Source organism: Pseudomonas cichorii (assembly GCF_003700275.1).
GTDB classification, from domain to species: domain Bacteria; phylum Pseudomonadota; class Gammaproteobacteria; order Pseudomonadales; family Pseudomonadaceae; genus Aquipseudomonas; species Aquipseudomonas cichorii_B.
This window is the reverse complement of sequence record NZ_RBRE01000057.1, coordinates 115,344-172,409: the sequence shown is the minus strand read 5'-3', so window position 1 is coordinate 172,409 and position 57,066 is coordinate 115,344. Positions and strand designations below refer to the sequence as shown.

The following is a 57,066-nucleotide window of genomic DNA, read 5'->3' as shown; positions in this document are numbered from 1 at the left end:
TCCGCGTCTCGGGCATGGCGCGCAAGCTGTAAAACCGTCAGGTCTTGAGCTGGCTGCCACTGATCGCCACGCCCAGCAACATCACGGCAACGATCATGAACGCCAGCTCCAGACTGCTGACGTGGGCAATGAAACCGATGGCCGCCGGACCGACCAGAATCCCGGCATAACCGACAGTGGTAATGGCCGGGATCGCGACGCTTTCCGGCATGGTGGTCTGTCGGCCAACCGCGCTGTAACACACCGGCACGATATTCGAGCAACCTGCCCCGACCAGCGCGTAGCCCAGCAAGGCAGCTTCCCAGGCGGGAATCAACGTGGCAATCGCCAGACCGCTGGCGGCACACAATCCGCCCAGAATGATGATCCGGTTGGAACCGACCCGCCGCACCACGGCATCGCCAAACAGCCGGCCCAGGGTCATGGTCACGGCAAACACCGCGTAACCCAGCCCGGCATACGAGGTTTCGACACCACGCAACGAACTGAGGAACACCGCACTCCAGTCGAGCATCGCGCCTTCGGCGAGAAATACGGTAAAGCACAACAGGCCGATGAACAGCACAACGCCGCGAGGAATCGCAAAGGCCGGCCCTTCGGACTGGCTGCCATACGGCAAGAGATGCGGTGCGGCCCTGGCCAGCGCGATCAGCGTCAGCACGACCACCACCAGCATGGCAACGAACGGCGAAGCACCCAGGCTCAGCAACGCACTGACACCCGCAGCACCCACGATACCGCCGAGGCTGAACAGGCCGTGAAAGCCCGACATCATGGTCTTGCCGCTGGCCCGCTCGACAATCACCGCCTGGATATTGGCCGTGCAATCCACGCCACCCATGCTCGCGCCAAACAGAAACAGAGTCGCCACCAGCAGCGGCAGACTGGAAATCGTGGCCAGTAACGGCAGGCACAGACAGATGAGGACAGTTGAAACGACCAGCAGGCGACGACAGCCGTAACGCGAAGCCAGCGCGCCCGCCAGGGGCATGGACAGGATCGAGCCCATCCCCAGGCACAGCAACAACAGACCCAGCGTGCCGTCATCCAGCCCGACCCGGGCCTTGGCATAGGGCACCAGGGGCGCCCAGGAGGCGACGCTGAAACCTGCAATGAAAAACGCTATCCGGGTGGAAGACTGCTCCTTCCGGGCCTTGGTTATCTGGGCCTCGTGACTGAAAGAGGTCATGCATGCTCCTTGAGGACACCAGACAGAATCGTGCTGGCGAGCCTGACAGCCTAGCAAAGTCAGCAGGCGTTCCAAATGTGCAGTGTTCACAATTGGGGCAGGCGGTCGATGGAGCCGCTATAAAAAGCCCAGCTATTTTCACAACGCCGCACTAGACTATGCCCCCTTCCGGTGCATTTCCCCCGTTCAACAATCAAAGAGGCCGCCGTGTATAAAGGTGTCGTCCTGTCGGTCACGGCCTCGGTGCTGTTTGCCGTCATGTATTTCTATACCTCATTGATGACGCCGCTGACGGGCGAGGAAATCTTTGGCTGGCGCATGCTGCTGACGGTGCCATGCGCCACGCTGTTCATGCTGGTCAGTGGCGACTGGCAACTGGTACGCGCACTGGCCCGGCGGCTTCGGGAGCAGCCGCTGCTGGTGTTCGGCATTCTGTTGTCTTCGCTGCTGCTCGGCGCGCAGTTGCTGATCTTCATGTGGGCGCCTTTGCACGGACGCAGTCTGGAAGTGTCGCTGGGTTATTTCCTGTTGCCGCTGAGCATGATCGTCACCGGGCGCATCGTGTACGGCGAACACCTGTCGCACCTGCAAAAGATCGCCGCCACCTTTGCCATGATCGGCGTGGGACACGAGTTGTGGCGGCTGGGCAGTTTTTCCTGGGAGACGTTGCTGGTCGCCCTGGGTTATCCGCTCTACTTTGTGCTGCGCCGCAAGCTCAAGACCGATAATCTCGGCGGGCTGTGGTTCGACATGCTGTTCATGTTGCCCATCGGCCTGTGGTTCATCAGCAATGGCGACCCGCTGGCTGCGCAGAAGGCTCCCGGCCTTTATTTACTGATCCCGCTACTGGGTGTCATCAGTGCCTCGGCGCTGATCAGCTATATCCTTGCCAGCCGTATTCTGCCGTTCAGCCTGTTCGGCCTGCTCAGTTATGTGGAGCCGGTGCTGCTGGTGTGCGTGGCCTTGCTGCTGGGTGAAAGCATTGGCCGTGACGAATGGCTGACGTACCTGCCGATCTGGCTGGCGGTCGTGGTACTGATCATCGAAGGCGCCCGGCATATGCTGGCCCAGCGCCGCCGGGATGCCGTTTGATCAATGCTCGGTAAAGCGCTCCAGTTGCATTTCCTGCAAACGGCTGAGGGTGCGGCGAAAGGCAAATGACAGATAGCCCTGGGTGTACAGCTCATCCATGGAGGTCTGCGCCTCGATATAGAGCGGAATGCGCCGGTCGTAGCATTCGTCCACCAGGGCAATGAAGCGCCGCACGCCGTCATCGTTGGGCGACAGTTGCGGCAGCTCGCGATCCCCGGCCACGACCTGTTCGACACCATCCTCGGTGCCTCTAGCAATTTTCGCTTCGCGCTGGGCGGCGCTCAGTGCCGGGACTTCGCTGAGCAGGATCACCGAAAAGCGGTCGCACAAGGCAATGAAGTCCATGGCCGCCAAGGGTTGCTCGCACAGGTCGCGATAGCGGCACCACACCGTCGTATCGGTGTGCTGGACCACGTTGATGCTGCGATAGCCGAGCATCACTTGCGAGTCATACGCTGTTTGCCCGCCACTCAGCGCGGTGAAAATCTCGCCCAAGGCGCTTGGCCGCCCCGGCTCGGCAATCCAGTAGCGCTGATGCAACTGGCCGGGATGCAGGCGGTGATCTTCCCCGCCATCCACCGTCACCACCTGCATGTAACGCTGGATAGCGGCGATGGCGGGCAAAAAGCGCTCGCGGTTGTGGCCGTGGCTGTACAACTGATCCGGAGGCTGGTTGGAGGTACAGACCAGCACCACGCCTTCCTCGAACATCACCTGCAACAGGCCGCCGAGAATCACCGCATCGCCGATATCGGTGACGAACAGCTCATCGAAGCACATCACCCGCACTTCGCGGCCCAGTTCCCGGGCCACGACTTTCAGCGGCTCCGGTGTGCCGATCAACTCGAACATGCGCTTGTGCACCCAGCGCATGAAGTGATGGAAATGCTGACGCCGGGCCGGCACGCTTAAACTCTCGAAAAAACGGTCCATCAACCAGGTCTTGCCACGCCCCACCGGCCCCCACAGATAAACGCCCTGTGCCCCACGGTTTTGCGCCAGGGCCAGATAACACGCCTGCAACTGCCGGGCAGCCTGCAATTGCGCCTCGTCAGGCTGAAAACCACGCTGGACTGCGCGTTCATAGGCATCCAGAGGAGACACGGCATCCATCAAGCACACACCTTCAGCTTCGGTAAAGATGGCCAGCATATAGCAGCCCCAGGCAGATGATAGTCGCACATGGCGACTTTTTAACTGGTCGGCTAAACGCAGATTCCGTAACATCGGCAACCCTTCTGTTTGTACGCCCACGGTTGTGACGCAGTACGTTCGCTCCCAGGTATTCCATGAAATCACCCCGTATCCGTAGCGAAGTCCTGGCAGGACTGACCACTTCCTTTGCCCTGGTGCCCGAATGCATCGCCTTTGCTCTGGTGGCCCACCTCAATCCGTTGATGGGGCTCTATGGCGCCTTCATCATCTGTACCCTGACCGCGCTGTTCGGTGGACGGCCGGGGATGATTTCCGGTGCAGCCGGTTCCATGGCCGTGGTGATCGTGGCGCTGGTGGTGCAACACGGCGCGCAGTATCTGCTGGCCACCGTGATACTCGGCGGGCTGATCATGATTGCCTTCGGCCTGCTGCGCCTTGGCAAGCTGGTGCGGATGGTGCCGTACTCGGTCATGCTCGGTTTCGTCAACGGTCTGGCCATCGTCATTGCCCTGGCGCAAATGGAGCATTTCAAGAGCGGTGATACCTGGCTCAGTGGCCAGAGCCTGTACCTGATGCTGGGTCTGGTGGCCCTGACCATGGCCATCGTCTACCTGCTGCCACGCCTGACCAGTGCCATCCCTCCGGCGCTGGTGGCAATCCTCAGTGTCGGGCTACTGGTGTACCTGCTGAAGCTGCCGACTCACACGCTGGGTGACATGGCGCACATTGCCGGTGGCCTGCCGACCCTGGCCTTGCCGGATATACCGTGGAATCTGGAAACCCTGTACATCGTGGCGCCCTATGCGATGCTGATGGCGATGGTCGGCCTGCTGGAAACCCTGCTGACCCTCAACCTCACGGATGAAATCACCGAAACCCGTGGTCACTCCAACCGCGAGTGCATGGCCCTGGGCGCAGCCAACATGGTGTCCGGCTTCTGCGGCGGCATGGGCGGTTGCGCGATGATCGGCCAGACCGCGATCAACCTCAGCTCAGGCGGCCGCGGTCGGCTTTCCGGGGTTGTGGCGGGGGTAATGATCCTGATGTTCGTGCTGTTCCTGTCGCCACTGATCGAACGCATTCCGCTGGCCGCGCTGGTTGGCGTGATGTTCGTGGTGTCCCAGCAGACCTTCGCCTGGGCTTCGTTGCGGGTGCTGCACAGGATCCCCATGCACGATGTGCTGGCGATCATCGCCGTGACCATCGTCACCGTGCTTACCGATCTGGCCGCCGCCGTGGTATTCGGGGTCATTATCGCGGCGCTCAACTTTGCCTGGCAGCAGGCCCGCGAGTTGTATGCCGACACTCATCTGGAGCAGGACGGCAGCAAGATCTACCTGATGCATGGCACGCTGTTTTTCGCCTCCACCACGCCGTTTCTCAATCAGTTCGACCCGGCCAGCGACCCCGAGAACGTCACCGTCGATTGCCGTCACCTGAACTTCGTCGACTACTCTGCGATAGCCGCACTGAAGACCCTGCGCGAGCGTTACCACAATGCTGGCAAGCATTTGCGGGTGATCCATCTGTCGGACCGCTGCAAGCAATTGCTCAAGCGTGCCGGAACGCAGGTATAGCCAGGGCATGTTGAAACATGCGGGTCATATCTTGAGACGTAACGTTTATTGAGCCCTGTCATGCAAGTGATAGGGTCTGCTCCCCCACCGCATACAAGGAAGCTCTACATGCAATGGACCAGAACCTGCCTTGCGCCCGCTCTGCTGATCGGCGGCAGCCTGTTGGCCAGTGCCGCGGCTGCCAGCAGCGAGACGCTGGATAAAACCGTGGAGCAGCAGGCCCGCAGCGTCATGCAGCAATACAACATCGCCGGGATGTCGATTGCCGTCAGCGACAACGGACAACAGCGCTTCTACAACTACGGCGTCGCGTCCCGCGAGACTCAAGAGAAAGTCACCGACAGCACACTGTTTGAGCTGGGTTCGATCAGCAAGCTGTTTACCGCGACCCTTGCCACCTGGGCGCAGGCCAACGGGCAGCTTTCCCTTACCGAGAATATCGACACCTACTTGCCGCAGTTGTATGGCAGCCGGCTGGGCAAGGTGCCGCTCTTTCATCTGGGCACTCATACCGCAGGCGGCTTTCCCCTGCAGTTTCCTGACGCCATACACGATAACCAGCAGATGATGAGCTACTTCAAGGCCTGGCAGCCCGAATACCTGCCCGGCGTTCATCGCAGCTACGCCAACCCGAGCATCGGCTTGCTGGGCCTGATCGCGGCCAAGAGCATGAAAGTGCCGTTCAAGACCGCCATGCAGGAGCAACTGTTCCCGGCCCTGGGCCTGAGCAACAGTTACCTCGATGTACCCGCGAACAAGACCTCTTCCTATGCACAGGGTTACAACAAGCAGGACGCCGCCGTCAGGCTGAACCCCGGCGTGCTGGCTGCCGAAGCCTATGGCATGAAGTCCGGCAGCCGCGACCTGCTGCGTTTTGTCGAAGCGAACATGGGCCTGACCGAGGTCGCGCCTGCACTGCAACGCGCACTGGCAGACACCCGCACCGGCTATTTCAAGGTCGGCGCAATGACCCAGGACCTGATCTGGGAGCAGTATCAGGCTCCGGTAAAACTCGATGCGCTGATTGAAGGCAACTCCAACAGGATGGCCTACGAAACCCAGCCCGTGCAGGCCTTGAATCCGCCTCTGGCGCCGCAGCAGGATGTCTGGATCAACAAGACCGGCGCCACCAACGGTTTTGGCGGATACGTGGCGTTCATGCCGGGCAGGAAACTCGGCATCGTGATCCTCGCCAACAAGAATTACCCCAATGAAGCACGGGTGCGCCTGGCTCACCAGATCCTCAATGAACTGGGCTGCTGCACGCAGTAACAAGGCCGTTGGGGCTCGCAGGCTCGACCTGAATCTAACCTGAACGGCATGGGCAATACCGGAAAAACAACTGGCCCTCATTCGGGAATGAGTATCATTATGTTACTCATTGTTTCAGCCATACAGCTCGCTGAAACACCTCACCCCGAAGCCTTTACCCCGGTGAACCATGCTCGTTCCGTTTTTGATCATGCTGCGCGAAGGCATTGAAGCCGCGCTTATCGTTGGCATCATCGCCAGTTACCTGAAACAGACCGGCCGCGGCGAGTGGATGCCTGCAGTGTGGATCGGCGTGTTTCTGGCCGCCGCGCTGGCGCTGTTCGTCGGCGGTGGCCTGGAGCTGATGAGCGCCGAGTTTCCGCAGAAGCAGCAGGAACTGTTCGAGGGCATCGTCGGCCTGGTGGCAGTGGGCATTCTCAGTTCCATGGTGTTCTGGATGCGCAAGGTCGCCCGCTCGATCAAGCATGCCCTGCATACCTCGCTGGACGCCGCGCTCACCGGCTCGAAAAACCAGACCTACGCGCTGATCGCCATGGTGTTCTTCGCCGTGGCCCGCGAAGGACTGGAAACCGTATTTTTCCTGCTCGCGGTCTTTCAACAGAGCGAAGGCTCCGGCGCGCCACTGGGCGCCCTGCTCGGCCTGCTGTTGGCGGTCGGTTTTGGCGTGGCGATCTACAGCGGCAGCATGCGCCTCAACCTGAGTCTGTTCTTCCGCTGGACCGGATTGTTCATCCTGGTGGTCGCCGCCGGAATTCTCTCCAACTCCGTGCAGGCGCTGCATGAAGCCGGCGTGTGGAATCACCTGCAGGAGGTGGTCATCGACTTCAGCGCCAGCCTGCCGATGGATGGCCCGCTCGGTTCGGTGCTGGCCGGCATGTTCGGTTATCAGGATGCGCCGACCGTCAGCACGCTGAGCGCTTACCTGATCTACCTGATCGGCGCGCTGGTGCTGTTCTTTCTGCCCCATACACCGGCAGAAAAACAGCCGCACTCCCCCGCTTCCGCTACCAACGAATAAGGGCATACATGTCGAACCCGTCCTCTGAGCTTTCCGGGAAAGCCAGGCCTCCCCGCGCCTTGCGATTGGCAGTCGCCGGCTCTGTGATCCTGATGATCGCTGCCGGTGGATTGTTCTACTACGCCTCGCAGGTCGCCGCGAAAAAACGTGCAGCCAATGCCGGCAATGAAACCGTGGTCACCATTCACGCCCACAATTGCGAACCCAATGCGCTGACCGTCCCGGCAGGCAAGAACGCCTTTCGCATCGTCAACCGATCAGAACGTGCCGTCGAATGGGAAATTCTCGATGGCGTGCTGGTGGTCGAGGAACGGGAAAACATCGCGCCGGGCCTGAGCCAGGTCATCAACGCCAACCTGCAACCCGGCGACTACGCCATCACCTGCGGCCTGCTGAGCAACCCGCGCGGCACCTTGCATGTAACGCCGACCGCCGAATCCGAAGCCAAGGCCAGGGCGCGCCCGTCCATGGTCGCCTTCATCGGCCCGCTGTCCGAATACCGCGTGTACCTCAGCCAGCAAGGCTCGGCGTTGATCAAGGCGGTCACGGCCCTGCAACAGGCCATCGAAGCCGGTGACCTGAATGCAGCACAGGCGGCCTACACGCCAGCGCGCACTGTCTATCAGCGTATTGCTCCGGCGGCGCAGCGTCTGGCCGAACTGGACAACGCCATCAATGCCCGCGCCGACTACTACGAAAAACGCGAGCAGGACCCGGGTTTCGGCGGCTTCCATCGTATTGAATACGGCCTGTTCAAGCAGCACAGCCTCGAAGGTCTGGCACCGATAGCGCAACGTCTGCAAACCGATGTCGCCAGCCTCAAGCAGCAACTGCTGGCCCAGACCCTGGCCCCGGAACAACTGGCCGATATCGTCGCCCGCTCCATGCGCAGCCTGGCCGAAGTGCGCAGCAAGGGTGAAGAAGAACGCTATAGCCGCAGCGACCTGAACGGCTTCGCCGCCAATCTGGAAGGCACGCGCAAGGTCATCGATCTGTTGCGTCCGCTGCTGGCCAGGAGCGCGGGCGATCTGTTGCAGAACCTCGACAGCGCATCAAGCGCTCTGGATGAACAGCTCAAGGCACTGAAAACCGCTGACGGTTATCGCCCTTACGATCAGGTCGATGCTGCGCAGCGCCAGTTGATCGCCGACAAGGCCAAGGCTCTGGCCGATGCCCTCGACAAGATCGATGCGGCCCTCGGCCTTTCCGACCTCTGACAGATGTGAACAAGTGACTACCATGAAAAACCCGGAATCCGATAACGCCCCTCACTCGCTTCAGCGTCGCCGTGTTCTGCTCGGCCTGGGTGCCGCCGGTGCTGCACTGGCCGGCAGCAGCCTGAGCGGTAATGCGCTGGCCGCCAGCACCGCTCAGGTCACCGAAGCGCCGAACAGCGACAAGACTCAGGATCGCAATGAGTTTCACGGCATCCACCAGAACGGTATCGTCAACCCGCGTCCGGCAGCCGGAATGCTGGTGGCCTTCGATGTGCTGGCGGCCGACCGGGAAGATCTGGAGCGCCTGTTCCGCACCCTCAACGAGCGCATCGCTTTCCTGATGACCGGCGGCCCGGTGCAGGAAATCGACCCGAAGCTGCCGCCGCTGGATTCCGGCATCCTCGGGCCGGTGGTCACCCCGGATAACCTGACCATCACCGTTTCGGTGGGCGAGTCGCTGTTCGATGAGCGCTTCGGCCTGACCTCGGTCAAACCCAAGCGTCTGAGCCGCATGGTGGGTTTCCCCAACGATGCCCTGGAAGCCAGCAGTTGCCACGGCGACTTGAGCATCCAGTTCTGTTCCAACACCCCGGACAGCAACATCCACGCCCTGCGCGACATCGTCAAGAACCTACCGGACCTGCTGCTGGTGCGCTGGAAACAGGAAGGCACGGTTCCGGCCCAGGCTCCTAAAAAGCCCGGCCAGCCTGCGGAAAGCGCGCGCAACTTCCTAGGCTTTCGTGACGGTTCGGCCAACCCGGACTCCAACAACCAGAAGACCATGAACGAACTGGTCTGGGTCCAGCCCGGCAGCGACGAACCGGCATGGGCCGCCAACGGCAGCTATCAGGCCGTGCGGATAATCCGCAACTTCGTCGAACGCTGGGACCGCACGCCCTTGCAGGAACAGGAATCCATCTTTGGCCGCACCAAGAGCAGCGGCGCGCCCATGGATGGCAAAGTGGAAAGCGACGTGCCGAACTACGCTGCCGACCCGCACGGCAAGAAAACCCGCCTGGATTCCCATATCCGCCTGGCCAACCCGCGCACGCCACAAACCCAGCGCAACCTGATCCTGCGTCGCCCGTTCAACTACTCCAACGGCGTCAACAAGAACGGCCAGCTCGACATGGGCCTGCTGTTCATCTGTTACCAGAGCGATCTGGAAAAAGGCTTCATCACCGTCCAGACCCGCCTTAACGGTGAGCCGCTGGAGGAATACCTCAAGCCTGTGGGTGGCGGCTATTTCTTCACCCTGCCCGGGGTAACAAACGACAAGGATTTTATCGGTCGCTCCCTGCTGGCGGCTTCCTCGACTTCGCAAACCGCATGACCTCCAATTACCTCACCCGGAAGAGCACCATGAAAAAGACGCCTCTGGCTTTGCTGCTGACCCTTGGCTTGCTTCAGACTCCACTGGCTGCATTCGCCGCCACGGCGCCGCTGGATCTGGTCGGCCCGGTTTCGGATTACAAGATCTACGTCACGGAAAACATCGACGAACTGGTCAGCCATACCCAGCAGTTCACCGATGCCGTGAAGAAAGGCGATATCGCCACCGCCAAGAAGCTCTATGCGCCGACGCGGGTCTACTACGAATCGGTAGAGCCGATTGCCGAGCTGTTCAGTGATCTGGATGCGTCCATCGACTCGCGCGTCGACGATCACGAGCAAGGCGTTGAAGCCGAGGACTTCACCGGTTTCCATCGCCTGGAATATGCGCTGTTCGCGCAGAACAGCACCAAGGATCAAGGCCCGATTGCCGACAAGCTAATGGCCGACGTCAACGACCTGCAGGCCCGCGTGGCCGATCTGACCTTCCCGCCAGAGAAGGTCGTCGGCGGTGCTGCGGCCCTGCTCGAAGAAGTCGCAGCCACCAAGATCTCCGGCGAAGAAGACCGCTACAGCCACACCGACCTGTATGACTTCCAGGGCAATATCGACGGCGCGAAGAAAATCGTCGACCTGTTCCGTCCGCAGATCGAGAAACAGGACAAGGCCTTTGCCGCCAAGGTCGACAAGAACTTCGCCACCGTGGACAAGATTCTCGCCCGCTACAAGACCGCAGATGGCGGTTTCCAGACTTATGACAAGGTCAAGGAAAACGACCGCAAGGCCCTGGTCGGCCCGGTCAACACCCTGGCCGAAGACCTGTCGACCTTGCGGGGTAAACTGGGGTTGAATTGATGACTCGCTCCTGCAATGCAGGAGCGGATTCATCCGCGAAGACCTATGCCAGGCAACAAGGCGTGATTGACTGAGCCTACCCCTTCGCGGGCAAGCCCCCTCCCAAAAAGTGAATTGCCTGTGGACGGAGCTTGCTCGCAACGGGGTCAGGTTGTGAACACTCAAATCCCGCTGAACCAGTTATATCCCTGATCCTCCCAATACCCGCCCGGATTTTCGTTGCTCACGATTATCTCGACGATGTGCTTGGGGTTCTTGAAGCCCAGTTTGGTAGGTACCCGCACGCGCAGCGGATAGCCGAAATCGGGCGGCAAGGCGACGTCGCCGAAGTCCAGCGCCAGCAGAGTCTGCGGATGCAGCGCGGTGGGCATGTCCAGGCTTGAGTAGTAACGGTCGGCGCACTTGAAACCGACAAAGCGCGCCGTGGTATCCGCCCCGATATATTCCAGAAAGGTCCTGAGCGGCACGCCGCCCCACTGCCCGATGGCGCTCCAGCCTTCGATGCAGATCAGCCGCGTGATGTCCGTACGCTGTGGCAGCTTGCGCAAGGCTTCCAGCGTCCACGGCTGCCGGTCGCGAACCAGTCCCGAGACGGCCAGTCGATAATCGGCCAGCTCCAGTTCGGGCACGTTGTATTCCGGGTAAAAGGCATTGAACGGGAACGGATTGGTGATCTGCGCCTTGCTGTAGGTCGGCGCCAGTTTCTGGCCGTTGAACAGCCAGGCCTGGACCCGGTCGTTCCAGCGCGACATGGCCCACAGCACCTTGTCCACCTGATCGCCATCCTGCAGGTTACAGCCACTGAGCATCGACATGGCGCCCACCGTCAGCCCGGCGCGCAGGAACGAGCGACGTTGAATATCCACCAGTTGTTTTTGTTGCGCGGGTTCCAGGCGAATGCGCTGGGTAATGCGTTTACGGGGTTCATTCATGGCCGGGGTTTCCGTTTTCAGCCGGCATCCGCCCGCCAGTAATCATGGGCAACAAGGTGCGCGGAACCAGTACCACCAACAGCAAGTGAACAATGACGAACGCACCGATGGCCGCCATCGCGGCAAAATGCACCCAGCGGGCAGCGTCGTAGCCGCCCATCAGGCTGGCCAGTTCCTGAAACTGCACCGGCTTCCAGAGCGCCAGCCCGGACAGGACGATCAGCAGCCCCATGGCCAGCACCAACCAGTACATCAGGCGCTGCACCGCGTTGTAACGGCCCTTGATATGGGCCAGGCGCAAGCGCAAGGCATCGACGATATCGCGCTTCACTTCGCCGGGCCGTACCGGCAACAGGTCGCGCTTGAAGTGACGGCTGAACACGCCATACAGCACATACGCAAGGCCATTGATCACCAGCAGCCACATCACCGCAAAATGCCAGGCCAGCGAACCACCCAGCCACCCGCCAAGGGTGAGGGATTTGGGAAAGGTAAAGGCCATCAGCGGTGCGGCGTTATAGATGGCCCAGCCGCTCATGAACATGCAGAGCATGCCCAGCGCATTGACCCAATGGGTCAGGCGCACGGGCCAGGGATGAATGGGACGGGTCTTCATGATGGTTTCTCTCGAAAGCTGATCGAGCCGTGGGAGCGAATTCATTCGCGAAGACATTCTTTCTGACGACACAAATGCTGTGAATGTACGGGCCTCTTCCCGGATAAATCCGGTCCCGCCTCATGAATTCGCTCCCGCGTCAGTTACATCGGCGGCGTATAGCCATCCTTGCCTACCGCAATCCCGCGGGCGGACTTGCCGTCATCGGCAGGGAACAGCACGATCTTCGCTCCAGCCTTCAACTCACTGCGCTGGCCCGGTTCGACGTAGGCGACCGGCACATCCTGTGGCACTACCAACTGTTTCTCGCCACCCTTGTACAGCACGGTCAAGGTACGGCCATTGGCCTTGGACAAGGTGCCGACCGTGCCGTTGGTCATGGTGCCGGTGCTGCCATCGGCGTTTTCCCAGCCATAGTGGCCTTCGCCACTGCCTTTGAGGCTGGCTTCAAACACCGTGACTTCCAGCGCCTTCAGCGTGCCGTCGGCCTGAGGAATTGCTGCCGAGCCGACAAAGCTTTCCGGCTTGATGGTGTCCAGGTCGGCCTTGGAAACCAGGCGGATGCCGGTCTTGTCGGTCAACTGGATGCTCTGCTGCTGGCCGGCGCGAGTGGTGAAGTTCAAGGTGTCGGCCTGCAGACTCTCGACCGTGCCACGCATCGGTTTGACCACCGGCATATCGGCAGCCTGAGTCATGACGGCGGCGCTGAGCAAAAGCAGGCCGAAGGTAGTGGAAAGCGCAGTCTTCATCGGTAATTCCCTGGCAGATTGAATGGAGCGCCATCATTACTCCGCTACCGGTACTGCAAAATGACCCGCCCATGACATTTTTGTCATTCACCGAATGCGAGCCGATCAATGACAAAAATGTCACCGACTCGCCGCTGGCAACTGGTTAGACTGCCGGCACCGGCGCGACTGATGGCGCCTGCCTGAGTGTAGCCAGCATCACAATGCATATCCTGCTGATTGAAGACGACACCAAGACCGGCGAGTACCTGAAAAAAGGCCTCGGCGAATCCGGCTACCAGGTCGACTGGACGCAACATGGCACCGACGGCCTGCACATGGCGCTGGAAAACCGCTATGACCTGATCGTGCTGGACGTGATGCTGCCCGGCATCGATGGCTGGCAGATCATCGAAGTATTGCGCGCCAGGCAGGATGTGCCGGTGCTGTTTCTCACCGCCCGCGACCAGTTGCAGGACCGCATCCGCGGTCTGGAACTGGGTGCCGACGATTACCTGGTCAAACCCTTTTCCTTCACCGAACTGCTGCTGCGCATCCGCACCATCCTGCGCCGGGGCGTGGTCCGCGAAGCCGATCACTTTCATCTGGCCGACCTGGAACTTGACCTGCTGCGCCGCCGCGTCACCCGCCAGCAGCAGGTCATCGTCCTGACCAACAAGGAGTTCGCCCTGCTGCATCTGTTGCTGCGTCGCGAAGGCGATGTGCTGTCCAGAGCGCAGATCGCCTCCGAAGTCTGGGACATGAACTTCGACAGCGACACCAATGTGGTGGACGTGGCGATCAAGCGCCTGCGCAGCAAGGTCGACCTGCCCTACCCGGTCAAGCTCATCCACACCGTGCGCGGCATCGGTTACGTCTGCGAGGTACGGCCATGCACCCCGGACGCCAGCCATCCCTGACCCTGCGTTCGACCCTGGCCTTTGCTCTGGTGGCCATGTTCACCGTGGGCGGCGCAGGGCTGTATCTGTATCAATCGATCAAGCAGACCGTCATGCAGCGCAGCGACCATGCCGTGCTCGCCCGGCTGGATCATTTTCGCAAACTGCTGCGCTATGACCTGACCCTGGACAACCTCAAGGGCAGCCCGCAGTTGTTCGAGAACATGCTCGACAGCGAAGACGACATCTTCATCATTGGCGAACCGGGCAAGGCACCGGTAATTGCAGTGAACCCCAAACGTGCGCCGCTGCCCGAACTGCCGACCGTCGCTCAGGATCAGGCGCTGCGTGTCGACGATCTGCGCAGCGGCATGAGCCTGCAAGGTGTACCGCTGCGGGCGGCGTCGGTGCAGGCGCTGTCCAATGGCGTGGAGTTGCGCTTGCAGGCGGCGCACCTGATGGTCAAGGAGATGGCCATGCTCGCCAGTTTCCGGCAAAGCATTTATGCCGCCGTGGCCCTGACCTTTGTACTGACCGCCTTGCTCGGGCATGTGTTGCTGCGGCGCGGATTGCGCCCGCTGCGGCAAATGGCAGCGCACGCGGCCAGCATCAGCCCGACCAGCCTGCATAGCCGCCTCGACAGCCGTAATACTCCGGTGGAACTGCAGCAACTGAGCGAGGCGTTCAATGCCATGCTCGACCGGCTGGACGATGGCTACCAGCGCCTGACCCAGTTTTCCGCCGATCTGGCCCATGAGATCCGCACCCCGATCGGGTCGCTGATGGGGCATTGCCAGGTTGCGTTGCGGCAAAATCGCAGCGCGGACGATTATCAGGCCCTGCTGGCTTCCAACCTTGAAGAGCTGGAGCGGATTTCCCGGCTGGTGGAAAGCATCCTGTTTCTGGCCCGCGCCGACGAAGCCCAGGCAGTTCTGGAGCGCCAGCCTCTGCAATTGCAGGACGAACTGCAACGGGTGACGGGTTATTTCGAGGGTTTGGCCGAAGAACGGCAACTGGATCTGCAGGCCAGCGGCCAGGGCCGCCTCGACGCCGATCCGATCCTGCTGCGCCGGGCCTTGAGCAATCTGCTGGCCAACGCCATTCGCTATGCCGATGAAGGCAGCGGAATTCTGATCCGGGTCGTTCAGCTCAAGCATGAACAGCGGATCGAAGTGGAAAACCAGGGTCCCGTCCTGCCCAAGGCAACCCTGGACCGGCTGTTCGACCGTTTCTACCGCGGCGACTCGTCGCGCCATCAAAGCTCCGACTCCAACGGCCTGGGGCTGGCCATCGTCGCGGCAATCATGCACTTGCATGGCGGTCGCGTCGAAGTGGCACAGCCACAGCCCGGAAGAATCTGCTTCAGCCTGGTATTTGCCGCCTAGGCCTTTTTGTCGTGGGCGATAGTCAGTTTGTAGAAGGTAGCTGCGCCCCCTTCCGTCGTGTACCCGGTGTTGTCCTGGGTGTAGACCCCCGCCTTGAAGTAAAACAGCTTGGTGCTCCAGGTCGGGTCGAGCGTGACGTTCCAGATACTGTCGAAGGCCGTGACGCTGAGGTTGCCTGTCGGTGTCAGGTTGATGTTGTAGTCGAAGCGCTGGTTGAGCGGCACACCCTGGGCAATGATGATCACTTCAATCTCGGCATCCGGACTGCGCCGAAGCTTGGCAACGATATTGCCGGACTGCAGTTTTTCCTTGTACTGGTACTCGACCTTGAGCAACGGCTCGTTGCTGCCATAGCAGTGAATCTGACCGATCACGATCTTGCCGTTCGACGGCACCTGGTTGACCGTCAACGACGCCCGCAGAAAGTTGTCCGCCTTGGGGTAAGACCAGTTGTTGGCCCGACCGTCAGCAGTGGTTTCTCGCAGTTCACTGCGCGGGTACTTGGCATTTTCCGTTGTGGACCCGGTTACCGGCGCCCAGAAAAACAACGTGTTACCGGAGCGAAAATATCCATCCTGATAACCACCGACCAGTTTGGGGGTATCGATGATGGTGGCTGGAGTCCCGACAGGTACGGACAGATTCCAGGTGGCGAGGTCGATCATGGGGTTGCTCGCAAGGTACGCAATGCGCACCGACAGGATGGCTCTGGAACGGGCTTGAGCGCCCGCTGGATTCGTCGAGACTATCGGCTGAATCGTTTATTTTTTAAACACCACCCAACGGTATATTGGCGTCAAAAGAAAGTCGCCAAACCACCAAAGCCATTACTTTGATGCCATTTGTATCCAAAATTTGACAAGTCGGTTTTTTGCTCTAAGCAGCGATTTATTTGGAAATGCCCTCGAATGGATTGCGTCATTTTTTTGAATGGCAACCGGCGAAATGGCGGCTTTTACAGAAAAATAGCCGACAGACGGTAGCGATTATTTTCTAAAGCACGGAACTTTTCGCGCTGAAGATTGACCTCGCGACCGTTCGTCGGTGATTTTTCATGCAGACAGACAGGCCCATGGCTGCAAATCGCAGCATGGGCCTGGTCATTTTCAGGCGGGAGTTTTCAGGCAGGAGAAAGGACCGGTTCAGGCAAACGGATGAAGACGGTGTAGCTGCCGCCTTCCATGGCCTCGAAGGCAATCAGCTTATCGACCAGAGGTTCGCTGAGCACCTTGCCGGCATTGAGCAGCAGCATGCCGTTGTCGGCATTCAGGTTACGCGCCAGGACCATGCCGGCGCTCAACTCCCGGGCTTTCATGGCCTTGACCAGCGGATCGCCCAGGGTGATGTCGGAACGGTAAACCGCGCAGGCCTTGATGAAACCCTCCAGCAAGCCCGGGTCATACCAGCGCCCGCTGTATTGGCGAATGAATACCAGCGCTTCGTCGCTGTTCATGCGCCGCTGAATGATCAGGCCATGCTGCAACTCGATGAAATCCACCGCCAGCTTGAGCAGCCGCGCCCCGAAGGGAATCGCCTCGCCCTTGAGCCGGTCCGGGAAGCCGCTGCCGTCCCAATGCTCCTGATGATGCAGGATCAGGCGGGCCGCATCGCGCATCGGATCGAGGGTCATCAGCAACGATTCGCTCTGTTTCGGATAGTCCCGATAACGCTCGCGCTCGATGTGCGACAACTGATCGGCCGGTGCCCCGATCATGCTGTCGCTCCAGGCCAGCTTGCCGATATTGTGCAGCGCAGCCGCCATGCACAGGTCGCGGCGGCTGGTTTCATCGATGGCGTGAACCTGGCAGTAGGTGCGCACCAGATCGATGACCTGCCGGTTGGTCTGCTTGTCGGCAGGCAGGCGCTGGTTGACCAGCAACGAGAACACTTCGGCACTGGTGGCATAGCTGTGCTTGAGTTCGTCGTAGGCCAGATCGAGCATATCGGCGGTCTGCTGCACCTCGGACGTACGCGCCAACACGCGCTTCTCCAGAGTGGCATTGAGCAGTTGCAGCGCTTCGTTCTGCTCGTGACTCAGTTGCTCAAGACGCTGACGTTCACGCTCTGAATACTGATGTGCCAGGGCCTGACGCAGGGTCAGCAGCATGTCATCGTCATTCCAGGGCTTGCTGATGTAGCGATAGATACCGCCTTCGTTGATCGCCTTGACGATCATGTCCAGATCCGCATAACCGGTCAGCAGCAGGCGCATGGTGCCCGGATATTGCGCGTGAATCCGCGCCAGCAGCGTCGAGCCGTCCATATGCGGCATGCGTGCGTCGCTCATCACCAGATCGATGGGGTGTTGCGCCATGATGCCCAGCGCTTCTTCGCCGCTGGTGGCGCAATGGAGGGTGTACCCCTGGGTCCGCAACAGACGGCGAAGGCTGCTGAGAATCAGCTCTTCATCGTCGACCAGAAGCACGTTCGGTTTGTATGCACTGACAGAAACAGTCTTGTCGTCCATCGCGAGAACCTCGCTCGGCGGTAGTGGCACATTTTTCTTGTGAAGTGCCAGGTCATCATGCGCTTCGACCTTGCCCTGAGCATAGCCGGGCACTGAAAAATAGTGGCACTTTGCAATTATTTCCGATGAAAGCTCATCCACAGCGCTATGCTCAAGGCAGTCAAGAACGATACTCGTCACAGGTGAACCATGAAAATCCTGTCCAACCGACGCATCCTTCTGATCGACAGTACACCCGCCACCCACGAAGACTTTCGCAAGGCGCTGGTCCCGGACAGCAGTGGCCAGACGGACCTTTACCTGATCGAAGCGGCGCTGTTCGGCAATGACATGCCGATCATTGCCCACCACTACCAGCTCGACTGTGTCTACAACGCTGAGGACGGCCTGCTCAATGCACAGCAGGCAGTGGATGACGGGCAGCCCTACGCACTGGCTTTCGTCGACATGCACCTGGCGGAAGATGTGCGGATCATCGAAAAACTCTGGCAGACCGATCCGCGCCTGCAGGTGGTGATCTGCGCCGCGCAATCGGATTATTCCTGGGAAACCCTGATTGACCGCCTGCAAGGCCATGACCGGCTGCTGACCCGGAAAAAGCCCTTCAACGACATTGAAGTCCAGCAACTGGCCCATGTGCTGACCACTAAATGGGAAATGACCGAGCTGGCCTCGGTGCAGATGGACCGGCTGGAACAACTGGTCGAGCAACGCACCGAAGAGCTGACCCGCACCAGTGAAGAGCTGAAACACGAGATCGACGAACGCAAACACCTGGAAAGCCAGTTGGTGCAATCGGAAAAACTGGCTTCGCTCGGGCAATTGGCGGCGGGTGTGGCTCACGAAATCAACAACCCGATCGGCTTCATTTCCTCCAATCTCGGCACCCTGGAGAGCTATTTCGCCCAGGTGAAGGAAATGCTGCTCGCCTACCGCGAAGCCGAGCAGGCGCTGCCGGCAGGTCCGCAGCGGGATCGCTTGAGCGAACTGCGCGAGCGCATCGAGCTGGATTACCTGATCGACGATATCCCGGTGCTGATCAGTGAATCCAAGGAAGGTATCGACCGCGCCGGCAAGATCGTCAAGGACCTCAAGGCCTTCTCCCGCGTGGACAGCAATGAACAATGGCAATGGGCGGACCTGCATCAAGGCATCGACTCGACACTGAACATCGCCGCCAACGAACTCAAGTACAAAGCTGACGTCATCAAGGAATACGGCGACCTGCCCCAGGTCGAATGCCTGCCCTCGCAGATCAATCAGGTGGTGATGAATCTGGTGGTCAATGCCGCTCAGGCCATTGGCGCCGAGCGCGGGCAGATCGTCATTCGCAGCGGTGTCGAAGCAGACAATGTCTGGCTGGAAGTGACCGATAACGGCTCGGGCATCGAAGCGCAGGTCCTGCAACGTATTTTCGATCCGTTCTTTACCACCAAACCGGTGGGCAAAGGTACCGGGCTGGGCCTGTCGCTGTCTTACGGCATCGTCAAAAAACATGGCGGCAGCATCAGCGTCAAAAGCGAAGTGGGCACCGGTACGTCCTTCAAAGTGGTGTTGCCGATCCAGCAGAGCAGAACCGCCAACTGACAGGCGATGACATGACCGTCGGGAAATTTACGGTTGACGGAAAGACTTTGTTACAGGATATTATTAGTTAGCAAGCTATTAATATCCTCACTAACAATATCGCTCCTAACTAAATTTCCGGTTCGCCCATGTCACTCGATTCACTCCACAGAGCCCTCAGCAGCGGTCTGGTCGCAGCCTCACGGCAATGGCGGCGTATCTGCCAGACCACGCTGTCCAGCTATGGCATCTCCGAAGCCTGCGCCGGTCCGTTGCTGGCCATCGCCCGCCTGGGCGACGGCGTGCATCAGGTGAAAGTGGCCCAGGCCGCCGGGATGGAAAGCCCGACACTGGTGCGCCTGCTGGACCAACTCTGCGCGGCCGGTATCGTCTGCCGCAGCGAAGACCCCAGCGACCGGCGCGCCAAGGCCCTGAGCCTGACCGAGCACGGCCGTACGCTAGCCAGTTCGATCGAAGCAGAACTGGTGCGTCTGCGCGCCAACGTACTGCGCGACATCGACTCTGCCGACCTCGAAGCCACGTTGCGGGTCTTCAAGGCCTTCGCCGATGCGGCCCAAGCCGACAACGCAGGCCAGCCGTGAACGGTTTCTTCGCCGGATTCCCGCCGGCCCGCGACTGGTTCTACGGCGTGCGCACCTTCGCCGCCTCGATGCTCGCGCTGTACATCGCCCTGCTCATGGAGATGCCACGACCTTACTGGGCAATGGCAACGGTCTATATCGTTTCCAGCCCGTTCGTAGGCCCGACCAGTTCCAAGGCGCTGTATCGCGCCCTCGGTACGCTGGCCGGCGCGGCGGCTTCGGTGCTGCTGGTGCCGCTGTTCGTGCAGACGCCTCTGCTGCTGGCAGTGGTCATTGGCCTGTGGACCGGCACCTTGCTGTTTCTGTCCCTGCACTTGCGCACTGCCAACAGCTACGCCCTGATGCTCGCGGGTTACACCATGCCGCTGATTTCCCTGCCGGTGGTGGACAACCCGCAGGCGGTGTTCGAGATTGCCGTTTCGCGCACCGAAGAGATTTTCCTCGGCATCATCTGTGCCGCCGTGGTCGGCGCCATGTTCTGGCCGCGGCGCCTGAAACCGGTGTTCCAGGCCACCACGGAAAAATGGTTCAGCGACGCCAGCGCCTACAGCGAACGCTTCCTGAGCCGCAGCGTACAGGCCGAAGAAGTCGGCGCGCTGCGCAATTCGATGGTCGCCAGTTTCAACTCGCTGGAACTGCTCATCAGTCAGTTGAGCCACGAAGGCACCCGCAAACAGACAGTGCGCAACGCCCGGGAGCTGCGCGGGCGGATGATTCACTTGCTGCCGGTGATCGATGCGCTGGACGACGCGCTCTGGGCGCTGGAACGCCGCACGCCGGAGTTGCTGGCAAGCCTTTCGCCGCTGCTGGTGGAGGCCCGCAACTGGCTGGACCAAACTGCCAGTGGCCCGCAACTGGAACAATGGCAATTCCTGCATCGTGAACGGGAGCGCCTGCAACCCGATTCCGCGCACCTGGATGAGCGCGAGCAACTGCTGCTCTCCAACGCCCTGTATCGCCTCGGCGAATGGATCGACCTGTGGCTGGACTGTCGCACCTTGCAATACGCCATCGAAACCGACGACCAGTCGCAGTGGCGCGCGGTCTATCGGCACTGGCGGCTGGGCCGGCTCACACCTTTCCTGGATCGCGGCCTGATGCTGTATTCAGTGGTTTCGACCGTGCTGGCGATTATCGTCGCCTCGCTGTTGTGGATACTGCTGGGCTGGAAAGACGGCGCCAGCGCCGTGGCTCTGGCCGCAGTGTCGTGCAGTTTTTTCGCTGCCATGGACGATCCGGCGCCGCAGATCTACCGGTTCTTTTTCTGGACCCTGCTGTCGGTGGTGTTCGCCAGCCTGTACCTGTTCGTGGTGTTGCCCAACCTGCATGACTTTCCGATGCTGGTGCTGGCCTTCGCGGTGCCGTTCATTTGCGTGGGCACGCTGACCGTCCAGCCACGCTTCTTTCTCGGCACGCTGCTGACCATCGTTAACACTTCGTCATTCATCAGCATCCAGAGCGCGTATGACGCCGACTTCCTGAACTTCCTCAACGCCAATCTGGCCGGGCCAGCCGGTCTGCTGTTCGCGTTCATCTGGACGCTGGTGTTCCGCCCGTTCGGCGTCGAGCTGGCGGTCAAGCGCCTGACCCGCTTCAGTTGGCGCGACATTGTCAGCCTCAGCGAACCGGCTTCGCTGGCCGAACACCGGGTCATGGGCGTGCAGATGCTCGACCGCCTGATGCAGCAGTTGCCGCGCCTGACCCTCACCGCGCAGGACACCGGGATTGCCCTGCGCGAGCTGCGGGTGGCGCTGAACATGCTCGACCTGCTGGCCTATACACCGCGGGCCGGCGCGATTTCCCAGGCATTGCTGAAACAGGTGACCGAGGAAGTCGGCCGTTACTTCAAGGCCTGCATCAAGGCCGGTGAGCGGCTGCCGGCTCCCAAGGGCCTGCTGATGACCATGGACCGCGCTCGGCGCTCGCTGACCGACCAGACGATGGGCCAGGACCCGGCGCGGATTCACCTGCTGCATGCCCTGAGCGGCTTGCGTCTGGCACTGCTGCCGGGCGTGGAAATCGTCAGCGTCGGCGGAGAAATGATCGAACAACCGCCCTATGGCATTGATGGAGCACCGTCATGATTGGTGACCTGGATATCAGCGGGATCTTCGTGCCCACGTTCCTGGCGCTGATGGGCATCGCTTACCTGCTGTTCCTCGGGCTGCACGCGCTGTTGTCGCGCGCCCACTTCTACCGCCTGGTCTGGCACCGGGCTTTGTTCAATGTAGGTCTATACGCTTTGTTGCTCGGCGCCGTGGATACTCTCAGTCGATACCTGATGACATGAAAAAACCATTACTGACTTTGGGCCGCGTGGTCCTGACCCTGCTCGTTGTGCTGCTGGCCGCCGTGGTCGTCTGGCGCATGGTGATGTATTACATGTATGCGCCGTGGACCCGCGACGGGCATATCCGCGCCGACATCATCCAGATCGCGCCTGACGTGTCCGGCCTGATCCAGAAGGTCGAGGTGACCGACAACCAGCAGGTCAGCAAGGGCCAGGTGTTGTTCACCATCGACCAGGACCGCTTCCAGCTGGTGTTGCGCCAGGCGCAGGCGACGGTTGCCGAACGCCAGGAGACCTGGGAACAGGCGCGCCGCGAGAACAAGCGCAACCGTGGCCTGGGCAATCTGGTGGCCCGCGAGCAACTGGAAGAAAGCCAGTCCCGCGAAACCCGTGCCCTGTCGGCCCTCAACGAAGCCAAAGTGGCGGTGGACGCTGCGCAACTGAATCTGGATCGCTCGGTGATCCGCAGCCCGGTGGACGGTTACCTCAACGACCGCGCCCCGCGCCCGCATGAGTTCGTGACCGCAGGCCGCGCCGTGCTGTCGGTGGTCGACACGGCCTCGTTCCATATCGATGGCTATTTCGAGGAAACCAAGCTCGACGGCATTCATATCGGCCAAAGCGTGGACATTCGCGTGGTCGGCGACAACGCCCGCCTGAGCGGCCACGTGGTGAGCATCGTCGCCGGTATCGAAGACCGTGACCGCACCAGCGGCTCGAACCTGCTGCCCAACGTCAACCCGGCGTTCAGTTGGGTGCGCCTGGCGCAACGCATTCCGGTGCGCATCGCCTTTGACGACGTGCCTGCGGACTTCCGCATGATCGCCGGCCGGACCGCCACCGTGTCGATCATCGATGACCGGCAAGGAGCGGCCCGATGAAACATGCCACGCACATGGCCACGCTGGGATTGGGCCTGCTGCTGTCGGCCTGCCAGATGGTCGGCCCGGATTACAAGCTGCCCGGCGACAGCGCGATCAATCGCCCGGATCTACAAGGCGAACTGGCGGGCCAGTCGATCAACAGCATCTCGGCCCCGGTGCCAGAGCACTGGTGGCGTCTGTATCAGGACCCGCGCCTCGATGCGCTGGTGCAACAGGCCATGGCCTCCAATACCGACCTGCGGGTTGCCGCCGCCAACCTGCAACGTGCTCGCTACCAGACCGCCGAGGCCCAGGCCGCAGGCGGCTTTACCAACAGCGCAAAACTGGGCGCCCAGCGCTTGCAGGAATCCGGCGAAGCCTTTCTGCTGGCCGATAAGGTGCCGGTGGCCAATGTCGGCGATGTCGGCCTGACCACTTCGTATCAGTTCGACCTGTTCGGCACCCTGCAACGCGGCATCGAAGCGGCGCAAGCCAATGTCGACGCCAGCCAGGCCGCCGCCGATACCGCACGCATCACTCTGGTCGCTGATGTAGTACGTGCCTATACGCAGATCTGCGCTGCCAATGAAGAGCTACACATCGCCCAGGAATCGCTGGACCTGCAACAGCAGAGCGTGACCCTCAACCAGCGCCTGCGCGATGCCGGGCGTGGCGATGAAACCCAGGTAACCCGCTCGCAGACCCAGTTCAAATCCCTGCGCGCCGAGTTGCCGCGTTACCAGGCCTTGCGTCAGGCTGGACTGTTCCGTCTGTCGATGCTGCTGGCCAGGCCCGTGGAACAATTGCCGGCCGGCGTCAGCACCTGCAACGAACTGCCGCATATCGCGCAAGTCATGCCGGTCGGCGATGGCGCCGCCCTGCTCAAGCGCCGTCCGGATGTCCGGCAGGCCGAGCGGCATCTGGCCATGGCCACCGCACAGATCGGCGTCGCCACCGGCGAGCTTTATCCGGATATCAGCATTGGTGCGACAGTCGGCAGCATCGGCATCCTGGAAAACCTCGGCAAACCGGCAGCCAATCGCTGGGGCTTTGGTCCGCTGCTGAACTGGACCGTTCCGTCCAATGGCTCACGGGCGCGCATCCATGAGGCCGAAGCCTCGACCCAGGCCGCGCTGGCGCGCTTCGATGGCGTGGTGCTCAACGCCATCCGCGAAACCCAGACCGGCCTGGCGCAATACACCGCCCTGCTGGACCGCCGCGACGCCCTGAAAGAAGCCGAACAATCGGCCCAGGAAGCCGCCGAACAGACCCACCGTTTCTACAAAGCCGGCCGCGCCTCATTCCTGGCCGATCTGCAGGCGACCCGCACCTACACCGATGTTCGCGCACAGATGGCGGCGGCCAATACCCAGGTGGCGATGGGACAGATCGATCTGTTTCTGGCGTTGGGTGGGGGTTGGGAACAGGAAAAGAACAGCCCTCGGCACATACCTTGAGTTCACCCAATGCGGGGGCAGCCAAAGCCCCCTCAACCTTGCCAGATTCAAACAGTGGGACGACTTACTGTATTGAAATGCAAGATAAAATATCAATGCGATGTCCACCCCACCGAAAATTGGCATCAAATATTATCAGGATATTCAGCCGATTTTCGCTCGCCCCCATGAAAACGCCCGCCGTTCTTACAACGCCACCTGGTCTTTGATAAATGCCCGAAAACAGGGCAGCAGGCGTTGAATGGCAGACAAGGACGCTCTGTTGCCGCTCAAGAACATTTAATATTTTTTGAGCTTGCTAGCGGTTTTCAATAGTGCTATTAAATAGCAAGGCCATCACTTAGCCACCATTGAAACTATAATCAAGGATGACCGCCATGCATGGCGCACTTCTCTTCCAGTAGATCCCCACTCGACTGTAAAAACTTGTAATTTGACGATGACCCTGCCTTGCAGCGTTATAAGGCATTGCCCTGCACGTCAGATATCAACCGATAGAAAGCTGCCGACTTGATGTTATTCAAGTCCTGCTTTGTTGCGCCCGTATATATGCATTTATTGAACATAGAGCCATACGTCTGTATTGACTTCATCAACCTGAGGAAAACACCATGAGCTGGCCAGGCAAAGGCGTCGATTATTACGCCTACGTAGAAACCAATGAATTCACTACCCTTTTCCAACAACCCACCGATTGGGGCGATAAAACGGCCTCCTATCAACTTGATACGCCGAACACGATGCAACATGGCAATCTTCAGATCTCGGAAAACGATATCAGTTGGCACTCACACACCGGACACTATAGCTGGCAACTTTCAAAGAATCAGGCGCCGATAGCGGACAAGTATGCAGATATTGCTCCCTTTACCGGAAACCTCGGCGATACCACCTTGGGCAACATGCTGCAGACCCCCTCCCTGTTCGGACAGGGCTGGGCGGTTTCCTATGGTTTCTACGACAGCGGAAGCGGCAGCGGCGGCCTTACCAACCAGGACCAGTCTTATGTATACGCCACAGGCGACATGTCAGGCTGGATGGGGGATCTGGCCCACAGCATGGGAACGGCACTGACAGAACAGCCATTTTCCACCTTTGCATTGCCGGGCGCCCATGACGCCGGCATGTTTGATCCGACACTCGTCACAAGCCTGTTGAATAACGCTGAATTCCTGGCCTCTCTCACAGGTGTATTCGGCTCCTCGATCGCTCTTCTGGCCAAACCCATTGCCTTGCGCGCAATCATCAACCTGGCTTTTACCCAGAAAGACAACATCACCGCACAACTCAACCTAGGTACCCGCTATTTCGACTTCCGTCCGGGATATTGCTATCAGAACATTACGGGCGGCATCTATCACCAGCACAACCTGATACCAGGCTATTCGTATCAGAGCTTCCTGGAAGACATTCTGAGCTGGCTGGATCATCATCCGACGGAAATTGTCGTCATCAGCCCGAACTTCCAGGGTTTCGCGCAAGACACGATGAAACCGGCGCCCGACGTGCTCGACGGGATGCTGAATACTGCACTGGCCAACACCAAGACGCTTGGCAAGATCGTGCCCGGCTACAAAGGTGATCTGGCCTCAAGTTATACAACGCTGCTCTCGCAATCGAAACGCCTGATTCTGCTACCGCAGACCGACTCGACTGAAGATGCCTCCAAGTACGACTCCTACAACGACAGTTACACCACAACAGACGTGAACAATATTCTGGCAGCCCTGAAAGGAATGAATACGGACGGTCAGGCCAGCCACGACTACACCGTGCTGCAACTTCAAGGAACAGCCAGTGGCGTGGACGGAGCAGCCACTCCCGCCATTGTGACCCTGAGCGATGCCTCTTCTCCGTTAATGTCAACCAAGCCGGGATTCGACTTCCATACCTATCCGTGGCTGGTAGCGAACGTCGCCAGCAATTTGAGCGCATCGGGACTTGTCGTCTTTCTCAACGACTTCTGTGACAACGCCCTGGCCTCCATGGCGAAACAGATCACTCAGGCCAGAGCCAGCAAGCTCTAGCTCTTCGCCAATTCAAGCATTTGTAACAAGCCTGACAATAACAGCCAACACCTGCCTGTAAGGGAAGTACCAGCATGGGAACAAAACACAACGCGACCATTTTCATCACCAATGACACTGGCGCAAATGCTGACATTATTCTGTTTCACAGCGACTCAAACGACCAAAGACAATGTGGAAAATGGGCTGCGCAACCGGGACAAACTGTAGGCCCACTGGAAGTTACTTTTGAAACAGGCCTGGATGCCATTGATATTCTGGATTACTGGTCCGTCATGCTCAACGTCAGGGATGGTGAATCGCCGGGCTACTACGCCAACACAGGCAAAGGTAATTACAAGAAAGAATGCCAACTGCAAAGCAAGGATGCAGGGCAAACCATTACATTGTCCGTAAGCACCGCGAAGTTCAATATTGCATTGAAGTCAGGTGGCTGCAGTGATGGTATGAAAAAGCTGGCACCCGCCGCCCCCATCACCCATGTATTTGTCGTCATGCTGGAAAACCATTCGTTCGACAATATATTCGCCATGTCCGGGATTCCGGGCATAACGGCAGCCACGACCAATGACTCGAACACTTACCAGGGAGACGTCTATAAAGTTCAGCCCAGCGCCCCCGTGAGCATGCCAAGCGATCCGGGGCATGAATTCAACGACGTATTGCAACAACTGGCCGGGGAAAATGCCGTTTTCAAACAAGGCCAACCTTATCCCACCATCAACAATTCCGGGTTCGCCTCAAGCTACGCAACATCAACAACGGAATACCCGAAAAAAGCGCCATCAGCCGAAGACGTCATTGATGTCATGTCGTGCTTCGACACGCCGACGCAACTGCCCGTCATCTACAACCTGGCGACCGAGTTCGCTATATGCGATCACTGGCACTCTTCCATTCCAGGGCCGACATGGCCGAACCGCTTCTTCGTTCACGGCGCTTCGTCGGCTGGCTTTGACGACAGCCCGCAGCAGAATCAGATGCTCACCTGGGAAACAACCGATGGATTCGTCTACCCCAACGGGTCCATTTTCCAACGCCTCAAAGATGCCAACATCCAGTACAGGGTTTACAACGATGCTCAGGTTCAGCCAAAAACCTATCTGAGCCTGTACAGCGACCAGCCTGAACGAGGAACTCCACTGGGTGCGGTCCCACAGGTGGCGGCCCTTAAAGGTCTGTCCGTGTTCGATATTGAATCCCTGCAGCACTTTGCGGACGATCTGCAACAACCCTATCCATTTTCCTACACGTTCATAGAACCTCATTACGGGAGTGCCAGCACGGATTATGCGGGCGGCTCATCACAGCACCCGATGGATGACGTCTATGGTGGGGAGCACTTGCTGCAGGCCGTCTATGCCGCCATCCGTAATTCGCCTTATTGGGACACCAGCTTATTGATCGTCACTTACGACGAACATGGCGGTCTCTATGACTCGGTCACGCCGGGGACAATAACTGCACCGGGCGATAAATTTCCCGCCGGCAACAACACCCATGGCTTCGACTTCACGACAGCAGGCGTTCGAGTGCCAGCCATCGTGGCATCGCCGCTGATTCCCAAGGGCACGGTGGACCCGACGCTGTACGACCATGCTTCGATTCCTGCGCTGCTTGAAAAACTCTGGGGCCTGAAGCCTCTGACACAGCGAGACGCCAATGCCAATACGCCCTTGCATCTGCTCTCGCTGACCACACCACGCGATACCCCAAGCGCACTGGCCGACCCGAAGGCACCAGTGAAAGAAACCAGGGCTACACCGGTCGCAACAGAGAACGCTGCAACTCTGGCCAACCCCGTTCCGGTTTCCGGCAATCTGGCGGGCACCCTGGCCATTCTTCGCAAAATGGACGCAGAGTTGTCAGCAGGCAAACCTGCCGGATTGCTTCCCGAGCAAAACCTGGGTGCCGTCGGACTGCTTGCAGCCACAGGACAGATCGCCACCGTCCAGACACTCGATGACGCAGAGCAATATGCTCAAAAGGTTCTGGAAAAAGCACACCAGGCCAGACTTCTGAACAAGCTCGCAAATCCTGACAACAATTAATCGGAAACGGCTGGCGCTTGCGTACGGGTTACGCAAGCGTCAAAAGAAAATGGATTCTTCCCGATGCTGGGCATTAAGCTTTCGCAATATTTATTGCGAGAGCAACCATGGATACCACTCTCAGCCGCCGCCAGCGGCTGCACCGCGTTATTTTCGAGACCGATACTCCCGCCGGACGGCGCTTCGACAAGATTCTACTGATTGTCATTCTGCTCAGTCTGCTGGTGACCGTGGTCGACAGCATCCAGGATATCCACCGCGACTACGCTGACCTGCTCACCTATCTGGAATGGGGCTTTACGCTGGTCTTTGCCGTCGAGTACATCCTGCGTCTCTACTGTTCGCCAAGGCCGCTGAAATATGCGTTCAGCTTCTATGGCCTGGTGGATCTGCTGGCCATCGTGCCGGGCGTGCTGGCGATCTACTACAGCGATGCCCAGTACCTGCTGATCGTGCGGATCATCCGTATGATGCGCATCTTCCGGGTCCTAAAACTCAGCCCTTATCTGCGTCAGGCGCACTATCTGGTCGAGGCGCTACGCGGCAGCAAGCAGAAGATCATCGTGTTTCTGGTCAGCGTCTCGACTCTGGTTACCGTGTTCGGCACGCTGATGTATGTGATCGAAGGCCCGCAGAATGGCTTCACCAGCATCCCGAAAGGCATCTACTGGGCTATCGTGACCCTGACTACCGTGGGTTTCGGCGATATCGTGCCCAAGACGCCCGTGGGGCAAATGGTGTCATCGATCGTGATGATCATCGGTTACTCGATCATTGCCGTACCCACCGGTATATTCACCGCCGAACTGGCCAATGCCATGCGCGGCGAACAGTTGAAACACGACTGTCCGGTCTGCGTGAAAAAGCTCCATGAGCATGGCGCAGCGTTCTGTTCGCGATGCGGCAATGCCCTGTTTCCCAAGGAATAAGCAAAGACGTTTTTAATCTTTATGAGGCGAATGCCCAGCGGCTATAGTCGCGGCATTACGCCATCAGCCCCATAACAATGACTGTCAACTCAAGGAATGCGCAGTGAACAAACTCTTCGCCGCCTCGTTACTGGCCGCTGGCCTGGCCTTCGCCAGCGCCGCACAGGCCGCCCCGACTCTGCTCAACGTTTCCTACGACGTGATGCGTGATTTCTACAAAGACTACAACAGCGCGTTCCAGAAACACTGGAAAGCCGAGCACAAGGAAGACGTCACGGTACAGATGTCCTTCGGCGGTTCGAGCAAGCAGGCGCGTTCAGTGATCGATGGCCTGCCGGCTGACGTCATCACCATGAACATGGCCACTGACATCAACGCCCTGGCCGACAACGGCGAACTGGTTCCCAAGGACTGGGTCAGCCGCCTGCCGAACAACAGCGCGCCCTTCACTTCCGCCACCGTTTTCATCGTGCGCAAAGGCAACCCCAAAGCCCTGAAAGACTGGCCGGACCTGATCAAGGATGGCGTCGAAGTCATCGTTCCGAACCCGAAAACCTCGGGTAACGGTCGCTACACCTATCTGTCGGCCTGGGGCTACACCCTGAAGAATGGCGGCGATGAAGCAGCGGCCAGGAAATTCGTCGGCCAGCTGTTCAAGCACGTACCGGTGCTCGACACCGGCGGTCGTGGCGCAACCACCACCTTCATGACCAACCAGATCGGCGACGTGCTGGTCACCTTCGAGAACGAAGCGGAAATGATCGCCCGTGAGTTCGGTCGCGACCAGTTTGAAGTGGTTTACCCAAGTGTTTCCGCAGAAGCCGAGCCGCCGGTGAGTGTGGTCGACAAGGTCGTGGACAAGAAAAACTCCCGCGCCCTGGCCGAAGGCTATCTGAAATACCTGTGGTCGCCTGAAGCTCAGGAAATTGCCGCCAACAACTACCTGCGCCCACGCGACCCGGCCGTACTGGCCAAGTACAAGGATCGCTTCCCGCAAGTCGACTTCCTGTCGGTAGAAAAAACCTTCGGTGACTGGCGCACCGTGCAGAAGACCCACTTTATCGACGGTGGCGTGTTCGATCAGGTTTATTCGGGCAAGTAACACCACCGCAGGAGCCGGTTGAGCCGCGCTGAAAACACGGCAGCCTTGTCCCTTTCCACAGGCAAAATACAGACTTGTGGGAGGGGCCTTGGCCGCGACGGCGGTATTTCTGGCAACGTAACAAAAAGCTTGCACGCTTTAAACTTAATGGCTATAAACATGCCACACAAGTATTCACTACTACTTGAAACAGGGATGCATCACCACACGGAAGGTGTCCAGCGCTCAAGTTTATTCAGCACTTGAAATCTAATTTATTTTTCTGCCGGGCTCTGTAACTGACAGCATATCGTTGCACGTCAAATTCACGCCAGCCTGCTAAAACCAGACAAGAACAATACCCTTTATAAATAAAAAGGGAGCACTGTCACGCCTGATTGAAAGTGTCACACCTTAAAATCACTGCCAACACAAAAAGGATTTTCCAATGTTCAAGAAGACTTGCCTGGCCCTTCTGGCCTCTGCCGTACTGGTTACCAGCAATGCCTACGCCGCCTGCGCCACACTCAATGTCAACCGTAGCGGGGCCAACGTGGCTGCCAATAATCAGGATATTGTGTATGGTCCCTACAACATTACTTGCGCAGGGCCACAGACGTTTACCTTCCAGGACTTGTCTGCCAACAAAAGCACCAACTCGATCAAGCATATCTTCGAGAAGCAGAATGGTTCTACCTGGACTGTAGTATCCAGCAGTACCAATACCGGCTCGGCGTCCGTTACCAAAAGCTTTTTTATCAGCGCCAACGGCACTTACCGCTATCGGATAGAAAATGTCGGTGTTACTACGATAGCCAACTGGACCATGAGCGGTAATACGACACTGTTCACCATTCCTGGCACGTTTTAACTTCTGATAAAGTCTGGCAGGCAATACAGGTTATTCCTGCCAGACTTTTCACGCTTCATCAATTCCCGAACTGTCTTCCCAATCCTGCCGGCACTCCGCTGGTATCGGTCGCCTGCCACGGCCCATTCGGGTTGGTCGACCAGCTCCAGCCGTTATTCCACTGGTAGTAGGTGCGCTGGCGGTAGAAGGTATTGTCCTGGTCTTCCATCACGTACACGCCCATTCGTGCATCCCAATGACTATTACCGCCCGGTGGCGGGGCGAAGCTGGCCGAGGTTTTCGGCGCGGGCACCGGGGTCTTGGGCGCTGGTTTGGGGGTGGTCGGGCGTGGGCTGCCGGGCTGCTGACCGCCCGGCAAGGACTGGATCGGTTCCTGGCCGTGCGGTTCCGGGGGCTGGACCGCACAGGCACTCAAACCCAGGACCAGACCCAATAAGGTAATGCGTGCTGTGCGGTACATAAGCGATTCTCTATTTGTCAGGACTGTCGATAGTTAACGCCTGCTGCGCCGTGCTGCTACTGGCCAGTGGCTGGCTGCGGCCCACCCACTCTCCTGTGGTCGGCTGCCCTGCACGGGACACCCGTGCAACCAGTTGGACTTGCGCAAAGTTCGACAGTTTCAGTTGCGGCATCATTGCGTCGGAATCTCCCAGTTCGACCTGCGCGGGCAAGTCGGCCACGGTGATGCGCTTGACCGCCAGTGGCGCTGGAGGACCATTCACTGCACGCGCAAAGATGAACACGCTGTCGCCCGGCTGGACACTGGCCTTGAGCGCCGGGGCAAGGTCGACACGCACCTTGAGGCGCGCGCCGGCTGCAGCAGGCTCGGCCTGGACAACGCCAGCACCAGCAGCAAGGTTTTCCCGGGCTTTTGCAATACCGCCTTCCAGCGCCGCACGGGACGGATCCTGCGCAGGCAGCGCAGCCAGCAGGCGGCCCCAGTAGTCCACTGCGGCCTGATAGCGCTCGCTTTCAAAGGCGGCGATACCCAACAAGCCAAGGCTGGTGACTTCTTTCGGATCGGCCTTGAGTGCTTCGTCGGTCAGGGCCTGGACCTGCGGGGTGAATTGTTTGTCACTGGCGAAGTACAGGGCCTGGGCCCATTGCCCGAGCAATTCCGGCTGACGCCCGGCCAGCGCTACCGCACGCTCGAACATGTTCGCCGCATCGCCGGTACGTTCCTGGGCCATGTAGCTGCGCGCCAGAAAATAGACGCCTTCGGCAGAATCAGGCTGCGCCTGTACCGTGCGCTCAAGACGCTGGGTCATGTCCGCCAGGGAAACCGGCGGCTGCGAGAACTCGCGGGCCAGTTCGACCTTGTCGCTGGCGCCGTAATGCAGGTACAGCCCCATGCCCAGCACAGGCACCAGAACTGCCGCCAGCAATGGCAGCGCCTTGCCCAGGCGCGAATTGCGCACAGGTTCGACACCTTCGGTATCGGCCAGCAGTTCCCGCGCCGCTTCGGCACGCCCGCTCTGCATCTGCGCAGCGGAAAGCACGCCCTCCTCCTGCTGGTCCTGCAACTGGGCCACACGTTCCTGATACAGGGCGACATTGAGCGCGGTGCGGTCTTCTTCCGGCTGCACATGACGTCCGCGCAGGACCGGGATCAACAAGAAACTCAGGGCCGCCAGCAACAGCAGGCCGGCTGCCATCCAGAAATCGATCATTCTCGGTTTTTATCCAACAGATGGGCGAGGCGCAGACGCTCCTCGTCGGAAAGAACATCGGCTTCTTCACGGCGCTCACCATGACGACGTCCGACGATCACCCCAATCACTACCAGCCCGCCGATCAACAGCAGTGCCGGGCCGAACCAGAGCAGCCAGGTACGTGAGCTCAATTGCGGGTTGTAACGCACGAACTCGCCATAGCGATCGACCATGAACTCGACAATCTGCTGGTTGCTCTGGCCTTCGCCGAGCATGCGGTAGATTTCCTTGCGCAGGTCAGCGGCAATCGGCGCGTTGGAGTCGGCGAGGTCCTGGTTCTGGCATTTGGGGCAGCGCAGTTCCTTGGTCAGTTCGCTGTAACGGGCGCGTTCGGCTTCGTCACGAAACTGGTAGGCATCAATGGCCGCCTGGGCGAAGCCGGCCAGGCCCAGGCTCAGGACTGCGGCAGTCAACCAGCGCTTCATGGCCTGGCCTCGTCAACCAGCGCCTGATACAGGCCGGCCAGTTTTTCCCGCCAGACGGTTTCGTCGATCACGCCGACGTACTTGTGGCGAATGATGCCCTTGCTGTCGATCAGGAAGGTTTCCGGCGCGCCGTATACACCAAGGTTCATGCCCAGCGAACCGGCCTCGTCGCGAATGTTCAGTTGATAGGGGTCGTGAAAGTCCTTGAGCCACTTGATCGCGTCGGCATTCACATCCTTGTAGTTGATGCCGTAGATCAGCACGCCCTGCTGCATCAGCTTGTTGAGCACCGGGTGCTCGACCCGGCAGGCGACACACCAGGTGCCCCAGACATTGACCAGCGCCGGTTTGCCGAGCAAATCGGCACGGGTCAGGAGCTTGTCGCCCTCGACCTGAGGCAGGGAAAACTCGGGAAACGGCTTGTCGATCAGCGCCGAGGGCAACTCGGCGGGATTCTGATAAAGGCCGTGATAGAGAAACACCGCAACCACCAGGAAGATCGCCAGTGGCAGTACCATGATCCAACGTTTCATGCCGCCGCTCCCGTCATGCCCAGCGCATCACTCACTTTGTTCTTGACCTTGACACGGTAGCGCCGGTCCATGGCCGCGAGCAGCCCGCCGAGGCCTGTCAGCAAGCCACCGAACCAGATCCAGCGCACGAACGGTTTGACGTGCACGCGCACTGCCCAGGCGCCATTGCCCAGGGGTTCGCCAAGGGCGACATACAGGTCGCGGGTCACGCCAGCATCGATACCGGCCTCGGTCATCATCGACTGCTGTACGGTGTAGAGGCGTTTTTCCGGGTGCAGTACCGAGATCACCTTGCCATCCTGCATCACCCGCACCGTGCCGCGATCCGAGGTGAAGTTCGGCCCTTCGTAGTGCCGTGCACCCTCGAAGACGAACTGATAGCCACCCAGTTCGGTGGATTCACCGGGCGCCAGACGCAAGTCGCGCTCGGCGCTGTTCTGGCTCGACAGCACGACACCCAGGGCACAGACCGCAATACCGATGTGCGCCAGTTGCATGCCCCAATAGCTGCGGCTCAGACCGCGAGCGCCCTTGAGCAGACCTTTGTGACGGGTCTTGTCCAGCAGGTCGCGAACGCCGGCCAGCAACACCCAGGCGGCCAGCATGAAGGTCGCCAGCACCGCCCAATGGAAATCACCCAGCACGAAACCGGCGATCACCGCCAGCAGCGCACTGCCGATCAATACCGGCGCCAGCATGCCCAGCAGCCATTTGAGCGGCGTGTCTTTCCAGCGCACCAGCACGCCAACCGCCATCACGACCATCAACAGCCCCATCAGCGGCACGAACAGCGCATTGAAGTACGGCGGGCCGACTGACATCTTGGCGCCGCTCATGGCATCCAGCACCAGTGGATACAGGGTGCCGAGCAGAATCATCGAGGCCGCGACCACCAGCACCAGGTTATTGCCCAGCAGCAGCGTTTCTCGCGACCACAGGCTAAAGCCGACCTGGCTTTTCACCACCGGAGCGCGAATGGCGAACAGCGTCAGCGAACCGCCGACCACCGCCAGCAGGAACATCAGGATGAACACGCCTCGGGCCGGATCGGAAGCAAAGGCATGCACCGAGGTCAGCACCCCGGAGCGCACCAGGAAGGTTCCCAGCAGGCTCAGGGAAAACGCCGCAATGGCCAGCAGTACCGTCCAGCTTTTGAATACGCCGCGTTTTTCGGTGACTGCCAGCGAGTGAATCAGCGCAGTACCTACCAGCCAGGGCATGAACGAGGCATTTTCGACCGGATCCCAGAACCACCAGCCGCCCCAGCCCAGCTCGTAATAGGCCCACCACGAACCCAGGGTGATGCCGATCCCCAGAAACGCCCAGGCGACGATGGTCCAGGGCCGCGACCAGCGTGCCCAGGCCGCATCCAGGCGCCCGCCCAGCAAGGCGGCGATGGCAAAGGCAAAGGCCACCGAGAAGCCGACATACCCCATGTACAGCATCGGCGGATGCACGATCAGGCCGATGTCCTGCAACAGCGGATTGAGGTCGCGGCCATTGGCCGGAACCTGCGGCAGGATGCGCGTGAACGGATTGGAGGTCAGGATCAGAAACGACATAAAGCCGACGCTGATCATGCCCATCACCGCCAGGACCCGCGCCAGCATGACCTGTGGCAGTTGCCGGGAGAAGACCGATACGGCAAAGGTCCAGCCACTGAGGATCAGTGCCCAGAGCAGCAACGAGCCTTCATGGGCACCCCATACGGCACTGAACTTGTAATACCAGGGCAAGGCGCTGTTGGAGTTCTGCGCGACGTAGGCCACCGAGAAGTCATCGGTCATGAAGGCATGGGTCAGGCAACCGAAGGCGAACACAAGAAAGCTGAATTGTCCCCAGGCCGCCGGTCGGGCCAGGCCCATCCACAGCCGGTCGCCTCGCCAGGCTCCCAGCAACGGCACAATGGCCTGCACGATGGCCAGGCACAAGGCCAGAATCATGGCCAGATGGCCGAGTTCAGGAATCATGTCTTAGCCCTGCCTGGGTGGTATGGAGGATGCTGCCGGAGCGGACTGGCCACTTTCCTGCAACGCCTTGGTCACTTCGGGCGGCATGTACTTTTCGTCATGCTTGGCCAGCACCTCATCGGCAACTACCACGCCATCGGCGTTGAGCCTGCCCAATGCCACGATGCCCTGCCCTTCGCGGAACAGGTCCGGCAGGATGCCGCGATAGGTGATGGTCACGGACTTGCTGAAATCGGTGACCACGAAGCGCACATCCAGTGAGTCGGCAGAGCGTTGCAGCGAGCCCTTCTCGACCATGCCGCCAGCGCGGATGCGCGTGTCCAGAGGCGCTTCGCCGTTGGCGATCTGGGTCGGGGTGTAGAACAGATTGATGTTTTCCTTCAGGGCGCTGAGCGCCAGAGTCAGGGCAATGCTGACTCCGGCCAGTATCGCCAGGATGATCAACAGACGCTTTTTGCGCAGCGGATTCACTTCTTGCTCTCCCAGCGCAGACGGCGCGCCTCTTGTTGCAGGTAACGCCGACGCGCCAGTAACGGCAGCGCCACGTTGAGAATCAGCACGAACAGACAGATACCGTAAGCCGACCAGACGAACAGGCCATGGCGACCCATGGCCAGGAAATCACTGAATGACTCGAAACTCACTGTGCGCCTCCGCGGGATGAAGAAGGTCGGCTGGTCGGGTCCTGCCCGAGGCTGCCGAGGACTTCGGCTTTCACCCAACTGGTCCGCGCCTCGCGCTTGAGCACTTCAAGGCGCATGCGCAACAGCAGCACCGCGCCGAAGAAGCAGTAGAAACCCAGGGTCGTGAACAGCAGCGGCAACCACATCTCGGCGGGCATTGCCGGTTTTTCGGTCAGGCTGAAGGTTGCGCCCTGATGCAGGGTATTCCACCACTCCACCGAGTATTTGATGATCGGGATATTCACGACCCCGACAATGGCCAGCACCGCACAGGCCTTGGCCGCGCTGTCGCGATTGGTGATGGCGTTGCCCAGGGCGATCAGGCCGAAGTACAGGAACAGCAGAATCAGCATGGAGGTCAGGCGCGCATCCCAGACCCACCACGAACCCCAGGTCGGCTTGCCCCAGATGGCACCGGTCACCAGCGCCAGGGCCGTCATCCAGGCGCCGATCGGAGCCGCGCTCTGTAGCGCGACATCGGCCAGTTTCATCTTCCAGACCAGACCGACCACGCCACACACAGCCAGCATCACATAGCAGGACTGGGCCAGCATGGCCGAAGGAACGTGAATATAGATGATGCGAAAGCTGTTGCCCTGTTGGTAGTCAGGCGGCGCGAAGGCCAGGCCCCAGACGGCACCGATGCCGATCAGCAGCACCGCGGCAGCACTCAGCCAGGGCAGCAGGCGTCCACTGATGGCATAAAACGATTTCGGCGAACCGAGCTTGTGGAACCAGGCCCAACTGATGCTGTTTTTCATCACGCTGCTTTTCATCACGGTGCATCCCGGGTTTTTACTGATAGCCGGCAGCCGCCAGCCTCAGAACCTCAATTATTCGCCGACGCTGATCTTAAGGCCGGCGGCTATTGCAAAGGGTGTCAGGGTTACAGCCAAAGCGGTCAGGCTGCCAAGCCAGAGTAGATAACCGGTTGCCGGCATGCCTTGCAGGGCCGCGTCCAGTGCGCCACTGCCCAGAATCAGTACCGGGATGTACAACGGCAGGATCAACAGGGCGAGCAACAGGCCGCCACGTTTCAAGCCAACGGTCAGTGCAGCACCCACGGCGCCCAGCAGGCTCAGGACCGGCGTCCCCAGCAACAGGGAAAACAGCAGGACCGGCAGGCAGTGAGCAGGCAGACCGAGCATCAGCGCCAGCAACGGCGCCAACAATACCAGCGCCAACCCGGAAAATATCCAGTGTGCCAGTACTTTGGCGAGGACCAGAATAGCCAGGGGGTGCGGCGAAAGGACCCACTGTTCCAGTGAGCCGTCCTCGAAATCACTGCGGAACAGCCCGTCCAGCGAGAGCAGGACCGACAAAAGTGCGGCAACCCAGAGCAGTCCTGGCGACAAGGTTTGCAACAATTGAGTCTGCGGGCCGACCGCCAGGGGGAACAATGCAATCACGATAGCGAAAAAAACCAGTGGGTTGAGCAGTTCCGCAGGACGACGCACCAACAGGCGCGCCTCGCGGACCAGTAGCAGGGTAAATACATTGCTCATACCGACCACTGTCCCAGATCAATGTCGCGATAACCCGCCGGAATGCGGGTCAGTGTGTGATGGGTGGTCATGACGATCATTCCGCCTCGTTCGCAGTGTTCGGCCAGATGATTTTCCAGTTGCGCGACACCCTGCTTGTCCAGGGCGGTGAACGGTTCGTCGAGAATCCAGATGGGGGGTGCCGGCAGATACAGGCGGGCCAGTGCCACGCGGCGCTGCTGCCCGGCCGATAAAGTGTGGCACGGCACGTCCTCGAAACCCTGCAAACCGACGGACTCCAGTGCCTGCCAGATATCGGCGTCTTGCATCGGCTGATGCAACGCACACAGCCAGGAGAGGTTTTCTGCGGGGGTCAGCAGTTCCTTGATCCCCGCGGCATGGCCAATCCAGAGCAGGTTGCGCGCAAGCTCGGCGCGCTGCCTTTCAAGAGGCTGGCCATTGAGGCGCACTTCGCCGGTCGTCGGCTGCATCAGCCCCGACAACAGGCGCAGGAGACTGGTCTTGCCACTGCCATTGGGACCGCTGATCTGCAGCATGTCGCCGCTATCGAGACGCAGCTCGAAATGCTCGAACAGCATTCGCCAGTCACGCTCGCAAGACAGGCTGATCGCTTCCAGAAGTGGGGTGACAAGGGTCATCGATGGCTTCCAGCATTGCGCTGACGTCTCGCGGGGCAACGTACAGGGCGCAAACAGAGAAAGGGGCTGTTCAAGTAGGCATTGAAACGGCCGTTACATTGGTGCAACTTTATTTCCGGGCCATGCGTGGCCGGCATTATACATGTGTGTCCTGATACCAAGAGGGCAACTTCCACAGGTCGAGATTCGATGACGGGTGATATCACCAGCGTTCCTGCCGCCACACCGCCAACAGCCCTGCTGAAGGCGACCGTTACCCAGGCGCAGGTTCTGACACTGCTGCAAGCGGCAAGCAATCTCGTGCCCGAAGGCGAAACCGCCGAAGCCGAGGTGCTGACCCTCAAGCAGGTCAACCAGCAATTCCAGTTACTGGTCCGGCTGATGCTCAGCAATGGCAGCCAGACCAACCTGCCGGTCAGCAGCAGCCTGCCGTTTACGCCTGGAACCACCCTGCAAGTGGCACAAGCATCGCCCAATGAACTGACGCTGACCTTGCAGCAGATCAACAATGCGTTGAAAAACTCGCAAACCAGCATCGATCTTAAACAATTACCGCTGGGTACCCTGTTGCAGGCCAAGGTCATGACCAGCCAGATCGTCAGCCAGCTGGCCGGTAACCCGCAGAACTATCGCTCGATCGTGATGCTGCTCAATACCGCCCAGGCGGGTGCCAGCCTGACCATCGAGAGCCCGCAGCCATTGACCGTGGGCAGTCTGCTCAGCGCTCAGGTGCAGGGCAATCAGTCGCTGAGCTTCGTCCCCCTGCCCGGCCGCCTCGATCAACTGGCGGTCGCGCAACAACTGGCCACCCAGCAGAATCGCCAGGGCTCGCTGGAAAACCTGATCAGCGCCCTGCAGAACCTGCCGCGCACCAATCCCGGAATTTCCGCGCCCTTGCAGGCCAGCATCAATCAGTTGCTGGCCAACATTCCCGATGTCGAGCAGTTGACCAAACCGGCGAACGTGGCCCAGGCCCTGAATGCCAGCGGCATGTTCATGGAAGCCAAGCTGCTGGCCGGCCTGAACCCGATGCAGTCGCCGGACATGAAGGCCAACCTGATGCGCCTGATCGCGCAGATTTTGCCAGAACTGCCGGGCAACGCTTCATACAATGCCGCCGCGGCGTCGAACATGCTGACCCGGGTGATCCCCAGCACCATCCGCAACGCCTTGGGCACTCTTGGCCTGGTGGCAGCGCGCAGTCAGCCGAGCAGCTTTCCCCTGCCCTCCCGCGATGTCAGCGGCGGCGACAAGGAAGAAGACCTGGAGCTGCTGCTCAAACTCGCTGCGGCAGCTGTATCACGCCTGCAAAGCCATCAACTGGGCGGACTGGAGCAGACCCGCACCAACGCCGACGGGACGCAAGTCACCACCTGGCAGATGGAAGTACCGATGCGCAACGCTCATGACATCGTGCCTTTGCAGGTCAAGTTGCAGCGTGAAGATGCGCCGGAGCAGGAGTCGGCCGAGGATCAGGACGGCAATGAAATCAAGGAGACCCGGGAAAAACTCTGGCGCATCGACCTGGCCTTCGATCTGGAGCCGCTGGGGCCGTTGCAGGTGCGTGCACAGTTGATCCGCGGCACGCTGTCCAGTCATCTCTGGGCCGAGCGCCCAAGCAGTGCAAACCTGATCGGCCAGGAACTGGGCTATCTGCGCGAACGACTGATCGCCTGCGGCCTGGCGGTAGGCGAGCTGGCCTGCAGCCATGGCGCGCCACCACAAGGCCCGCGCACCGCACTTGAACAACGCTGGATCGACGAGAACGCCTGATGACTCAACCTGACCACATGCCTCGCCAGGCCATCGCCCTGACTTACGACGGGCAAAAGGCACCGACCCTGAGTGCCAAGGGCGACGATCAACTGGCCGAAGCGATTCTGGCGATTGCCAGGGAACATGAAGTGCCGATCTATGAAAACGCCGAGCTGGTCAAACTGCTGGCGCGCATGGAACTGGGTGACAGCATCCCGGAACCGCTGTACCTGACCATCGCCGAGATCATTGCCTTTGCCTGGCACCTGAAGGGCAAGTTCCCGGCAGGCCAGGACCCCGATGCGCCACCAATCGAGCGGGATATCACCCCTCGTTGACAAAAGCCGCATGGAATCAGATGGGAGGCAGCTTGCTGGCACAACGGTAAAGTTGCCAGCAAGCTGCCTCCCACAGTCTGAACTGTCCATGGGAGAGGCCTTGGCCGCGACGGGGCAAGACGCTATCTACAACTATTGATCCGCAGAGTTGCGATGCAACTTGCTCATCAACTGCGCTTCGGCCTGGGTCAGGCCGCAGGATTGAGTCAGCTCATCGACACTTGCACCCATGCCGACCAGGCGTGCGGCCTGGGCGAAGGACAGCGTGGAGGGATCGCGCTGTTCAAGGGCGGTGAGCTTGTCAGGCAGAGGCGCGACCATCGCGCGCAACTCGTGCAGGTCTTCCCCCATGCGTACCGTGCCGTTCTGGAAGGTGTCGACACGCTTGGCCAACTCCCGCAGCCGCTGGTCCCGCAGGGCAATGGCTTCATCACGCTCGGCGTCGAGTGCACGTTGACGCCGGGTATGAGTCAGGAACATTCCCAGGGTCACGACCCAGAGAATGCCCAGAAAGACGACTGCTACCTCAAGAATCAATCAGATGTTCTCCAGCTCGGACCACTCTTCTTCGGACATCATTTTGTCCAGCTCGACCAGAATCAGCAACTCGCCGTTCTTATTGCAGACGCCCTGAATGAACTTGGCCGTTTCGTCGTTGCCCACGTTCGGCGCGGTTTCGACTTCGGACTGACGCAGATAAACCACTTCAGCCACGCTATCGACCAGAATCCCGACAACCTGCTTGTCGGCTTCGATGATCACGATACGGGTGTTGTCGCTGACTTCCACCGGAGCCAGGCCGAAGCGCTGACGGGTGTCGATCACGGTCACAACGTTACCGCGCAGGTTGATGATGCCCAGCACATAGCTTGGCGCACCCGGCACCGGAGCGATTTCGGTGTAACGCAGCACTTCCTGGACCTGCATCACATTGATGCCATACGACTCATTGTCCAGGCGGAAGGTAACCCATTGCAGGATAGGATCTTCAGAACCTTGTGCAGACGACTTATTCATACCGCTAACCCCTCACGTGTGTACTCTGCGAGTGACGCGCCTGGCGTCAACCCATGATTATTTCGATTTTTTCAACTGCTTGACCGCGCCACTGGCTATCAGCTCGGCCAACTCTGCAACATCCAGCAACGCGCACATGTGCTCGATGACTGTCCCCGCCAACCACGGACGCTGACCACGATGGGTGCGCCACTTGATCTCGTTCGGGTCGAGACGCAATGAACGGCTGACCTGATGCACTGCCAGCCCCCACTCGTAGCCCTGAACCGAGATCACGTATTGCAATCCCTGGCGAAAATCGTCGCGGTAGCGATCAGGCATGATCCAGCGCGCTGTATCCAAAACTTTCAGGTTGCCTGCCTGACTGGGCAGAATCCCGAGAAACCAGTCCGGCTGACCGAACAAGGGTGTCAATTCCTGGCCTGCCAGGGGATAGATCGACCCCAGGCATATCAGCGGTACGGCCAACGTCAAACCCGCTACATCGAACAACAGGCACTCGAACGGTTCGTCGGCCCAGGCCGGACGCCCTTCAAGGGATGGCGGCGGAGTCGGCGTACGCTGTTCGGCAGCGATACTCAACTGCACCACCGGCTCGACCACTTCCACGGTCGGCACGGCAACTTCGGCTACCACGGCTTCGGCCACAACCACCGGTGCAGGCACTATTACAGGCGCCACTACAGGTGTTACCACCGGCGCAGCCACAGCTACGGGTACCGCAACCGGAGCAGGTGCCGCAACGGCGACTGCAACGGGTTTGACCTTCTGCTGCATGCGCGCATCGTAAGCCTGCTCCTCGCGCACTGCGGCCTGGAACTCATCGATAGTTTCCGACGGTTCTTCAAGCTCTTCAGTGGCTTCCTGAAGCAGGGCATCCAGATACGACTGCAATGCCATTTTTGGTCGTGTAGCAACTTCTACAGGGCGGTTCATACCGGGGCCCAACGATAAATGGAGCGAGTGCCGCCTGATAAGGTTATCGGCCGCATTGAGGCCTGACTTGAGCGGGCTGCACAGAAAGAATAGGCGCGCACGTCAAGCCACCTGAGCCGTGAGTTGCTCGGAGAGCATGTGTTTGAGCAGCGCCCGGTAAGCCATGACGCCACGGCTCTTGCCGTCGTTCTGCGAAGGTGTCACGCCCGCCCGGCTGGCATCGCGCAGACGGGTGTCGACCGGAACGTAAGCCTTCCAGACATGCTCGGGGTAACTGTCGCGCAACAACTTGAGCGTGCCCATCGATGCCTGGGTCCGGCGGTCGAACAGGGTCGGCACGATGGTATAGGGCAACGGTGTCTTGCGTGAACGGTTGATCATGGCCAGGGTATTGACCATCCGCTCCAGGCCTTTGACGGCCAGAAACTCGGTCTGCACCGGAATCGCCAGTTGCTGACTGGCCGCCAGGGCATTGACCATCAAGACGCCCAGCAAGGGCGGACTGTCGATCAGGGCATAGTCAAAATCCTGCCACAACTGCGCGAGGCTTTTGGCGATCACCAGCCCCAACCCGCTCTGACCGGGCGACTGGCGCTCCAGCGTGGCCAGGGCAGTACTGGAAGGCAGCAGGGAAATACGCTCATCGCTGGTCGGCAGCAACAACTGGCCCGGCAACCCGTCGGGGACCGAGCCTTTGTGCAGGAACAGATCGAATACGCTGTGTTCAAGCTCGTCGGGGTTGTGCCCGAAGTAGCTGGTCATGGAGCCGTGGGGGTCCAGATCGACCACGACCACGCGCTTGCCCGCGTCAGCCAGTAATCCGGCCAGGGCAATGGTCGTAGTGGTCTTGCCGACTCCACCTTTCTGATTGGCTACTGCCCAGACTCTCATTGATGTTTTTCCTTCCGCACAACGACGACCATATCGATAACGACTACTAGAGGGCGGGTGACGGAGAATTGACGGCGTTCGCGCGTACCGGCGGCTTTGCTGGCACAGGTGCAGTTTGTGTGCCAGCACGCCTCAATGCCGCATCAGGTTGTGCATTAGCCGTTCCGGTACTGGTCAGACTGCGGCGCACATCCAGGTTACGCGAGATGACCAGCACCACGCGCCGGTTCTTTGCACGCCCCGACGCCGTGGTATTGGAAGCAATCGGCTGGAACTCGCCATAGCCGACCGAGGCCAGCCTGGCAGGATTGACCCCGTCCATGGCCAGCATGCGCACAATGCTTGCGGAACGGGCCGACGACAGTTCCCAGTTGGTCGGGTACTGGGCCGTACTGATCGGCTGGTCGTCGGTGAAACCCTCGACGTGGATCGGGTTGTCGAAGCGTTTGACGATCCCGGCAACCTTTTCAATGATGGTGAACGCCTTGTCGCTCGGCATTGCATCGCCACTGCCGAACAACAGGCTCGAATTGAGTTCGATCTCGATCCACAACTCGTTGCCGCGCACCGTCATCTGGTCGGACTTGATCAGGTCGCCAAAGGCATCGCGCACATCGTTGGCAATGCTTTGCAGAGGATCGTCGGATTTCTGGCCTATGCCGGCATCGGTCTGCTCGCTATCCTTGAGCAGCGGCTGGGCAGGCGTGACGCTCTGCGGGCGCTGCTCACCGATGGGAATGGGCTTCATGGTGCGCTCGGCGTCGTTGAATACGCCGACCAGTGCCTGAGAAAGAATCTTGTACTTGCCTTCGTTGATCGACGAGATCGAGTACATCACCACGAAAAAGGCAAACAGCAGCGTAATGAAGTCGGCATAGGAAACCAGCCAACGCTCATGATTCTCGTGCTCTTCGGGTGGACGACGGCGAGCCATGCGGTGTTACTCCATGAAGCCTTGCAGCTTGAGTTCGATGGAGCGCGGGTTTTCACCCTCGGCAATGGAAAGCAGGCCTTCAAGCAGCATTTCCCGGTAACGCGCCTGACGATGAGCAATCGCCTTGAGCTTGTTGGCCACCGGCAAGAGGATCAGGTTGGCCATGGCGACACCATAAATGGTCGCAACGAAAGCTACGGCGATACCACTGCCCAACTGGCTCGGGTCGGCCAGGTTGCCCATCACATGGATCAGCCCCATGACCGCACCGATGATACCTACGGTCGGCGCATAGCCGCCCATGCTTTCAAATACCTTGGCAGCCTGGATGTCCCGGGTTTCCTGGGTGATGAGATCCACTTCCAGAATGCTGCGAATCGCCTCGGGCTCGGCACCGTCCACCAGCAACTGCAGGCCCTTGCGGGAATAGTTGTCGGGTTCGGTATCGGCAACCGTTTCCAGCCCCAGCAGACCTTCCTTTCGGGCGGTCAGGCTCCAGGCAATCACCCGGTCTATACCGCCAGCCAGATCGATGCGTGGCGGAAACAGAATCCAGCCCACGATTTTCACCGCACGCATGAAAGCGCCCATCGACGACTGCAACAGCGAAGCACCCAAAGTACCGCCCACCACGATCAAGGCTGCCGGGCCATTGACCAGAGCACTCAGATGCCCGCCTTCGAGAAAGTTACCGCCGATGATGGCAACGAATGCCAGGATAAGACCGATAAGACTCAGTACATCCATCAGAGACAGGCCTCGACCAGATGCCGACCGATATCGTCCAGACTGTAGATCGCGTCTGCCAGATCGGCTTTGACGATGGCCATTGGCATGCCATAGATCACACAGCTCGCCTCATCCTGAGCCCAGACGCTGCTGCCGCCCTGCTTGAGCAGACGGGCACCTTCGCGACCGTCGGCGCCCATGCCGGTCAACACCACGGCCAGCACCTTGTCACCATAGGACTTGGAGGCCGAACCGAAGGTGATGTCCACACATGGCTTGTAGTTGAGGCGTTCGTCGCCGGGCAGAATCTTGATTGCGCCACGCCCGTCGACCATCATCTGCTTGCCGCCGGGCGCCAGCAACGCAAGACCCGGACGCAGGATGTCGCCATCCTCCGCTTCCTTGACACTGATATTGCACAGCTTGTCCAGACGCTCGGCAAAGGCCTTAGTGAAGGCTGCCGGCATGTGCTGGATCAGAACGATAGGTGCCGGAAAATTGGCAGGCAGCTGGGTCAGGACCCGTTGCAAGGCAACCGGACCGCCCGTGGAAGTACCGATGGCGACCAGTTTGTAAGCCTTGCGCTTGGGCGCTGCCGAATGAGCATGTGCGGCCGGCGCATGAGCGTGGCTGGGCGCATGCGCAGCTGGAGCCGGCGCAGTACGGGTCGGTACGGTGCGGGCTGGCGGTACAGGCGCACGGCCCGGCGCTGCGGCTGGCGCTGGTGCCGGCGCGGCAGGTGCAGCAGCAGGGGCAGAAGCACTGAAACGGCGATTACTGCGCGCGATGCTGTTGATCTTTTCGCACAGCAATTGCTTGACCTTGGTCGGGTTGCGCGAAATGTCTTCGAAATTCTTGGGCAGGAAGTCCACTGCGCCGGCGTCCAGGGCATCCAGCGTAACGCGGGCACCTTCGTGGGTCAGCGAAGAGAACATCAGGACCGGAGTTGGAATGCGCTGCATGATGTGACGCACGGAGGTAATGCCATCCATCATCGGCATTTCGTAGTCCATGGTGATCACATCCGGCTTTAGCGCCAGAGCTTGCTCGATTGCTTCCTTGCCATTGGTCGCCGTGCCGACGACCTGGATGTTAGGGTCCGAAGAGAGAATTTCCGATACGCGGCGGCGGAAGAAACCGGAATCATCCACCACCAGGACCTTGACTGCCATAAACACTCCAATAGGCTCGGCAGGCAGCTTGCGCTGCCCGCGTCACCAGAATCAAATACGCCGTGCGGCGTAACGCTTGAGCATGCTCGGTACATCGAGAATCAAGGCGATGCGACCGTCACCGGTGATGGTGGCGCCCGACATGCCCGGCGTACCCTGCAGCATCTTGCCCAGCGGTTTGATAACCACTTCTTCCTGGCCGACCAGTTGATCGACCACGAAGCCGATCCGCTGGGTGCCCACCGAAAGGATCACCACATGCCCTTCATGCTGTTCTTCGTAAGCGGCAGAGCTGATCAGCCAGCGCTTGAGATAGAACAGTGGCAAGGCCTTGTCACGCACGATCACCACTTCCTGGCCATCGACGACATTGGTGGTCGACAGGTTCAGGTGGAAGATTTCGTTGACGTTGACCAGCGGGAAGGCAAACGCCTGGTTGCCCAGCATGACCATCAGGGTCGGCATGATTGCCAGGGTCAGAGGCACCTTGATGACAATCTTGGAGCCCTGGCCCTTGGTGGAGTAGATGTTGATCGTACCGTTGAGCTGGGCGATCTTGGTTTTCACCACGTCCATGCCCACGCCGCGTCCGGAGATATCGGAAATCTCGGATTTGGTCGAGAAGCCCGGCGCAAAGATCAGGTTGTAGCAATCGGTGTCGCTCAGGCGGTCGGCGGCATCCTTGTCCATCACGCCACGCTTGACGGCAATGCCGCGCAGAACGTTCGGGTCCATGCCCTTGCCGTCATCGGAAATCGACAGCAGGATGTGGTCGCCTTCCTGCTCGGCAGAAAGAATCACTCGACCGCCACGCGACTTGCCTGAAGCTTCACGCTCTTCCGGCATTTCGATACCGTGGTCGACCGCGTTGCGCACCAAGTGGACCAACGGGTCGGCAAGCGCCTCTACGAGGTTCTTGTCCAGGTCGGTTTCTTCGCCGACCAGCTCCAGGTTGATTTCCTTCTTGAGCTGACGGGCCAGGTCGCGAACCAGTCGCGGGAAGCGACCGAAGACTTTCTTGATCGGCTGCATGCGGGTTTTCATCACCGCAGTCTGCAAGTCGGCCGTAACCACATCCAGGTTCGACACGGCCTTGGACATGGCTTCATCGCCGCTGTTCAGGCCCAGGCGCACCAGACGGTTACGCACCAGCACCAGTTCGCCGACCATGTTCATGATCTCGTCCAGACGCGCAGTATCGACCCGTACAGTGGTTTCGGCTTCGGATGCCACCGCCTTTTCAGGCGCACCAGCCGGTGCACGCGCCGGAGCAGCTGCGGCCGGTGCCGGTTTGGCAGCTGGAGCCGGTGCCGGTGCAGGCGCCGGTTTGGCTACCGCAGCCGGGGCTGGCGGAGGCGCAGGTGGTGGCGCTGCTGCTGCCACGTTCCCGGCGACAGCCTGGGGCTCGAACTTGCCCTTGCCGTGCAACTCGTCCAGCAGGTTCTCGAACTCGTGATCGGTAATTTCATCGGAAGCAGCAGGCGCTTTCGCTGGAGCAGGAGCTGGAGCAGCCGCTGCAGCGACAGGCGCCGCAGCCACCGCGCCATCGAACGAACCCTTGCCATGCAACTGATCGAGCAGGGCTTCAAATTCGTCGTCGGTAATTTCATCGCCCGCAGGTGCCTTGCCACTGCTCGGAGCAGCCGCCACAGGTGCGGGTGCAGGCGCTGCAGCGGCATCCGGCGCAAACTGGCCCTTGCCATGCAACTGATCGAGCAACGACTCGAATTCCTGATCGGTGATTTCATCACTGCCGGCCGCAGCAGGCGCCGCCGGTGCAGTAACTGCATCGGACTTGGCTGCGCTCATGGTATCGAGCAGATGCTCGAACTCGGCATCAGTGATGTCATCGCTTGCAGCAGGCTCGGCAGGAGCCGCCTCGACGACAGGAGCTGGCGCAGCAACGGCCTCGGCCTCCTGAGCCGACTGAGGCTCGGCAAGACGCGACAGCGCAGCCAGCAGTTCTGGAGTCGCAGGTGTAAGGTCGGTACGCTCGCGCACCTGACCGAACATGCTGTTGACTGTATCCAGAGCTTCAAGGACCACATCCATCAATTCGGCGTCAACGCGGCGCTCACCCTTGCGAAGGATGTCGAACACGTTTTCGGCGATGTGGCAGCACTCCACCAGCTCATGGAGCTGGAGGAAGCCGGCGCCCCCTTTTACAGTGTGAAAACCGCGAAAAATTGCATTGAGCAGATCAGCATCATCCGGTCGGCTTTCCAGCTCGACCAACTGTTCAGACAACTGCTCGAGAATTTCGCCGGCCTCTACCAGAAAATCCTGAAGGATCTCTTCATCGGCGCCGAAGCTCATGGGGTGCTCCCTAAAATTAACCGTCAACAGACCTAGAAGCCGAGGCTCGATAGCAGATCGTCTACATCATCCTGTCCGGATACGACGTCTTCACGTTTATCGGCATGAATCTGCGGACCTTCACCCTGCGTGAGATGTTTTTTAGGATCTTTTTCCGCAAGGATCGCTTTTTCATCATGTTCGATGCCGGCAAAGCGATCGACATGGCTGGCCATGAGCACCAGTTTGAGCAGATTGCTTTCGACTTCAGTGACCAGTTGCGTTACGCGCTTGATCACCTGACCGGTCAGGTCCTGATAGTCCTGGGCCAGCAAAATGTCGTTGAGGTGGGTAGCAACCGTGTGCGTTTCCGTCTCGGTACGGGACAGGAAACCATCGACACGCTTGGCCAGATCACGAAACTCTTCAGCGCCGATTTCACGACGCATGAAACGACCCCAATCGGCGCTCAGCGCCTTGGCATCGTCACTCAGTCCGTTCATCAACGGCGTACTTTGCTCGACCAGATCCATCGTGCGGTTGGCCGCATTCTCGGTCAGTCTCACAACATACGACAATCGATCGGCCGCATCAGTGATCTGCGACACTTCTTCGGCTTGAGGCATGTTCGGGTCAATATGAAAATTGACGATCGCACTATGCAACTCGCGAGTCAGTTTGCCGACTTCCTGGTACAGGCCGCGATCACGAGCCTGGTTGAGCTCATGGATCAATTGCACGGCGTCACCGAACCGGCCTTTTTCAAGGCTGGTAACGAGTTCCTGCGCGTGTTTCTTCAGGGTCGACTCAAAGTCACCCAGCGAATCGTTGTTATCCATAGCGCCCTCGCGGCATGCATCAGCTATTGACGCGTTCAAAGATCTTTTCGATCTTCTCTTGCAGCACTTGGGCTGTGAACGGCTTGACGACATAGCCATTCACACCAGCCTGGGCAGCTTCGATGATCTGCTCACGCTTGGCTTCGGCAGTTACCATCAGCACAGGCAGGCTTTTGAGACGATCATCCAGGCGCACCTGACGCAGCAGGTCGATACCGGACATGCCAGGCATGTTCCAGTCAGTCACCAGAAAGTCAAAGGAACCGCTTTGAAGCATCGGCAAGGCAGTGATGCCGTCGTCCGCTTCGGATGTGTTGGTGAACCCCAGGTCACGCAACAGGTTTTTTATGATCCGCCGCATCGTTGAGAAGTCATCAACGATGAGGATTTTCATGTTCTTGTCCAATTCGACCTCCAAGCAGTCTTTAACGCATTCAGCACCTGAATACGCTGTTCACTCAATACTGGCACAGCACACCCCCGGCTGTACGAAAACGACGACGGGCTTGGCAAAACAACAGAACAGAAACCCGAACCAGCAGGCCAAAGGCTCTGTCTGACAGGCTCCTGCCTTGTCTATTCTGATACCACGCAACGCTCTGCACAGCCGGCTTGCGACAACCTGAGACTCTGATAAGTCACAAATCGCCCATCAACGCGCTCGCCACTCCCCCAAACGCCCTCGCAAACGAGCTGCGCACTGGCTGTGTAACTGGCTGACTCGCGACTCGCTGACCCCAAGCACCTCACCGATTTCCTTGAGGTTCAGCTCCTCGTCGTAGTACAGCGCCAAGACCAGGCGCTCGCGCTCCGGCAAGTTGGCAATTGCATCTGCCAACGCAGCCTGGAAACGCTCGTCTTCCAGATCCCGCGATGGCTCGAGCGAGCCGCTTGCGCCATCCTCATGCAGCCCTTCATGATCGCCGTCCTGCAAGAGGTCGTCGAAGCTGAACAGCCGGCTGCCTAAGGTATCATTCAAAATCCCGTAATAATCATCGAGACTTAACTGGAGTTCGGCCGCAACCTCGTGATCTTTAGCGTCACGTCCGGTTTTTGCTTCAATTGCGCGAATTGCGTCACTGACCATGCGGGTATTACGGTGAACCGAGCGCGGTGCCCAGTCGCCCTTGCGCACTTCGTCGAGCATGGCGCCACGGATACGAATCCCGGCATAGGTCTCGAAGCTTGCACCCTTGGTAGAGTCGTACTTGGTGGAAACTTCCAGCAGGCCGATCATGCCGGCCTGGATCAGATCCTCGACCTGCACACTGGCAGGCAGACGCGCCAGCAAGTGATAGGCGATACGCTTGACCAACGGCGCGTAACGCTCGATGAGTTCGTATTGCGAATTTCTGGAAGCCTTGCTGTACATTTGAAAGCCGCTCGCTGTCATTGAACAGGCCCCGCGCTGGTCTGATGGACAAGTCGTTCGACGAAGAACTCCAGATGACCACGTGGATTGGCTGGTAACGGCCAGGTGTCGACCTTCTGGGCAATGGCCTTGAAGGCCAGTGCACACTTGGAGCGAGGGAACGCCTCGTAGACAGCGCGCTGCTTCTGCACGGCCTTGCGGACACACTCGTCGTAAGGTACGGCACCGACATATTGCAGGGCCACGTCGAGGAAGCGGTCAGTCACTTTCGTCAGCTTGGCGAAAAGATTGCGGCCTTCCTGCGGGCTCTGGGCCATGTTGGCCAGAACGCGAAAACGGTTCATGCCATAGTCGCGGTTCAACAGTTTGATCAGGGCGTAGGCGTCGGTAATCGAGGTCGGCTCATCGCACACCACCAGCAGCACTTCCTGGGCTGCGCGCACGAAGCTGACCACCGATTCGCCGATACCGGCAGCCGTGTCGATCACCAGCACATCGAGGTTGTCGCCAATCTCGCTGAAGGCCTGGATCAGACCGGCATGCTGGGCCGGCGACAGATGAACCATGCTCTGGGTACCGGATGCCGCAGGCACGATGCGCACGCCACCAGGTCCTTGCAAAAGGACATCGCGCAGATCACAGCGGCCTTCGATGACGTCAGCCAGCGTACGCTTGGGCGTCAGGCCCAGCAGGACATCGACATTGGCCAGGCCAAGGTCGGCATCGAGCAACATGACGCGCCGACCAAGCTCGGCCAGAGCCAGTGAAAGGTTCACTGACACGTTAGTCTTACCGACGCCACCTTTGCCACCGGTCACTGCGATAACCTGTACGGGATGCATGCTGCCCATGTTATTTCTTTACCTTGTCTTGCGTAGACCGAAACCACATTACGGGCTGCACGTTCGCGAACGAACAATGCCTGGCAGACCATTGATGCAGGGACATTCCAGTAATATCCATCACTTACCCCACTCTCTTGCCAGGGGTGTGATAGAGGTCGGCAAACATATCGGCCATCGCTTCCTCGCTCGGCTCATCCTGCATTTGCACACTGACAGCGCGACTAACCAACTGGTGGCGACGCGGCAGGTGCAGGTCGTCAGGAATACGTGGTCCATCCGTGAGATAAGCCACAGGTAACTCATGGCCAATCGCAAGGCTCAGCACTTCGCCGAGGCTTGCGGTTTCATCAAGCTTGGTCAGGATGCAACCTGCCAAACCACAACGCTTGTAACTGTGATAAGCCGCAGTCAGTACCTGCTTCTGGCTGGTAGTGGCCAGGACCAGATAGTTACGGGCACGAATACCGCGTCCCGCCAGGCTTTCCAACTGCATGCGCAAGGCCGGATCGCTGGCCTGCAGGCCGGCGGTATCGATCAGCACCACGCGCTTGCGCAGCAGCGGATCCAGCGCCTGGGCCAGCGACTGACCTGGATCGACATGGGTAACCGGCACGTTGAGGATCCGGCCCAGGGTCTTGAGCTGCTCCTGGGCACCGATGCGGAAACTGTCCATGCTGACCAGCGCGATGTTCTGCGGGCCATACTTGAGTACATAACGGGCAGCCAGCTTGGCAAGGGTCGTGGTCTTGCCCATACCGGCCGGGCCAACCATGGCGATCACGCCACCCTCTTCGAGCGGTTCGACGTCAGGCACGGCAATCATTCGCGCCAGATGGGCCAGCAACATGCGCCAGGCCTGACGTGGCTCGTCGATTTCCGGGATCATCGCCAGCAGGTCGCGGGACAACGGGCCGGACAGACCGACGCGCTGCAGACGACGCCACAGGCTGGCCTGTTGCGGACGGCTGCCTTGCAGTTGATTCCAGGCCAGGGAGCCAAGCTGGACTTCCAGCAGCTCGCGCAGGCCATTCAATTCAAGACGCATCGAGTCATAGACGCGCTGCCCTGCCGGCTCCGCAGCGGCTGGCGCCGGTGCGTGGGCAAACGGGCGCGGCGGCTCTTCGAGCGTCGGTTCGATATGTTTGTCGAGAGCGCTCAACGGCATCCCGGAGAACAGCTGGCTGTTGATCGAAGCATCGCTTTCGCCGCGATTGTTCAGCTCCGCCTGGGCGGAAACGATACGCGACTGAGTCTTGCGCAGCTCGTCCTCAAGCTCCATGTTCGGCACACGTGGTGCCAACGCGGAAAGCTTGTAGTCCAGAGCGGCCGTCAGCTCGACACCGCCGGCAATGCGACGATTGCCAATGATGGCTGCCTCGGCACCCAGCTCATCGCGAACCAGTTTCATGGCTTGACGCATATCGGCGGCGAAAAAACGCTTAACTTGCATGACTCACTACCTCAGCCGTTAGGCCCGACAGTCGCTACGATGGTGACTTGCTTATTGTCAGGAATTTCCTGATACGCCAGAACATGCATGTTCGGTACAGCCAATCGTCCAAATCGTGACAGCATGGCCCGGATCGGACCTGCTACCAACAGAATTACTGGCGACCCTTGCATCTCCTGACGCTGGGCGGCCTCGATCAAAGAACGCTGGAGCTTTTCAGCCATGCTCGGTTCAAGAAGAACGCCTTCTTCCTGACCCTGACCAGCCTTCTGCAAACTATTGAGCAATATTTGTTCCAACCTTGGTTCCAGCGTGATGACAGGCAGCTCCGGCTCAATCCCTACAATGCTTTGCACGATTGCGCGGCTCAGACCGACCCGTACGGCGGCGACCAAAGCGGCGGTATCTTGACTCTTTCCGGCGTTGTTAGCGATGGCTTCGGCAATGCTGCGGATATCGCGAACCGGCACATGTTCAGCCAGCAGCGCCTGCAATACATTGAGCAATGCCGACAGTGACAGCACACCCGGAACCAGCTCTTCAGCGAGCTTGGGTGAGCTTTTGGCCAGCAACTGCATCAGTTGCTGGACTTCTTCGTGGCCGATCAGCTCATGAGAGTGCTTGTAGAGAATCTGGTTCAAGTGCGTTGCCACTACGGTACTGGCATCCACCACCGTGTAGCCCAGCGACTGTGCCTGGCTGCGCTGACTGATTTCGATCCAGACTGCCTCAAGACCAAACGCCGGATCTCTGGCAGTGATGCCGTTGAGCGTGCCGAACACCTGACCCGGGTTGATCGCCAGTTCGCGATCGGGATAGATCTCGGCTTCGGCCAGAATCACGCCCATCAGCGTCAAACGATAGGCGCTGGGTGCCAGGTCGAGGTTGTCGCGGATGTGTACGGTCGGCATCAGGAAGCCCAGCTCCTGGGACAGCTTCTTGCGCACACCCTTGATACGCGCCAGCAGTTGACCACCCTGATTGCGATCCACCAGCGGAATCAGGCGATAGCCGACTTCCAGGCCGATGATATCGATAGGCGTGACGTCATCCCAGCCAAGCTCCTTGGAGTCCTGGACGCGGGTCGGAGATGGCAGCAGTTCCTGCTGACGCTGAACCTCGGCCAATGCTTCGACCTTTGCAGTGTTCTGCCTCTTCCACAGCCAGTAGGCTGCACCACCGGCCACCAGGCCCAGGCTGATGAAGGAAAAGTGCGGCATGCCGGGCACCAGGCCCATCACAATCATGATTCCTGCCGAAACGGCCAGAGCCTTGGGAGAAGTGAACATTTGACGATTGATCATCTTGCCCATTTCTTCCGAACCGGAAGCACGGGTCACCATGATCGCTGCCGCAGTGGAAAGCAGCAGTGATGGCAATTGCGCCACCAAACCGTCACCGATGGTCAACAGTGTGTAGACCCGCCCGGCATCGGCGAAGGTCATGTTGTGCTGCAGTATGCCCACCAGCATGCCGCCGATGAGGTTGATGAAGAGGATCAGCAGACCGGCAATCGCGTCACCACGCACGAATTTGCTGGCACCGTCCATGGAACCGTAGAACTCGGCTTCCTGAGCGACTTCGGCACGGCGGCGCTTGGCTTCTGCCTGATCGATCAGGCCGGCATTGAGGTCGGCGTCGATCGCCATCTGCTTGCCCGGCATCGCATCGAGGGTGAAACGTGCGCTCACCTCGGAGATGCGCCCGGCACCCTTGGTGATTACCACGAAGTTGATGATCATCAGGATCGCGAACACCACGATACCGACGACGTAGTTACCGCCGATCACCACTTCACCGAAGGCCTGGATCACCTTGCCCGCGGCCGCGTGACCGTCCTGACCGTGGAGCATGACCACCCGGGTGGAAGCCACGTTCAGCGCCAGGCGCAGCAATGTGGCTACCAGCAGAATGGTCGGGAAAACCGAGAAATCCAGTGGCCGCAGGGAGTACACGCAGACCAGCAGCACCACGATGGAGAGTGCGATGTTGAACGTGAAGAACACGTCCAGCAGGAAAGGCGGCATGGGCAACATCATCATTGCCATCATGACCAGCAACAACAGCGGGATGCCTAGCTGGCCACGACCAAGGCCAGCCAAATTGCTACGTGCGCCACTGATAATCTGAGAGCGATCCACTGTTCTTTACCTGCGCACTAAATCAAAACTTTGACGCCCAAGGCGACCTGAATCGACCTATTGCAAAAAGCTGTCCAACTTTGGCAGCGAGTGGCCAGCACCGAGTCGCAAGCGGGTTATCGGCCTGTTTTATGCGGGGTTTTCGCGGATTGTGGGGGCGGATTCATCCGCGAAGAGACAATCAGGAATCGCGCTGCAGATCCGGCGGGATCGGCAAGTCACCTAGCGGATCGGGGCGCTTGCTGCGGCCAGAATGATACTGGCGGATCTGGTAGACGTAGGCCAGCACCTGGGCCACGGCCAGGTACAGCCCGGACGGGATTTCCTGCTCAAGCTCGGTGCTGTAGTAGATGGAACGGGCCAGGGCGGCCGACTCCAGGATCAGAATCTGGTTGTGCGCGCCAATCTCGCGGATTTTCATGGCGACCAGATCGGCGCCCTTGGCCAGCAACATCGGCGCCCCGCCCTTCTCGGGATCGTACTTGAGCGCCACGGCAAAGTGCGTCGGGTTGGTAATGATGACATCGGCTTCCGGAACCGCCGCCATCATCCGTCGATGCGACATCTCGCGCTGCAACTGGCGAATCCGCTGCTTGACCTCAGGACTGCCTTCGCTGTTCTTGTGCTCATCACGCACTTCCTGCTTGGTCATCAACAGTTTCTTGTGCGCCTCGTACATCTGGAAAGGCACATCGGCCGCAGCAATGAAGAACAGCCCGCACGCCATCCAGAAGCTGCTCCAGCCCACGACTTGCAAGCTGTGGATGATTGCCAGCTCCAGAGGCTCGTGGGCAATGGAAACCAGATCGTTGCGATCCTTGCTCAAGACCACCAGCGCCACCGCCAGGATGATCAAAAATTTGGCGAACGACTTGACCAGCTCCACCAGCGCATGCGGCGAGAACATGCGCTTGAGCCCGGAAGCCGGGTTCATCCGGCTGAACTTGGGCATCAGTGATTTGGTGGCAAACAACCAGCCGCCCAGCATGATCGGGCCGACCAATGCCGCGACCAGCATGGCAATCAGAAACGGCAACACCACAATCAGCGCATGTTCACCCGAACTGAGCAACATCTTGCCCATGTAGGTGGTGTCCATCAAGGTTTCACGGCTGATCGTGAAGTTGTTGCGCATCAGCTCGACCATCATTCGAGCGATGCCCGCCCCGAACATCAGCAAGCCGCCCGCCCCCATCAACATCACGACCAGGGTGGTCAATTCCTTGGAGCGGGCAATCTGTCCTTCGGCCCGGGAGTCCCGGACCTTTTTCTCCGTGGGGTCTTCTGTCTTGTCCTGGCCATTCTCGTTTTCAGCCATCTCAGCGGGCCCTCACCAGATCGCGCAGGGACTGCAAGGCCTGAACGGCCATGGGTTGGTACTGATTGAGAATGTCGGCCATGCTCATCCACAGGAT

Annotated in this window: 56 protein-coding genes (2 of these 56 running past the window's edge); 23 read left to right on the top strand and 33 right to left on the bottom strand. The window is 59.6% G+C overall.

Going from position 1 to position 57,066, the window contains the following annotated elements:
- Positions 1–32: the 3' end of a PhzF family phenazine biosynthesis protein gene (locus tag ALQ04_RS15800; RefSeq protein ID WP_122316680.1), read on the top strand. 802 nt of this gene lie to the left of the window's left edge; 32 of the gene's 834 nt are visible here — the last part of the coding sequence; its start codon lies beyond the left edge, outside the window; its stop codon occupies positions 30–32.
- 5 nt (positions 33–37) lie between these two features.
- On the opposite strand, the gene ALQ04_RS15795 is transcribed toward ALQ04_RS15800, so the two are convergent.
- On the bottom strand, positions 38–1,189 hold the full coding sequence (locus tag ALQ04_RS15795) for an MFS transporter (RefSeq protein ID WP_122316679.1): 1,152 nt from the start codon (positions 1,187–1,189) through the stop codon (positions 38–40).
- A gap of 207 nt (positions 1,190–1,396) precedes the next feature.
- Here ALQ04_RS15795 and rarD point away from each other — a divergent pair, with 207 nt between their 5' ends.
- Positions 1,397–2,281: an EamA family transporter RarD gene (rarD, locus tag ALQ04_RS15790; protein WP_122316678.1), complete on the top strand. Its 885-nt coding sequence runs from the start codon at positions 1,397–1,399 to the stop codon at positions 2,279–2,281.
- Here the strand turns inward: rarD and zapE are convergent, their stop codons facing one another.
- A complete protein-coding gene (gene zapE, locus ALQ04_RS15785) occupies positions 2,282–3,394 on the bottom strand; it encodes a cell division protein ZapE (protein WP_122316695.1) in 1,113 nt (370 codons plus the stop codon).
- A 176-nt stretch (positions 3,395–3,570) separates the two neighbouring features.
- Between zapE and ALQ04_RS15780 the strand changes: the two genes are divergently transcribed.
- The 6 genes from ALQ04_RS15780 (at position 3,571) to efeO (ALQ04_RS15755) (ending at position 10,707) form a co-directional block, all read left to right on the top strand.
- Complete coding sequence (locus ALQ04_RS15780) at positions 3,571–5,013, top strand: SulP family inorganic anion transporter (RefSeq protein ID WP_122316677.1); 1,443 nt, start codon at positions 3,571–3,573, stop codon at positions 5,011–5,013.
- 108 nt (positions 5,014–5,121) lie between these two features.
- On the top strand, positions 5,122–6,285 hold the full coding sequence (ampC, locus tag ALQ04_RS15775; RefSeq protein ID WP_122316676.1) for a class C beta-lactamase: 1,164 nt from the start codon (positions 5,122–5,124) through the stop codon (positions 6,283–6,285).
- Between the two features lie 169 nt (positions 6,286–6,454).
- Complete coding sequence (gene efeU, locus ALQ04_RS15770) at positions 6,455–7,303, top strand: iron uptake transporter permease EfeU (protein ID WP_122316675.1); 849 nt, start codon at positions 6,455–6,457, stop codon at positions 7,301–7,303.
- 8 nt (positions 7,304–7,311) lie between these two features.
- A complete protein-coding gene (gene efeO, locus ALQ04_RS15765; RefSeq protein ID WP_122316674.1) occupies positions 7,312–8,520 on the top strand; it encodes an iron uptake system protein EfeO in 1,209 nt (402 codons plus the stop codon).
- A 22-nt stretch (positions 8,521–8,542) separates the two neighbouring features.
- Entirely contained in the window at positions 8,543–9,853 is a 1,311-nt protein-coding gene (gene efeB / locus ALQ04_RS15760; protein ID WP_122316673.1) for an iron uptake transporter deferrochelatase/peroxidase subunit, read from the top strand.
- A gap of 29 nt (positions 9,854–9,882) precedes the next feature.
- Positions 9,883–10,707, top strand: a complete 825-nt coding sequence (efeO, locus tag ALQ04_RS15755) for an iron uptake system protein EfeO (RefSeq protein ID WP_122316672.1) — start codon at positions 9,883–9,885, stop codon at positions 10,705–10,707.
- 161 nt (positions 10,708–10,868) lie between these two features.
- Here the strand turns inward: efeO (ALQ04_RS15755) and ALQ04_RS15750 are convergent, their stop codons facing one another.
- The 3 genes from ALQ04_RS15750 to ALQ04_RS15740 form a co-directional block, all read right to left on the bottom strand.
- Complete coding sequence (locus ALQ04_RS15750) at positions 10,869–11,639, bottom strand: molybdopterin-dependent oxidoreductase (RefSeq protein WP_122316671.1); 771 nt, start codon at positions 11,637–11,639, stop codon at positions 10,869–10,871.
- Positions 11,632–12,255 (bottom strand): cytochrome b/b6 domain-containing protein, encoded by a 624-nt coding sequence (locus ALQ04_RS15745; RefSeq protein ID WP_122316694.1) that lies wholly within the window; start codon positions 12,253–12,255, stop codon positions 11,632–11,634. The genes ALQ04_RS15750 and ALQ04_RS15745 overlap by 8 nt, the downstream gene beginning before the upstream one ends.
- Before the next feature lie 143 nt (positions 12,256–12,398).
- Positions 12,399–13,004 (bottom strand): hypothetical protein, encoded by a 606-nt coding sequence (locus tag ALQ04_RS15740; protein WP_122316670.1) that lies wholly within the window; start codon positions 13,002–13,004, stop codon positions 12,399–12,401.
- A gap of 203 nt (positions 13,005–13,207) precedes the next feature.
- Between ALQ04_RS15740 and ALQ04_RS15735 the strand changes: the two genes are divergently transcribed.
- Both ALQ04_RS15735 and ALQ04_RS15730 read left to right on the top strand, forming a co-directional pair.
- A complete protein-coding gene (locus tag ALQ04_RS15735) occupies positions 13,208–13,903 on the top strand; it encodes a heavy metal response regulator transcription factor (RefSeq protein WP_122316669.1) in 696 nt (231 codons plus the stop codon).
- On the top strand, positions 13,876–15,267 hold the full coding sequence (locus ALQ04_RS15730) for a heavy metal sensor histidine kinase (RefSeq protein WP_122316668.1): 1,392 nt from the start codon (positions 13,876–13,878) through the stop codon (positions 15,265–15,267). Before ALQ04_RS15735 ends, ALQ04_RS15730 begins: the two co-directional genes overlap by 28 nt.
- Here the strand turns inward: ALQ04_RS15730 and ALQ04_RS15725 are convergent.
- On the bottom strand, positions 15,264–15,932 hold the full coding sequence (locus ALQ04_RS15725) for a polysaccharide lyase family 7 protein (protein WP_122316667.1): 669 nt from the start codon (positions 15,930–15,932) through the stop codon (positions 15,264–15,266). The genes ALQ04_RS15730 and ALQ04_RS15725 overlap by 4 nt on opposite strands.
- Positions 15,933–16,387: 455 nt before the next feature.
- Positions 16,388–17,734: an HD domain-containing phosphohydrolase gene (locus tag ALQ04_RS15720; protein WP_122316693.1), complete on the bottom strand. Its 1,347-nt coding sequence runs from the start codon at positions 17,732–17,734 to the stop codon at positions 16,388–16,390.
- 189 nt (positions 17,735–17,923) lie between these two features.
- Between ALQ04_RS15720 and ALQ04_RS15715 the strand changes: the two genes are divergently transcribed.
- The 11 genes from ALQ04_RS15715 to ALQ04_RS15665 all read left to right on the top strand — a co-directional run bounded on the left by ALQ04_RS15715 (position 17,924) and on the right by ALQ04_RS15665 (position 31,471).
- A complete protein-coding gene (locus ALQ04_RS15715; RefSeq protein ID WP_122316666.1) occupies positions 17,924–19,321 on the top strand; it encodes an ATP-binding protein in 1,398 nt (465 codons plus the stop codon).
- Between the two features lie 128 nt (positions 19,322–19,449).
- Positions 19,450–19,902: a MarR family winged helix-turn-helix transcriptional regulator gene (locus ALQ04_RS15710; RefSeq protein ID WP_122316665.1), complete on the top strand. Its 453-nt coding sequence runs from the start codon at positions 19,450–19,452 to the stop codon at positions 19,900–19,902.
- On the top strand, positions 19,899–21,986 hold the full coding sequence (locus ALQ04_RS15705) for an FUSC family protein (RefSeq protein ID WP_122316664.1): 2,088 nt from the start codon (positions 19,899–19,901) through the stop codon (positions 21,984–21,986). The genes ALQ04_RS15710 and ALQ04_RS15705 overlap by 4 nt, the downstream gene beginning before the upstream one ends.
- A complete protein-coding gene (locus tag ALQ04_RS15700) occupies positions 21,983–22,192 on the top strand; it encodes a DUF1656 domain-containing protein (RefSeq protein ID WP_122316663.1) in 210 nt (69 codons plus the stop codon). The genes ALQ04_RS15705 and ALQ04_RS15700 overlap by 4 nt, the downstream gene beginning before the upstream one ends.
- A complete protein-coding gene (locus tag ALQ04_RS15695) occupies positions 22,189–23,073 on the top strand; it encodes an HlyD family secretion protein (RefSeq protein WP_122316662.1) in 885 nt (294 codons plus the stop codon). The genes ALQ04_RS15700 and ALQ04_RS15695 overlap by 4 nt, the downstream gene beginning before the upstream one ends.
- Positions 23,070–24,512 carry an efflux transporter outer membrane subunit gene (locus ALQ04_RS15690; protein WP_122316661.1) on the top strand — a complete coding sequence of 481 codons (1,443 nt, stop codon included), beginning with the start codon at positions 23,070–23,072 and terminating at the stop codon, positions 24,510–24,512. Before ALQ04_RS15695 ends, ALQ04_RS15690 begins: the two co-directional genes overlap by 4 nt.
- A 611-nt stretch (positions 24,513–25,123) precedes the next feature.
- Complete coding sequence (locus tag ALQ04_RS15685; RefSeq protein WP_122316660.1) at positions 25,124–26,539, top strand: hypothetical protein; 1,416 nt, start codon at positions 25,124–25,126, stop codon at positions 26,537–26,539.
- Positions 26,540–26,613: 74 nt separating this feature from the next.
- Positions 26,614–28,590: an alkaline phosphatase family protein gene (locus ALQ04_RS15680; protein ID WP_221033406.1), complete on the top strand. Its 1,977-nt coding sequence runs from the start codon at positions 26,614–26,616 to the stop codon at positions 28,588–28,590.
- Between the two features lie 107 nt (positions 28,591–28,697).
- Positions 28,698–29,519 carry an ion transporter gene (locus ALQ04_RS15675; protein WP_122316659.1) on the top strand — a complete coding sequence of 274 codons (822 nt, stop codon included), beginning with the start codon at positions 28,698–28,700 and terminating at the stop codon, positions 29,517–29,519.
- Between the two features lie 103 nt (positions 29,520–29,622).
- Positions 29,623–30,621: a sulfate ABC transporter substrate-binding protein gene (locus ALQ04_RS15670; protein ID WP_122316658.1), complete on the top strand. Its 999-nt coding sequence runs from the start codon at positions 29,623–29,625 to the stop codon at positions 30,619–30,621.
- A gap of 427 nt (positions 30,622–31,048) precedes the next feature.
- Positions 31,049–31,471, top strand: a complete 423-nt coding sequence (locus tag ALQ04_RS15665) for a hypothetical protein (protein WP_122316657.1) — start codon at positions 31,049–31,051, stop codon at positions 31,469–31,471.
- Positions 31,472–31,529: 58 nt separating this feature from the next.
- Here the strand turns inward: ALQ04_RS15665 and ALQ04_RS15660 are convergent, their stop codons facing one another.
- The 10 genes from ALQ04_RS15660 to ccmA are packed head-to-tail and all read right to left on the bottom strand — an operon-like array spanning position 31,530 to position 38,937.
- Positions 31,530–31,931: a hypothetical protein gene (locus ALQ04_RS15660; protein ID WP_122316656.1), complete on the bottom strand. Its 402-nt coding sequence runs from the start codon at positions 31,929–31,931 to the stop codon at positions 31,530–31,532.
- 10 nt (positions 31,932–31,941) lie between these two features.
- The gene (gene ccmI, locus ALQ04_RS15655) at positions 31,942–33,141 is read right to left on the bottom strand and encodes a c-type cytochrome biogenesis protein CcmI (protein WP_122316655.1); all 1,200 of its coding nucleotides are present in this window, start codon (positions 33,139–33,141) and stop codon (positions 31,942–31,944) included.
- Positions 33,138–33,608, bottom strand: coding sequence for a cytochrome c-type biogenesis protein (locus ALQ04_RS15650; RefSeq protein ID WP_122316654.1), 471 nt, complete (start codon positions 33,606–33,608; stop codon positions 33,138–33,140). The genes ccmI and ALQ04_RS15650 overlap by 4 nt, the downstream gene beginning before the upstream one ends.
- Positions 33,605–34,141, bottom strand: a complete 537-nt coding sequence (locus tag ALQ04_RS15645) for a DsbE family thiol:disulfide interchange protein (protein WP_122316653.1) — start codon at positions 34,139–34,141, stop codon at positions 33,605–33,607. Before ALQ04_RS15645 ends, ALQ04_RS15650 begins: the two co-directional genes overlap by 4 nt.
- Positions 34,138–36,111, bottom strand: a complete 1,974-nt coding sequence (locus tag ALQ04_RS15640) for a heme lyase CcmF/NrfE family subunit (RefSeq protein WP_122316652.1) — start codon at positions 36,109–36,111, stop codon at positions 34,138–34,140. Before ALQ04_RS15640 ends, ALQ04_RS15645 begins: the two co-directional genes overlap by 4 nt.
- Positions 36,112–36,114: 3 nt before the next feature.
- The gene (gene ccmE / locus ALQ04_RS15635; RefSeq protein WP_122316651.1) at positions 36,115–36,582 is read right to left on the bottom strand and encodes a cytochrome c maturation protein CcmE; all 468 of its coding nucleotides are present in this window, start codon (positions 36,580–36,582) and stop codon (positions 36,115–36,117) included.
- Positions 36,579–36,755: a heme exporter protein CcmD gene (ccmD, locus tag ALQ04_RS15630; RefSeq protein WP_122316650.1), complete on the bottom strand. Its 177-nt coding sequence runs from the start codon at positions 36,753–36,755 to the stop codon at positions 36,579–36,581. The genes ccmE and ccmD overlap by 4 nt, the downstream gene beginning before the upstream one ends.
- Positions 36,752–37,570: a heme ABC transporter permease gene (locus ALQ04_RS15625; RefSeq protein WP_122316649.1), complete on the bottom strand. Its 819-nt coding sequence runs from the start codon at positions 37,568–37,570 to the stop codon at positions 36,752–36,754. Before ALQ04_RS15625 ends, ccmD begins: the two co-directional genes overlap by 4 nt.
- A 57-nt stretch (positions 37,571–37,627) precedes the next feature.
- On the bottom strand, positions 37,628–38,299 hold the full coding sequence (ccmB, locus tag ALQ04_RS15620) for a heme exporter protein CcmB (protein WP_122316648.1): 672 nt from the start codon (positions 38,297–38,299) through the stop codon (positions 37,628–37,630).
- A complete protein-coding gene (ccmA, locus tag ALQ04_RS15615) occupies positions 38,296–38,937 on the bottom strand; it encodes a cytochrome c biogenesis heme-transporting ATPase CcmA (RefSeq protein ID WP_122316647.1) in 642 nt (213 codons plus the stop codon). The genes ccmB and ccmA overlap by 4 nt, the downstream gene beginning before the upstream one ends.
- Positions 38,938–39,126: 189 nt before the next feature.
- Between ccmA and ALQ04_RS15610 the strand changes: the two genes are divergently transcribed.
- Complete coding sequence (locus ALQ04_RS15610; protein ID WP_122316646.1) at positions 39,127–40,710, top strand: flagellar hook-length control protein FliK; 1,584 nt, start codon at positions 39,127–39,129, stop codon at positions 40,708–40,710.
- Positions 40,710–41,030 carry an EscU/YscU/HrcU family type III secretion system export apparatus switch protein gene (locus ALQ04_RS15605; RefSeq protein ID WP_122316645.1) on the top strand — a complete coding sequence of 107 codons (321 nt, stop codon included), beginning with the start codon at positions 40,710–40,712 and terminating at the stop codon, positions 41,028–41,030. The genes ALQ04_RS15610 and ALQ04_RS15605 overlap by 1 nt, the downstream gene beginning before the upstream one ends.
- 132 nt (positions 41,031–41,162) lie before the next feature.
- Here ALQ04_RS15605 and ALQ04_RS15600 read toward each other — a convergent pair whose 3' ends face one another.
- From ALQ04_RS15600 to fliR, 16 genes are all read right to left on the bottom strand, one after another.
- Complete coding sequence (locus ALQ04_RS15600) at positions 41,163–41,567, bottom strand: DUF2802 domain-containing protein (RefSeq protein WP_122316644.1); 405 nt, start codon at positions 41,565–41,567, stop codon at positions 41,163–41,165.
- A complete protein-coding gene (locus ALQ04_RS15595; protein WP_122316643.1) occupies positions 41,568–42,047 on the bottom strand; it encodes a chemotaxis protein CheW in 480 nt (159 codons plus the stop codon).
- Between the two features lie 57 nt (positions 42,048–42,104).
- Positions 42,105–42,983, bottom strand: a complete 879-nt coding sequence (locus ALQ04_RS15590) for a CheW domain-containing protein (protein WP_122316642.1) — start codon at positions 42,981–42,983, stop codon at positions 42,105–42,107.
- A gap of 102 nt (positions 42,984–43,085) precedes the next feature.
- Complete coding sequence (locus ALQ04_RS15585; RefSeq protein WP_122316641.1) at positions 43,086–43,874, bottom strand: ParA family protein; 789 nt, start codon at positions 43,872–43,874, stop codon at positions 43,086–43,088.
- A gap of 46 nt (positions 43,875–43,920) precedes the next feature.
- Positions 43,921–44,808 (bottom strand): flagellar motor protein MotD, encoded by an 888-nt coding sequence (motD, locus tag ALQ04_RS15580; RefSeq protein ID WP_122316640.1) that lies wholly within the window; start codon positions 44,806–44,808, stop codon positions 43,921–43,923.
- Positions 44,809–44,814: 6 nt separating this feature from the next.
- Positions 44,815–45,555, bottom strand: a complete 741-nt coding sequence (locus tag ALQ04_RS15575) for a flagellar motor protein (RefSeq protein WP_122316639.1) — start codon at positions 45,553–45,555, stop codon at positions 44,815–44,817.
- A complete protein-coding gene (locus ALQ04_RS15570) occupies positions 45,555–46,709 on the bottom strand; it encodes a chemotaxis response regulator protein-glutamate methylesterase (protein WP_122316638.1) in 1,155 nt (384 codons plus the stop codon). The genes ALQ04_RS15575 and ALQ04_RS15570 overlap by 1 nt, the downstream gene beginning before the upstream one ends.
- A gap of 51 nt (positions 46,710–46,760) precedes the next feature.
- Positions 46,761–49,025 (bottom strand): chemotaxis protein CheA, encoded by a 2,265-nt coding sequence (locus ALQ04_RS15565; RefSeq protein ID WP_122316637.1) that lies wholly within the window; start codon positions 49,023–49,025, stop codon positions 46,761–46,763.
- Between the two features lie 32 nt (positions 49,026–49,057).
- Complete coding sequence (locus ALQ04_RS15560) at positions 49,058–49,843, bottom strand: protein phosphatase CheZ (protein WP_122316636.1); 786 nt, start codon at positions 49,841–49,843, stop codon at positions 49,058–49,060.
- Between the two features lie 19 nt (positions 49,844–49,862).
- Entirely contained in the window at positions 49,863–50,237 is a 375-nt protein-coding gene (locus tag ALQ04_RS15555; protein ID WP_183142189.1) for a chemotaxis response regulator CheY, read from the bottom strand.
- A gap of 258 nt (positions 50,238–50,495) precedes the next feature.
- Positions 50,496–51,236 (bottom strand): RNA polymerase sigma factor FliA, encoded by a 741-nt coding sequence (fliA, locus tag ALQ04_RS15550; RefSeq protein WP_025260876.1) that lies wholly within the window; start codon positions 51,234–51,236, stop codon positions 50,496–50,498.
- The gene (fleN, locus tag ALQ04_RS15545; RefSeq protein WP_025260877.1) at positions 51,233–52,066 is read right to left on the bottom strand and encodes a flagellar synthesis regulator FleN; all 834 of its coding nucleotides are present in this window, start codon (positions 52,064–52,066) and stop codon (positions 51,233–51,235) included. Before fleN ends, fliA begins: the two co-directional genes overlap by 4 nt.
- 115 nt (positions 52,067–52,181) lie before the next feature.
- A complete protein-coding gene (flhF, locus tag ALQ04_RS15540) occupies positions 52,182–53,510 on the bottom strand; it encodes a flagellar biosynthesis protein FlhF (protein ID WP_122316635.1) in 1,329 nt (442 codons plus the stop codon).
- 11 nt (positions 53,511–53,521) lie between these two features.
- Entirely contained in the window at positions 53,522–55,651 is a 2,130-nt protein-coding gene (gene flhA / locus ALQ04_RS15535; protein ID WP_122316634.1) for a flagellar biosynthesis protein FlhA, read from the bottom strand.
- Between the two features lie 181 nt (positions 55,652–55,832).
- Positions 55,833–56,969 (bottom strand): flagellar biosynthesis protein FlhB, encoded by a 1,137-nt coding sequence (gene flhB, locus ALQ04_RS15530; RefSeq protein WP_122316633.1) that lies wholly within the window; start codon positions 56,967–56,969, stop codon positions 55,833–55,835.
- Between the two features lies 1 nt (position 56,970).
- Positions 56,971–57,066, bottom strand: partial view of a flagellar biosynthetic protein FliR gene (gene fliR, locus ALQ04_RS15525; protein WP_122316632.1) — the final stretch only. 690 nt of this gene lie beyond the right edge of the window; 96 of the gene's 786 nt are visible here — the last part of the coding sequence; its start codon lies off the right edge, out of view; it ends in the stop codon at positions 56,971–56,973.

What these genes read in the sequence shown, in the direction of transcription:
- ampC (WP_122316676.1), top strand. Translation starts at nt 5,122, where the DNA reads ATGCAATGGACCAGAACCTGCCTTGCGCCCGCTCTGCTGATCGGCGGC.
- ALQ04_RS15625 (WP_122316649.1), bottom strand. Translation starts at nt 37,570, where the DNA reads ATGAAAAGCAGCGTGATGAAAAACAGCATCAGTTGGGCCTGGTTCCAC.
- efeB (WP_122316673.1), top strand. Translation starts at nt 8,543, where the DNA reads ATGAAAAACCCGGAATCCGATAACGCCCCTCACTCGCTTCAGCGTCGC.
- zapE (WP_122316695.1), bottom strand. Translation starts at nt 3,394, where the DNA reads ATGGATGCCGTGTCTCCTCTGGATGCCTATGAACGCGCAGTCCAGCGT.
- flhF (WP_122316635.1), bottom strand. Translation starts at nt 53,510, where the DNA reads ATGCAAGTTAAGCGTTTTTTCGCCGCCGATATGCGTCAAGCCATGAAA.
- ALQ04_RS15715 (WP_122316666.1), top strand. Translation starts at nt 17,924, where the DNA reads ATGAAAATCCTGTCCAACCGACGCATCCTTCTGATCGACAGTACACCC.
- ALQ04_RS15610 (WP_122316646.1), top strand. Translation starts at nt 39,127, where the DNA reads ATGACGGGTGATATCACCAGCGTTCCTGCCGCCACACCGCCAACAGCC.
- ALQ04_RS15795 (WP_122316679.1), bottom strand. Translation starts at nt 1,189, where the DNA reads ATGACCTCTTTCAGTCACGAGGCCCAGATAACCAAGGCCCGGAAGGAG.
- efeU (WP_122316675.1), top strand. Translation starts at nt 6,455, where the DNA reads ATGCTCGTTCCGTTTTTGATCATGCTGCGCGAAGGCATTGAAGCCGCG.
- ALQ04_RS15660 (WP_122316656.1), bottom strand. Translation starts at nt 31,931, where the DNA reads ATGTACCGCACAGCACGCATTACCTTATTGGGTCTGGTCCTGGGTTTG.
- ALQ04_RS15590 (WP_122316642.1), bottom strand. Translation starts at nt 42,983, where the DNA reads ATGAACCGCCCTGTAGAAGTTGCTACACGACCAAAAATGGCATTGCAG.
- efeO (WP_122316674.1), top strand. Translation starts at nt 7,312, where the DNA reads ATGTCGAACCCGTCCTCTGAGCTTTCCGGGAAAGCCAGGCCTCCCCGC.
- ALQ04_RS15735 (WP_122316669.1), top strand. Translation starts at nt 13,208, where the DNA reads ATGCATATCCTGCTGATTGAAGACGACACCAAGACCGGCGAGTACCTG.
- ALQ04_RS15575 (WP_122316639.1), bottom strand. Translation starts at nt 45,555, where the DNA reads ATGGATGTACTGAGTCTTATCGGTCTTATCCTGGCATTCGTTGCCATC.
- ALQ04_RS15745 (WP_122316694.1), bottom strand. Translation starts at nt 12,255, where the DNA reads ATGAAGACCCGTCCCATTCATCCCTGGCCCGTGCGCCTGACCCATTGG.
- ALQ04_RS15750 (WP_122316671.1), bottom strand. Translation starts at nt 11,639, where the DNA reads ATGAATGAACCCCGTAAACGCATTACCCAGCGCATTCGCCTGGAACCC.
- ALQ04_RS15560 (WP_122316636.1), bottom strand. Translation starts at nt 49,843, where the DNA reads ATGGATAACAACGATTCGCTGGGTGACTTTGAGTCGACCCTGAAGAAA.
- fleN (WP_025260877.1), bottom strand. Translation starts at nt 52,066, where the DNA reads ATGGGCAGCATGCATCCCGTACAGGTTATCGCAGTGACCGGTGGCAAA.
- ALQ04_RS15650 (WP_122316654.1), bottom strand. Translation starts at nt 33,608, where the DNA reads ATGAAGCGCTGGTTGACTGCCGCAGTCCTGAGCCTGGGCCTGGCCGGC.
- efeO (WP_122316672.1), top strand. Translation starts at nt 9,883, where the DNA reads ATGAAAAAGACGCCTCTGGCTTTGCTGCTGACCCTTGGCTTGCTTCAG.
- ALQ04_RS15665 (WP_122316657.1), top strand. Translation starts at nt 31,049, where the DNA reads ATGTTCAAGAAGACTTGCCTGGCCCTTCTGGCCTCTGCCGTACTGGTT.
- ALQ04_RS15700 (WP_122316663.1), top strand. Translation starts at nt 21,983, where the DNA reads ATGATTGGTGACCTGGATATCAGCGGGATCTTCGTGCCCACGTTCCTG.
- ALQ04_RS15730 (WP_122316668.1), top strand. Translation starts at nt 13,876, where the DNA reads ATGCACCCCGGACGCCAGCCATCCCTGACCCTGCGTTCGACCCTGGCC.
- ALQ04_RS15725 (WP_122316667.1), bottom strand. Translation starts at nt 15,932, where the DNA reads ATGATCGACCTCGCCACCTGGAATCTGTCCGTACCTGTCGGGACTCCA.
- ccmB (WP_122316648.1), bottom strand. Translation starts at nt 38,299, where the DNA reads ATGAGCAATGTATTTACCCTGCTACTGGTCCGCGAGGCGCGCCTGTTG.
- ALQ04_RS15720 (WP_122316693.1), bottom strand. Translation starts at nt 17,734, where the DNA reads ATGGACGACAAGACTGTTTCTGTCAGTGCATACAAACCGAACGTGCTT.
- ALQ04_RS15680 (WP_221033406.1), top strand. Translation starts at nt 26,614, where the DNA reads ATGGGAACAAAACACAACGCGACCATTTTCATCACCAATGACACTGGC.
- ALQ04_RS15710 (WP_122316665.1), top strand. Translation starts at nt 19,450, where the DNA reads ATGTCACTCGATTCACTCCACAGAGCCCTCAGCAGCGGTCTGGTCGCA.
- ccmA (WP_122316647.1), bottom strand. Translation starts at nt 38,937, where the DNA reads ATGACCCTTGTCACCCCACTTCTGGAAGCGATCAGCCTGTCTTGCGAG.
- flhB (WP_122316633.1), bottom strand. Translation starts at nt 56,969, where the DNA reads ATGGCTGAAAACGAGAATGGCCAGGACAAGACAGAAGACCCCACGGAG.
- ALQ04_RS15740 (WP_122316670.1), bottom strand. Translation starts at nt 13,004, where the DNA reads ATGAAGACTGCGCTTTCCACTACCTTCGGCCTGCTTTTGCTCAGCGCC.
- ALQ04_RS15675 (WP_122316659.1), top strand. Translation starts at nt 28,698, where the DNA reads ATGGATACCACTCTCAGCCGCCGCCAGCGGCTGCACCGCGTTATTTTC.
- fliA (WP_025260876.1), bottom strand. Translation starts at nt 51,236, where the DNA reads ATGACAGCGAGCGGCTTTCAAATGTACAGCAAGGCTTCCAGAAATTCG.
- ALQ04_RS15685 (WP_122316660.1), top strand. Translation starts at nt 25,124, where the DNA reads ATGAGCTGGCCAGGCAAAGGCGTCGATTATTACGCCTACGTAGAAACC.
- ALQ04_RS15585 (WP_122316641.1), bottom strand. Translation starts at nt 43,874, where the DNA reads ATGAGAGTCTGGGCAGTAGCCAATCAGAAAGGTGGAGTCGGCAAGACC.
- ALQ04_RS15595 (WP_122316643.1), bottom strand. Translation starts at nt 42,047, where the DNA reads ATGAATAAGTCGTCTGCACAAGGTTCTGAAGATCCTATCCTGCAATGG.
- motD (WP_122316640.1), bottom strand. Translation starts at nt 44,808, where the DNA reads ATGGCTCGCCGTCGTCCACCCGAAGAGCACGAGAATCATGAGCGTTGG.
- ALQ04_RS15570 (WP_122316638.1), bottom strand. Translation starts at nt 46,709, where the DNA reads ATGGCAGTCAAGGTCCTGGTGGTGGATGATTCCGGTTTCTTCCGCCGC.
- ALQ04_RS15780 (WP_122316677.1), top strand. Translation starts at nt 3,571, where the DNA reads ATGAAATCACCCCGTATCCGTAGCGAAGTCCTGGCAGGACTGACCACT.
- ALQ04_RS15645 (WP_122316653.1), bottom strand. Translation starts at nt 34,141, where the DNA reads ATGAAACGTTGGATCATGGTACTGCCACTGGCGATCTTCCTGGTGGTT.
- ALQ04_RS15555 (WP_183142189.1), bottom strand. Translation starts at nt 50,237, where the DNA reads ATGAAAATCCTCATCGTTGATGACTTCTCAACGATGCGGCGGATCATA.
- ALQ04_RS15605 (WP_122316645.1), top strand. Translation starts at nt 40,710, where the DNA reads ATGACTCAACCTGACCACATGCCTCGCCAGGCCATCGCCCTGACTTAC.
- ccmI (WP_122316655.1), bottom strand. Translation starts at nt 33,141, where the DNA reads ATGATCGATTTCTGGATGGCAGCCGGCCTGCTGTTGCTGGCGGCCCTG.
- ALQ04_RS15565 (WP_122316637.1), bottom strand. Translation starts at nt 49,025, where the DNA reads ATGAGCTTCGGCGCCGATGAAGAGATCCTTCAGGATTTTCTGGTAGAG.
- ALQ04_RS15695 (WP_122316662.1), top strand. Translation starts at nt 22,189, where the DNA reads ATGAAAAAACCATTACTGACTTTGGGCCGCGTGGTCCTGACCCTGCTC.
- ALQ04_RS15640 (WP_122316652.1), bottom strand. Translation starts at nt 36,111, where the DNA reads ATGATTCCTGAACTCGGCCATCTGGCCATGATTCTGGCCTTGTGCCTG.
- ALQ04_RS15690 (WP_122316661.1), top strand. Translation starts at nt 23,070, where the DNA reads ATGAAACATGCCACGCACATGGCCACGCTGGGATTGGGCCTGCTGCTG.